This window comes from Halomonas sp. 3A7M (assembly GCF_014897875.1).
Lineage (GTDB): Bacteria > Pseudomonadota > Gammaproteobacteria > Pseudomonadales > Halomonadaceae > Vreelandella.
Genome location: NZ_JABUZD010000148.1, coordinates 1 through 56,905 on the forward strand (window position 1 = coordinate 1; position 56,905 = coordinate 56,905).

Consider the following 56,905-nt stretch of genomic DNA (forward strand, 5'->3'; position numbering starts at 1 on the left):
TCAGACTCCAACGTTACACGAAAACTTAAGATCAGGCACTTAGCAAAAACGCTTAATAACATAATTAGCGCTGACGAAAAGGAAACACTGTGCAAGACGCTTGGCGTAACTATGCAAACGCCCCCCAAGAGGGGGCTATTATTTGCCCTTCTAATCTTATAGAAGAAGGCAATGCACACTGCATGGAAGTTATTAGTAATGATGAATCTTTCCCCGTCATTGTAACGCGCATAAATGGTTCTGTTTATTGCTACGTCAATGCCTGCCCCCACCAGTATTTACCTTTAAACTACCGGTCAGAGAGTATTATTTCGTCAGATAGAAGCCGTTTGCTATGCAGTGCCCATGGCGCAGCGTTTGATATTAAAACAGGCAACTGTTTAACGGGCGCCTTCGGTAAACTTGACGCAATACCGGTGTTTGAAGACCAAGAAGGTAATGTATGCATCGGCTAATCTAGCCATCTCAGCTCCCTATTTAAGCCCTGCGATAACCGCCTCTGGCTGTCTATCGCAGGGCTTATCGCTTATAGCGTGAGGCCGAGCAAAAGGTAAGCAGCCAAGGAGAGTATGGCAACGGCTAGCGCAAAGGGAATTTGCGTCTTGATATGGTCGATATGGTCAGAAGCAGCCCCTGTTGAGGCAAGCACTGAGGTATCCGACAACGGCGAGCAGTGATCCCCGAACACACCGCCACCCGCTACAGCCGCCACCGTGGCATATACCAGCGGTGTAATCATATCGCCGCTAAAGTTGAACGCGAGCGGCACGGCCAGCGGCATCATGATAGCGAAGGTGCCCCAAGAGGTGCCGGTCGAAAAGGCGATAACGGCAGCGATCAGAAATGTCATCGCTGGTAGTAATGCCGGCGTCAGCCAGCCACCGGTGGCTTCAACGATATAGCTGGCCGTACCCATGTCTTTGGAAAGCTGATTCAGCGAATAAGCTAACGCCAGAATAATAATGGCTGGCATTACTCCCTTCATCCCGGCCATCGAGGTTTTCATAATGTCGTTGAAGGGAATGCCCTGAAGGCGCATAACGATACCGAGAAACACCGCAGCCGCCAGAAATGCTTCCATGGTCTTGGCCGAGTCCATCACGATAAAGGTGCCTACAGCAACGCCGATCACCACCAGCACCGGGGCGAAAAAATTCCAGAATAGGTTGGTACGCGCACCGTCATAAGGCGGAATTTCTGTCAGCTCCTCGCCCACCAGCGGCTCAGCCCCATCACGCAGTACTTTGCCCTCTTCCTGAGCGCGACGCTCAGCTTCACGCATCGGTCCAAACAGTGGAATAACACCGACAATGACCAGACCCACGACCAGCACCGAGAGCCATGCATAGAGGTTAAAGGGAACCGCATGTAGAAACACGCCCATCGCCTGAGCAGCATTTTCGATGGGTCCCATGCCAATCAGCAAGCCAGAAATAAACACCGCCCAGCCAGTAATCGGAACCATCACACTCACCGGGGCGGAAGTGGAGTCCGCGATATACGCCAGCTTCTCCCGCGACACCCGATAGCGATCCGTCAGACCGCGCATGGTGCTACCGACAAACAAGGGACTGAAATAGTCGCTGAAGAAAACGAACATGCCCATCACCCAGGCGATCAACTGAACCCGCACTCGCGATAAAGCACGGCGTTCCACCCAGGCGGTAAAGTTCTGAATCGCCCCTGTGCGTTGGAAGAACGCGATCACTGTGCCGATGAAAAGCTCCAACAGCAGTATCCAGGAGAAACTGGTGGTGCCCAGGGTTTCCTTTAATAGCGTGGGAAAGCCCATCAAGCCATTGCCCAGGGTAATCACCCCAACGAAACAGGCGACTGCCAGCGAGAAAACGGTGTTGCGGGTAATAAATGCCAGCACAATAGCCAACGCCGCCGGCATGATGGACAGCAGTCCAATATGATCTTGAGGATCCATTGTCATCTCTCTTTTTATAATGGTGAGTGGGGATCAAGTTTCTTGCTTTGCCTTACGGCGCTCCATTTCACTGGTCAGGTAGAAACCCAACCGACGCACGGGATCGGGCGGCATCCAGCTAGCCTTGCCGAATAACGACGCTATATTTTCGACCGGCTGGCCCATGGCATGGCGCGCCAAAGCATCGCCAAGGAAGGTACCCTTGACGATACCCCCGCCATTGCACCCCGCTGACACATACAAACCGGGCTGGATTTCCCCCCAGAGTGGCGCACCGTTATAGGTCAGCCCGGTGGTCCCTCCCCAGACCTTGTCGAAGCGCACAGGGGTGAGTTCGGGATAGCGCTCCTCAAGGCTCGCTTTCAGTTCAGCCTCAATACGGGCGTTATCGGCTTCGCGTTCATAGCTGTAACGCGAACGAATCATCAAGCGCCCATCGGCGGTGGTGCGCAGCGTACAACCCAAGCGATGTGCGGGTAGCAGTCCCCAGGTCGTCGCAGCAATGCGTTGTCGTTCAAGCCCAGGCAAAGGCTCGGTAATAGCGGCATAGGTATAAATAGCGGTTAGCCGCGAAGGGTCTGCGCCCAAGGCCCTAGAAAACGCGTTATTGGCCAGGATTACCTGTCCAGCCGTTACTTCACCCTCGGGTGTAGTGACACGCCACTTTTTGCCATCAGGCTTGATTTGAGTCGCGGGAGAGTGCTCATGCAGTTCGATTCCGGTTTCCAATGAATCCGCTAAACCAACAATCAATGCTGCAGGCTGAACGAGATAACAGTCCGGTGAATAAATACCCTGTGTGTAGTAGCGCGTGCCAATTCGCTCAGCCAGTTGGCTAGCGCTCAAGGTCTGGTAAGAAAGGCCTGCAGCGTTAAGAAAAGCTTCATACTGGGCCAAGGCGCGCTGGCCTATCGCACTGCGGGCAGCTCGATAAGTGCCGCTACGTTCGAGTTGGCAGTCAATTCCCAGCCGTTCGACCCGCTCGCGCAGTAGCGCCATGGTTTGTCGGCTTAATGCGTTCAGTGTCTCCATGCGCTCAAGTTCTTCGGGGCGAGCATCATTGGCTAAAGCGATTTCCAGCATGAAACCAGAGTTACGCCCAGGGCTACCTTCACCCACTTGGTCGGCTTCAAGAATTTTGATGCGGTCTTCAGGCCGCGCCTGCTGCCAGGCCGTAGCTGCCGCGAAGCCGGTGTAACCGGCCCCGATGATGACGACATCCGCCTCAGTTTGGCCACGCAAGGCGGGGGTCGGCTGGCGCTCTGGAAGCCAGGCGTTCCAGCCGCACAGGCGCTGATGGGATGGATGCGTGGGTTGTGACATGACGATTTAATCCAGATACAGCAGGCCGTGGGCCTGATTAACCATAGCGGCGACTTCCTCTTGCATGCCTTGGAGTACCTCCAACTTATGGGCCGTCGTCATGCGAGATTTGAGCATTGAGCAACTCATGGCTCCCAAGGGGTGGCCACTATGGTCGAGGATGGGAATGGCTAAGCCGCAGTATTCCGGGAGTAGAGAACCTTCAACGCCACGGGCGTAGCCATGTGTTAGTAGATGGTTAATTTCGGCTTCGACATCGGCGGTGGCAATCGCGTAATCATCCCGCAATCGTGTCGCGTTGTGGTCGAGAATCTCGCCTCGCTCATCCGCACCGAGATACGCGAGCAAGGCAATCGACGCTTGGCCGACACCCAGCGGCAAGCGCCCTCCCGTCGCCCTAACGAAACTGCCCACCGGATAAGCACCGTTCTGTACTTCCAGGCAAACCGCGTAGATACCATCGCGGGCGAACAGATAGAAACTGTCTCCCCAGCGTTGTGCCAACGCCAGCAGCCTCGGTCGAGCCAAATCTCGCAATCCAGCGCCATTGCCCGCCTGAGCACCAAGCACTAGCAACTCATAGCCCAGCAGGTAACGCCCACGAATGGGGGAAGAGCGTAAAAACCCTTGCTGCTTGAGACCTTTTAACAACCGATAGAGCGTAGGACGGCTGAAACTCAGCTCATTCAGATAATCGTCGACACTCGCACCGCGGTGGCCACCACGTGCGGTAATTTGCAGTATCTGCATGGCGTGAACGAGCGTGCTGGGGCCTGATGAGGTGATGTTTTCATTTACCGGCATTATGTTTATCGTTATTTGTCTAGGTGAGCTAGAACATAGCAAGACAAATTCGCGAGTTCATCTCACTAAATGAGACACAACCATTTTCACGCGATAAATCAGATGTCGGGCAATTGACTCTGTCGAACAACGCCGATCATTGCCTATCATTTTGCCGGTCTGTGCGTCAGTCTATCCACTGGCGCTTGTTGTCACTGAACAATCACACCGCCAAGGCATAGCATTGGCGCACAAGGAGAATGGCAAACGATGGGGCGCAACCAAACGGCACTCAATGCCTTACTTCTGCTGCTGCCACGGCTGGCTCATTTTGCCTGGCGTGTCGTGTGTCATTTCCTGAAAAATCGCGGCATCCTGCTTGCCGGTGGGGTGGGTTACAACATTTTGCTCTCCATCGTGCCGCTATTTGCAGTATTGGTTGTGCTGTTAACAAAAGTGGTGGATCAACAGCATTTACTCAGCGTTCTTGCTGTACAAGCGCGCCACCTAGCACCGGCCCATGCCGAAGTGTTGATGGATGCTGTCCGCAGCCTGCTGGAGTCTCGCGACGTCATCGGCATTCTTAGCTTACCCATTCTACTGCTCTTCAGCTCCTTCGCCTTTCGCATGCTCGAAGATGCCTTGGCGATTATCTTCCATGCGCCAGAAAGCCCCCATATCAAGCGCAGTGTGTGGGTATCGGTGATGCTGCCGTACGCTTTCATGTTAGTGCTAGGGGCGGGGCTGCTGGCCTTAACGCTGGTAGTCACCCTGGCCAGCTCGCTCAATACGCTGATGATGGCGCTCTTTGAGCGGCAACTGCCGTTTGCAGGGTTTTCCGAACCAGTCCTTAACTTATTCAGTTTTGCTGGGGTTTTCTTATTGTTTAGCGCTATCTATAAGGTGCTACCGGTGGTGCGTATCGCGTTGCGCCGAGCGATCATCGGCGGCTTTATCGCGGCGCTGCTGTGGGAAGGCGTGCGGCTGCTACTGGTTTACTATTTCACTCACCTCTCGTTCGTCAACGCCGTTTACGGATCCCTAGCAACGCTGATCATTGTGCTGATCAGCCTGGAAGTCGGTGCCATCATTTTATTGCTGGGCGCACAAGTCATTGCTGAGCTAGAGCGCAATACACGCCTCGGCCTGCCTTGGCATATTGACCCAGACCGACAACCCATCACCCACCTTGATTAAGACATTACATTGAAATGCCGCCATCTTTTGATGGCGGCATTTATTTGAGCGCTATTTATAAGAGGGCGGCCCCCTTTATACTCGCCTAGTATCAGGCCATTGTATGCGCCACATGGCGGTCACGTCTGGCGCTCCACACCAGCGTCATCAGAAACAGTGCCAAGCCCAAGAAATCCAGCAGTAAGTTTCCATGGGGCCACAGCATTAAAGCACCAATGGGGAACATGGCTAGGCGCAGCCACCAGGGCAACTCGCTTTCCAGATAGCCTTCCAGCCCTGCGATAATGGCGTAAATACCGAACAACGCGAAGGCGAACACCACCAGCATTTCGGTCGGCGTCCCGGTGATCATTGGCGACCACACAAACAGCAAGGGAATGATGTAGAGGCCCTTGGCAATTTTCCAGGCGGTAAAACCAGTACGCATAGGCGGCGTTTTGGCGATAGCCGCCGCAGCGAAGGCGGTAAGGCATACTGGCGGAGTCACATTGGAGTCCTGAGATAGCCAGAAAATCACCATGTGCGCCGCCACCAGCATCATCGATATCGTGTGCGACGAAAGCGCCTGCTCGTAGAGTTGTGAACGGAAATCGTCCGGCACCACGGCCAGTAGTTGTTGGGCACTGGCAGCGTCCATCGGGGCATTCAGCGCTTCCAAGGCATCTGGCGCGGCAAGCATAAAGATCGCCCGTGCCTGCTCGGGCAAATCACCGGCCATAATCAGCTCTAACAGCTGGCTTTCCGCCATCAAACCATACAACGCAGGTGCCGATAGCGTGCCCAATACGATGTAAGCGGCCGTCACCGGCAACCCCATTCCCAGTATAAGAGAGGCCAGCGCGATCAACACAATGGTGATTAACAGGCTGCCGCCCGCCCAGTCTGAGATCATCAACGAAAAGATGTTACCAATGCCGGTCGTCGACACCACATTGACGATCAAACCAACCGTCAGCAGTAGAATGGCGGTGGAAACCATATTGCGGGTGCCCAGCACCAGGGCGTCGATGATTGCCTGAAGCTTCATGGGTGAACGTGATAGCCAGGAAGCAACGACCACCGATACGATAGCGATACCGGCAGCGTAGGTGGGGGTGAAGCCATTGACAAGGGCGACTACCAGTATCACAAGTGGCAGCAGGTAGTGCCAACCGCCCTTCAGTACGTCAATCAGCCTAGGAGCCTGTTCCATCTCTACCTTCTGGGCACCGCTACGCTTGGCTTCAATGCGCACGAACATGGCCACCGAGAGGAAGTACAGCAGAGCAGGAAGCGCAGCGACACCAATGATGGTGAGATACGAGACCTGGGTGTAAGAGGCCATGATAAAGGCACCCGCTCCCATGACGGGGGGCATAAGCTGGCCCCCAGTTGAAGCTGCGGCTTCAACGCCAGCCGCAAAACGCGGTGGAAAACCGGCCTTACGCATTAGGGGAATAGTGATCACACCGGTGGAGACTGTATTGGCCACGCTGGAGCCAGAGACCGACCCCATAAGCCCTGAAGCGAATACCGCTACAAACCCCGGGCCACCAACAAAGCGACCCGCGGCACAACGTGCCAGCTCGATGATGAACTCTCCAGCACCCGAACGTACCAGGAAGGCGCCAAAGAGAATGAACATGAAAACGTAAGACCAGGAAATCCGGGCAATCGAGCCCAGCATGCCGTCACCGCCGAGGAAGCTGCGAAACAGCACGGTTTCCCAGTTCAGCCCGGGGAAATTGAACACCCCGCCGACATAGCGCCCCCACCAGGCAACGTACGTCAGCGCAATGATACATAGCAGCGGGATAAACCAGCCGGTAGTCCGGCGGGCGAACTCAAGTACCAACCCTAAGGCAGTAATCGACACGATCCAGTCAGCCAGGGAAAAGCGTACCCCACGGGCATAAAGCGCATCCTCGAAACCGATTAAATAGAACGCACAGCCTAGGGCGGCTAGACCAAGACACACATCAACGGCGAGTAATAGGCGCTGACCACTAGCCGAGCGCGCTTTGAACATAGGCACGGAAAGCGCACACAACAGGCCGAACATACCGAAGTGTAATGCACTAACCCAAATCTCTGAGACAGTGCCCAGGGTATTGAAATAGATATGTGAGAAAGCAACGACGATGGCGAGCAAGCTCAGAATCCGCCCAAGCCAGGGGTGCTCAAGGCGCTCTGCAGCGCTGCTTGCGGATTCATCGCGCACCGTATCAGGTGTCGAATGACTCATGGTGTACCTCATAAAACTAAGTAAGGCATAGGGAGGCCATCCGCCCGGCTTATGCCAGGCAGATGCAGGACGATAGGCCTTCAGCCTTCGAGAAGATGTTCCGGAATTTCAATGCCTTGTTCTTGGAAATAGCGCGCGGCACCGGCATGCAGTGGCATCGGCAGACCGTCGAGCGCTTTCTCCAGAGCCATGTCACGCGTTGCAGGGTGAATGTTATTCAGAAACGGCAGGTTCTCGAACATGGCTTTGGTTATTTGATACACATGCTCTTCAGGAACATCGGCGTTAACCACCAGAATGTTGGGCTGGGAAATGGTATTGATCGGGGAGTCCTGACCAGGGTAAGTGTCGGCGGGAATTTCGAAAGCACTCCACACTGGGTACTGGCTGTTAATGCGTTCAAGTTGCTCAGCGGTCACGTCCAGGGTAGTAATGTCATCGCCCATATTGGCATAGGCACTGGTCACGGCGGAGGCCGGAACGCCTGCCGGTATGTTCATACCGTCTATATTGCCGTTCTGCATGGAATCAGCGCTGGCACTGTAGCCCAGGTAGGCAATATCCATCTGCTCCGGATCAATATCCAGACCGGCAAGAATTTGCCGACCAGAGCCTTCGGTACCGGAATTACGCGCACCAATGGAGAAACCGCGCCCGTATAGCTGGGCCAAGTCATCGATGGTGCCAGTATCGACAAGAGCGTCGCGCATCACAAAGTGCTCCACGTTCTGCCACAACATGGAAACTGAGCGTACGTTGTCATAGGCTTTGGGCACCGGCCCCTCACCGGACCATGCCCAGGCGCCGTAGAGCGCTTGCAGAATGCCGAATTGAGCCTGATCATCATCCATCAGGCGCAAGTTTTCCGCTGAACCCGCCGAGCTGATGGCGGAAACGGAGATGCCGTGAGTAGGCTCGAGCTTGACACGTATCAGTGTAGAAAGTGCGACGCCTACCGGATAGAACGTGCCACCGGTGGTGGCGGTGCCCATGATGTATTGTCCGTCCTGGGGAGAGTCCTGGGCGGTAACAGCGGAGACACTGACGCCGAATGCAGCGGCGGTAGCGAGACAAAGAGCGGTTTTAAGAAATTGGCGTTTCAGCATGGTGTTGCTCCCAGCTTATTGGAATTGTTGGAGTAATCACTACTCCTTCCCCAATAGAGCGAGAAGCTAGCCAACTTTAAACAAAGCCATAAAAATCAATAAATTATGATTTCACCTCTACGACAAAAGGCGAAGGCGCCTGAACGACCATCGGCCATTTTTCGCCGATGGTTTTTGCCCTCATCGGCAAAAAATGGCCGATGAATCAGCCCTAGCGCATTAACTCTTGAATCAATCGTTTAGGTCGCGAGAAAGTCTTCGCGGCGTAACTGGTGACGCTGCATTTTCTGATTGAGTGTACGGCGAGGCAGGTCGAGTTCATCGAGTACCGCTTGAATATTGCCATTATGGCGCTGTAGCGCTTCTTTCAAGACGGTAGCCTCAAATACTTCCATACGCACAGAGAGTGCAGACGCTTGATTTGGCGGCATAGGCGAGCTTTGCCAGGGCAGATCCAGCCCAAGAATAAAGCGCGTGGCAATATTGCGCAGCTCGCGGAGGTTTCCAGGCCACCGATGATTGCCGAGGGCAGTCAGCAGTTCTGTGGTGGGTTCGCGTAGCGGCCTTTCGTGAACATCAGCGGCTTGATGGCAGAAGTGACGAAACAGTAAGGGAATATCTTCGCGGCGCTCACGCAAGGGAGGAATCGCCAGCTCAGCAATCGCCAGACGATAATAAAGATCCTCGCGAAAATCTCCTTGCGAGACCATTTCCAGCAAGTTCTCTTTACTGGCCGCCACGACCCGAAGATGGAGGTGAATAACCTGGTTGCTGCCTAGCCGGGTAATTTCACCTTCCTGCAGTGCGCGCAATAGCTTAACCTGGGCAGACAGTGGCAGTGACTCTATTTCATCCAAAAAGAGGGTGCCGTGGCTAGCGGTTTCCAGCAGGCCTATACGTCGCTCTCCCGCCCCGGTAAAGGCACCTTTTTCATGCCCGAACAGCTCTGATTCAATTAATTCACTGTTCATGGCGCCACAGTTCAACGCCACAAAAGCGCCTTGGCTACCGCTGCCAAAGTCATGCAAGGCGCGAGCCACGACTTCCTTGCCGCTGCCCGTTTCACCATTGATAACCACGTTGGCGCGGCTAGCAGCTAAGTTTTCCACTTGGCGCCGCAGTAGTTGCATCAGTGCAGAATCGCCAAGCAGGCGCGTGCTTAAATAGTTATTCCGTAATGCCTGCTGTAACTGCAAGTTTTCCAGCGCCAGGGCCCGATGCTCTAGTGCTCGTCGTACACACTCCTCAAGGCGTTCAGGATCGAAGGGCTTTTGCACAAAGTCCCAGGCCCCCTGCTGAATCGCAGCAACCGCCATGGGGACATCACCGTGGCCCGTGATCAGAATCACCGGGGGCGGCGTATCGAGTGCTTGCACGGCGGCAAACAAGGCCAAGCCATCCATCTCGGGCATCTTGATATCACTGACGACGACACCGCACGGCTGGCCGTTTTGAAGTGCATTCAGCGCCTTACCGGCGCGTGAAAACGTGTGAACCTCTAATCCCGACACCTCCAACCATTGGCTAAGAGAGTCACGGACATCGGCTTCATCGTCCACTAGCCAGACGGGCAGAGAAGCAGCCGGTAGCCGAGCTAAGGTGCTAGAAGGTGCGTGCGTCATGAAGGTGTCTCCTCACCATGCGGTAATGTCAGACAAAACCAAGCGCCCCCAGCAGGGTGATTACCAGCGCTGAGTTTACCGCCAAGATCCTGAGCAATGCCGTAGCTAATAAACAGCCCCAGCCCTAAGCCTTCCCCAACCGGTTTAGTCGTAAAGAATGGGTCGAACATCTGCTCGATCACCTCTTGAGGCAAGCCAGGGCCATTGTCATGGACCGTCAACCGCACTTGCTCCGTCGTTACCTCAACATGAAGACGAATGACGCCATTGGGTATCTCATTCAAAGCATCCAGCGCATTACGCAGCAGGTTGGTGAGCAACTGCTCCAGGCGAACGTCATCGCCGCGCACCCAGAGCGACTGCTGCCAATCACCGTCACGCTCCAAACGCACTTTTTGCTGCTGGAAACGCTCCTCCAGTAGTTCTAGTACGAAGTTCAGGCTGGCCGGAAGATCCACACCCTCCTGGCTCTCGCCCTTGCGAGCAAACAGCTTTAGCTGCTCGATTAACCGAGCGAGACGTTTGCTCAATACCTGAATACGCTGGAAGTTGTCGCCTGCCATTTCCTGACGGCCGAGCGCCAACAACCGCTCACCGTTGGCAGCATAAGTGCGTATGCCTGAAAGAGGTTGATTAAGCTCATGGGCAATGCCTGCTGCCATGGTCCCCAAGGCGGCCAACTTACCCGCTTGGACCAGTTCAGCTTGCGCATCCTCTAAAGCCTGGGTGCGTTCCTGGACACGTTCTTCCAAGCGAATATTGGTTTGTTGGATGATTTTCGCCTGAGCATCACGCATGTGTTGGCGTTTTTGGCGTTCACGCAACCACAAGCCAAACAACAAAAGAGCGGAAAGCGTGACTAAGCCCGCCAGGAGTACGTTGCGAGCACTGATATAAAGTGGGCGCACTGGGCTAAGATAATGCATCGACCAACCCAGGGTAGAAAGCGGCAGGGAAGCGACCAGAAAACGCTCGCCTCCTCCTTGTGCTTGGTTGCCTATTACCAGTGTATCGTCATGCAGGCGCTGGCCGAGAGGGGAAAGCGGTTTATCGAGAAATTGACGTTGGGCACTAATCTGCGCCAATGCATCATCAGGAAGCCCATCAATGTGCTGAAACCGCCACTGCTCGCGGCTAGAAAGTATCACAACGCCATTGGCATCCGACAAAATGACGTTTTCTTGTGCTCGACGCCAATCCTCTTGAAGCGCTTCCAGTGAGACCTTAACCACCAGGACACCCGCAGAGACAGTATCGTCGCCAAAAGTAACGACATAAGAGGTGAAATAACCCGGCTGTCCGGTTGTATCACCGATCGCAAAGAATTCACCGCTACCACTCTGCATGGCATCGTAAAAATAGGGGCGGAAGTGATAATCGTGGCCAATGAAACTTTGCTCGAGTTCATAGTTGCTGCTGGCCAGGGTGACGCCTTGCTCATTCATCAGAAAAATGGCGTCAGCGCCCGAACGCTCAGCGACCTCAGCCAAGTGCTGATTAACAGGAGATAGCAATAGCTCACTGGGTTCGCGCAGGGCAGCCTGGACTAAAGGCTGCTGGGCCAGTAAGTCAGGCAGATAGGTAAAGCGCTCAAGCGCGCCTTGCAGACTACTGGTGTAGAGCGCTAGACGAGTATTCGCGTGACGTTGGGCATCCGCTTCGGCGTGGCTGTATTGCCAATGCCATAACCACCATAACCCCAAAAGGCTCAGCACGATTAAAGAGGCCAGAACCAGCGCATACAGCCAAATCTTTCTGCTCACTGTGAGTTTGCCTCAACGGTCGAATTGATCAGGCCCAAGAGCTTATCATCCAGGTGTAAGCACGCCCATTGTCGGAGGTATCTCTAACGCCCTCCAGCACAGCGGCAAACTTATCACTATGCGGTTGCCACTGGTGTCACCGGCGAGCCAATGGCACCTGGCAGCCGAAGTGGTGGCGCCGTTAGCAAGAACCGGTTGCGCTGACGGCTATGCAACCATTCTGCTAAATCTTTCAGATACCATAACTCCGCCAGCGGCAATCCGAGTTTGAACAGGCAATGATGGTGCAATGGAAGTTTAGAGCAACAGCTCGGCGCCAACTCACGATCCAAGTTTTCTACCGCATAATTATCCGCACAGATCGCCGCAATGCCGCTGTCAGTGATCCACTCCAGCAAGGCCGAATCACTGCCATCAAGCACTGCCCCGGTATTTTTCAATACCTCGGGCTGCGGCGTCCCTTGCATATCCAACAACGCCTCGGCGAACCCTGTGCGCAATACCAGCATATCGCCGCGCTCCACCACCACGTTTAGCTGTTTTAGCGCATCCATCAACTCCAGGTGCCCTACTAACGTTCTTCCTGCACCGAAAACTCTCACCAGATCGACTAATACGGCTCGGCCCTGCATGCCATGTGCCGCCAGTGTCTCGATTCCCAGTCGTCTAGCATAGGAGTCGTGCCATTGGGCCGACTCTCCGCTCAGATCGAGCACATCCTGCTCGGCCAGGTAGCCGTTGTAGTAGCGGCGTTCCGGCGTGCCATCACCATCGCCATCGAACAAAGCGCCCACATGAGCCAGGGAGTCCCACTGCGTAGAGTACTGCAACGATAGCTGAACTTGATCATCACTGATAACGTCATGCAGCGCGGGGCTATGAGTCGCCAGAGGGAAGTTGATGTACTGGTCATCACCCAAGGCTGTCGGAGTTAGCTTCGGAGGCGAGCGACGGGGGTTCAATACCTTTCCACCGGGGATATCCAGAGGTAACGACAAGCAGAATGTCACCCCTTCGTGAACTTCCTTAACACCTTTGAGCACCTGCTCGGTATCGATCAGATTGACTCGCCCCAGTTGATCGTCAGGGCCAAACTCGCCCCAATTGCTACCTTCAGGACGTTTCTTCCAGCGAGGCTGATTCATAACTTGTCTCCACCGGCATGTTGGGTAGCGATTTCAATGATACGTTGCAGGTTTTCCCGCTCCCGGGCCTGGTGCTGGGTCCGCGTCTCATCACTCCACTGGTAGAAACCTTGCCCAGCCTTGGCACCTAGACGACCTTGGGCAACGTACTCTTCAAGCAGAGCGGCAGGTTGCTGACGTGCTTCGAGATCCGCATAGAGGTAATGGGCGATATTCAGATGGGTGTCCAACCCGTTAAGGTCGCGCTGACATAATGGGCCGTTCAACGCCATACGCACACCGATAGAGTACTGCACGATATCATCCAGCGCTTCGGCCTCCACTACCCCTTTTTCCAACAGGGAGAGGCATTCACGCATCACCGCATGCTGGATCCGGTTAGCGACGAAGCCAGGTACACAGGTATTCAGTACCGCGGGGCGTTTCCCCCAACGCTTTAGCCAACCGCATACCTTTTTCACTACTGCCGCCTCGGTATGGCTGCCTGGCACCACTTCCACGGCAGGTATGATATCCGCCGGATTAAAGAAGTGCGTCCCCAGGAACCGTTGCGGCACCCGCATGGCACTTCCGATGTCATCAATCGGAATACCCGATGTATTGGTCACGATGATACAAGTATCGGCTACTTCAGACTCGATTTGCGCCACGACCTTTCGCTTAATCGCGACGTCTTCTGTCACGCTCTCGATGACAAAATCGGCACTCTTCGCCACCTCCAAATTCGTGGTAAAGCAAATAACTGCAGCACTCTCCCCCACACTCAAGCGACTGGCTTCCAATACTTGCGGGTTGGTATCAACCACAGTGACCTTGACACCATGCGTCGCCATTAACTTGGCCAGCGTAGTGCCCATGGTTCCCGCACCTACCACAGCAGCTTGCAATGAACCGTCCTGCATCAGTATTTCCTCCTTCGCCTAGCTTGAGACCATACAAGTGCTAGACAAATGTCGCATTGAATAAAGTTGGTCTTAGGTCAAAGATCACTCACGAAAAACGAACTTATGTACGCTATGCGTACACAATAGCCAATGACAGACACGCCGACAATAAGAGGGCTTCCTATGAATGCGCTGGCAAATTTCTTCACCCGGCTCGTTAACCGCTATATGCCCGATCCTCTCGTCATCGCTATCCTTCTAACCATGCTCACAATGCTCCTGGCAGTGCTAATGCAGGGCACCAGTCCCTTGAATGCAGTGCGATATTGGGGCGATGGTTTCTGGGACTTGCTGGCCTTCAGCATGCAAATGACGGTCATCCTCCTAGCGGGCTACATCCTGGCCAAAACGCCCTTAGTTGACGGCGCACTCAACCGCGTCGCAGCACGCGTTACAACGCCCTTCGTCGCGATTGTTGTTGCCACTCTGGTGGGAGGTATCGGTAGCTGGCTCAACTGGGGCTTCGGCTTGGTCATCGGCGGTATAGTCGCCCAGAAATTGGCGCTTAACGTAAAGGGCTTACATTACCCATTAGTGATCGCTGCGGCGTATTCTGGCTTTGCTCTTTATGGTATCGGCCTGTCTGGCAGCGTGCCGCTACTGATCGCCACCGAAGGACACTTTCTTCAGGATACGATTGGATTAATCCCACTGAGCGAAACAATTTTCTCGCCCATTCTTTTGATCACCAGCGCCCTTATTCTTCTCACTCTTCCGTTCTTCAATGCCTGGCTGCATCCCAAGCAAGCCAAAGATATCGTCGAAATCGACCCAACCACGGTAGCCAAGCCCTCCGTCGCTCCGCTTCCCAACGACACAAAAACCACCATCGCCGAACGCTTGAATCGCAGCAAATTAGTGGGCATTGGCATTGGCGCGCTAGGCATGCTGTATATTGCACTGTATGCATTAGATGGCGGTTCGCTGAACCTCAATACCGTCAATTTCGCCTTCTTGTTTTTGGGGATATTGCTATTTGCCTCGCCTGCCAACTACCTAGCCGCTTTGACGGATGGGATTCGTATCGTCTCTGGCATCATCGTGCAATACCCTTTCTACGCGGGGATCATGGGAATTCTCGTGGGGTCGGGGCTGGTGGTTTCGTTCGCCAATACCTTTGTTGATATCTCCAGTGCGCAAACCTTGCCTATCTGGTCATTCATCAGCGGCGCCATCATCAACCTGCTGGCACCATCCGGTGGCGGCCAATGGGCTGTCCAAGGTCCTGTTATGGTTCAAGCCGCCACAGAACTTGGTGCTTCCCAGGCAGCCACGGCGCTGGCCGTCCAAATTGGTGACCAATGGAGCAACATGGTTCAGCCGTTCTGGATCCTGCCGGTGTTAGCCATCTCCGGCTTGAAGTTACGTGATGTGATGGGCTACATGGTGCTGATCCTAATCTACCTCGGGGTCATCTACGCCAGCGCGATGCTGATTTGGGGCTACCTCGGCGCCTAACGGCTCTTATCTACGCTTAACGACTCTTGACTTACGGGACTGCCCCATGCCTTTTTTGATCGAAACCTTCGACAAGCCCAGCCGTCAGGCCCTACGCCTGGAGGTACGCCAAGCCCACCTGGAGTATCTGGATGCCAACGTAGTGACCTTATTGGCCTGTGGCGCCAAGCTTTCCGATGATGGCGAAACGGCGTCTGGCGGTATCTACCTAGTCGACTTGGATAGCCGCGAGGAGGCCGAGCACTTCATCGAGTCCGACCCATTCCACCAGGCGGGGCTATTTGCCGAGGTTAAAATCGTGCGCTGGCGACAAGCCTATTTAAATCGAAAAAACACTCTGTAGCGCGAATACCTGTAGCACAACTACCCATGGAGAAGTGCAATGCTGTTTCATGTAGAAATGGTCGTAAAACTGCCGTCGGATATGCCCGCCGAGCAAGTGGCTGACATCAAAGCAAAGGAGAAAGCCTACTCTCAGGAGCTACAACGGCAAGGCAAATGGCGCCACCTATGGCGGATCGCTGGCAGTTACGCCAACGTCAGCATCTTCGACGTCAGTGACAATGCTGAACTCCACGATCTGATTAGCGGTTTGCCGCTGTTTCCTTATATGGATATCCATGTAAAGCCATTATGCCGTCATCCCTCTTCTGTACACCAAGGTGACGCGTAATAGCTAACGAGCGCGGCAGATCGTCGAATCTACAGAAGCGCTAACGCCATGCCCACCAACCGCTAGAGCATCGTAGTGTGTCTCTAGCGGTTGGTGGGCATGAGGGGTATGTGGTTATAGGAGTGCTTCTCTCTGCCTATACCTACTTGCGAGCCTCCAGTCCGAAGGCTTACGCCACACTGTGGTTCGAGGCGGTTAAAAGCACAGCCATAAGTTTTTGCGCAAACAGCACCGGAGCCTCTACCGACGGCACATGACCCACACCGTCAAATATCTCCAACGGTGCGCCGTCGAGTTCCGCAGCCAGAGCTTCCAGCGTCGCGGGCGGCGTGGCCATATCTTCGCTGCCGCCAAACAGCTGTATCCTGACCTTATGAGAGGCGCTCTTACCAGAAAGCTTTCCAGAAAACGTATCACGACCAAGCATTTCGCACAGTTGGGCGTAAGATTCATCGTCGCCACGGCCCATCTGTGTGCACCAGCCCGCTTTCAACGCAGGGCTTGCTTCAAACGCCTGAGGTGCAAACCAGCGCGGCACGATCTCTTCAGACATCGCTGCCAAGCCTTCTTGGCGCACCCGCCCTGCGCGGGTGTTCCAGAGATTAGGATTACCGATCACTGCGCCGGTATTGGTCAACGTGGCAGAGAGCAGCCGATCGCTATGCTCAGCAATCAACTGCTGGCCAACCACACCCCCAATGGACGTACCGGCAAAGTGAAAGCGCTGCGCGCCCGCAAGCTCTACCAGCGCCAATGCCTCCGCCGCTAGGTCAGCAGGGGTGATTTGTGCACCGCTGACCGCTTGGCTGGCACCGTGGCCGGGGAGATCCCAGGTCAGCACCCGATAGCGAGCCAGCAGTGCGGGAATCACGTCATCCCATACTGCCTGGCTCATGCCCAAAGGATGCGCCAGTACGACCAGCGGGTTCACTTCTGCGCCAAGCAGGCGATAAGCCACACTGCGGCCATTGATAGTATGAAAGGCCATGCTACCTCCGTTAAACGCGTTCAATCAGCGTGGCGATACCCTGGCCCACGCCTACACACATGGTGCACAATGCATAGCGCTTGCCGCTGTTTTGCAGCTCGTGAGCAGCGGTCATTAACAAGCGCGCACCGGACATACCCAGCGGGTGACCCAGGGCAATCGCGCCGCCGTTGGGGTTGACGCGAGGGTCGTCGTCTTTAAGGCCCAAGTCGCGCATACAGGCCAGCGCCTGGGCGGCAAACGCTTCGTTGAACTCAAACACATCAATATCGTTCATGGTGATACCGGTACGTTTGAGCAGTTTTTGCACAGCGGGTACCGGGCCATAGCCCATGATGCGCGGCTCAACGCCAGCGGTGGCCATGCCGATGATTTTCGCCATCGGCTTAAGACCGTGTTGCTTAACCGCGGCCTCGCTGGCTACCAGCATGGCGGCAGCGCCATCGTTAACTCCCGAGGCGTTGCCAGCGGTGACGCTACCACCTTCACGGAACGGCGTAGGCAACCCTGCCAGTTTTTCCAGGGAGGTTTCCCGCAGGTGCTCATCCTGATCAAAGATTAGCGGCGCCTGCTTGCGGCGGGGAATCTCGATGGCGGTGATCTCTTGGGCAAAGCGCCCCGCTTTTTGGGCGGCAGCGGCTTTCTGCTGAGAGCGTAGGGCAAAGGCATCCTGATCTTCCCGAGAGATAGTGAACTGCTCGGCGACGTTTTCCGCCGTTTCTGGCATCGAATCAACACCGTAGGCTTTCTTCATCAGCGGGTTGATAAAGCGCCAGCCGATGGTGGTATCTTCGATCTTTTGCCCGCGCGCAAAAGCGCCTTCAGCCTTTCCCATCACGTAGGGCGCTCGCGACATGGACTCCACGCCGCCTGCCAGTGCCAGCTCCATTTCGCCCGCTTTAATCGCGCGAAACGCGGTACCGACCGCGTCCATGCCCGAGCCGCACAGGCGGTTCATGGTCGTGCCGGGCACCGAAGTCGGGATGCCCGCCAGCAGCGACGACATACGCGCCACATTGCGGTTATCTTCACCGGCCTGGTTGGCGCAGCCCATAAACACTTCGTCAATGGCAGCAGGGTCGAGATCCGGCGCTTCCGCCAGTACGGCTTTAAAGATCGTCGCGGCGAAATCATCGGGGCGCACGCTGGCCAAGGTACCAGCGAAGCGGCCAATGGCAGTGCGGCGCGGGTGGCATAAATAGACATCACTCATACAAAGCTCCTTATTCGCCCGCGTGGGCCCGCTCGGTGCGTGCTTTCAGTTCGCGCAATATTTTAAGCTCGTTGGAATTCGGTTCCGGCGTGCTCTCTAACTGTTCGGCAAAGCGTATATCCCAGCCGGTCGCATCAGTCACTTGTTCACGGGTGACGCCAGGATGCAGCGATACCACTACCAGCTCTTTGGTATCCGGATCGGGCTTCATCACGCACAGGTCAGTAATGACACGGGTAGGGCCTTTGCCAATATTAGGCACGTTATCGCGCCCCTTGCCGTCACGTCCAAAGCCTAGCGTGGTGACGAAATCGACATCTTTCACAAACGCGCGCTTTGAGTGCTTCAAGGTAATAAACACTTCACCTGCATTGGTGGCGATTTCCGGTGCACCGCCGCCGCCTGGCAAACGAACCTTGGGCGCTTTGTAATCACCGATCAGCGTGGTGTTAAGGTTGGCAAAGCGGTCGATTTGCGCAGTGCCTAAAAAGCCCACATTGACTTTGCCACCCTGTAACCAGTAACGGAACATTTCTGGCACGGCCACCGTGGTCAACGCTGATTCGCACAGCTCACCGTCACCAATAGAGAGCGGCAGAATCTCAGGCTTGGTTTGCAGGGTGCCGGACTCATAAATCAGCACTACCTCAGGCGCATGGGTTAGGCGTGCCAGGTTGGCGGCTTCAGAAGGTAGACCAATACCCACAAAGCAGGTCATGCCATTTTCTAACGCACGGGCAGCGGTCACAGTCATCATTTCAGAAGAGGTGTATTCCTGACTCATTTGGCTTGCTCCTCTGCACCGTAGATATTCTTGTCGATCCATTGCGTAAAGGTATCGCGGTCACGAGCAATGGCATCCCACTCTTTATAGAAGCGGTTGCTGCGACCGTAGTAGCCATGGGTATACGAAGGCAGTGCGCCCTTTTCTGCCACGGCAACAGCACTAATCGCCCAGCCAGGAATCACGCAAGCATTGGGATGAGCGTTCAGGTCATCGACAATCTCTTCCACGGTGACAATGCTGTGCTTAGCAGCCAACACCGCCTCTTTCTGTACGCCAACAATACCTTCCACCAGCACATTACCTTGTCGATCTGCCCGTTGAGCGTGAATGATCGACACATCCGGCCGCACAGCAGGAACCGCTGCTAGGCGTTCACCGGTAAATGGGCACTCAATAAATTTGATTTGGTCATTCACGCTCGGCAGCTCGCTACCGACATAGCCACGCAGCACAGCCATCGGCAGGCCAGCAGCCCCGGCCTCAAAGGCGCAGGCCATCGCGGCATGACTGTGCTCAAGAATCTCAATTTTGCGCGGCCAGCCTTTCTCAACCGCATCGCGCAGTCGATGCAGCGAGCCCACGCCGGGGTTACCGCCCCAGGAGAAGATCACCTTTTTAGCACAGCCCGCGCCAATCAACTGGTCGTAGATGATATCGGGGGTCATGCGGATCAGCGTCAGGTCGCGCTTTTTCTGACGGATCACTTCGTGGCCCGCGGCAAACGGAATCAGGTGGGTAAAGCCCTCCATGGCAACGGTGGCGCCATCTTCGACGTAGCGCGCTACCGCGTCATGCAAGCTCAAGAACTCAGCCATAGGTCTCCTCCTGGCAGTGACTCTCGACAAGTTCGAATAACGAACTTTGATTTGTAGTGCGAACAATTTACTCCCGTCATATTCACTCGTCAAACCCCACCAAGCACGCATACAAAAGGGGAGGCTAAGCCTCCCCTTTCGTCAACATAGGTAAAAACCCTGTCATTTCAGATAATTATTCATTCTTCAGACAAGCAGCCGCACGCGCTACTTGGCGTAAGCTACTACCAAGGTATAGCGTCGGGTCACAGGCGTTACGCAGCTCTTCATGAAGGAGGTATCTTTATGGTCTTTCTACTGCTTTTTGCCCTCGTACTGCTTCGCGTACCGTTTAAACGCAGGATTTTATGATGGCGTTTAAAGCGGCCTGGTAACCCTCCGTCCCAAGCCCCGCAATGACCCCATCTGCCCGCTGCGAGACATAGGAGTGATGACGAAAGCTTTCGCGTTTATGAACATTTGAGATATGCACCTCAATGACCCTACCTTCAAAGGCATTGAGCGCATCCAGGATAGCGACAGACGTATGGGTATAGGCGGCTGGGTTTATGATGATAGCTAGCGTGCCATCGAGACGCGCCGCATGGATGGCGTCAATTAATTCGCCCTCGTGATTGCTTTGAAAACAGCTGATATCCCAGCCCTGTCTCTCAGCTGTTTCAGCCAAAGCATTATTAACATCGTCCAGCGTCTCATAACCGTAAACGTCTGGTTGGCGAACACCTAAAAGATTTAAGTTAGGTCCGTGAAGAACCGTTACTTTTGGTTGTCCCACTGCTCATCTCCTTTCGTCGCATTACGTCACCCCACCTATTGCTGCCCGGTGGTGGAGCAAAGGATACTCCGCAGCATATCAAGGAAAGGGAATTGTTTGGACAATGCCGCTATGTAGAGTTTTTTTCGGCACCCTGAAGACCGAATACTTCGAACTGAACCGATTCTTCACCATTGAGCAGTTGAAACGAGGCATTGCCGAAACCATCCATCAAACCTAAAAGGTCAGTGTGCAGTAACTTTTCCCACACCTTCTAGTTAACGTTCCAGTGCTAAGCGGGCACAGGGAACGTCGACTGTAATAGCTCGATTGAAGGCGGGGAGATTTACTGTAGTATCGTCGAACGCAGCGGACCTACGGCGTCTCAGTCAGTGCGGGTCTGGGGCAACAAGTTCGCAATGCATTAACCCCGAAGGACACGGCTTTCCTTTCAAGAAGGGAAAAGCATGTTTGATAAGCCTAAAAGCTCAGGAAAGCGTCTCAAGCCTTTAGGCTACTTGAGTTACTTCAGCTCAACTTCAACAAAAGAAAAAGCGTTCTCGCCAATATTGATGACATTATGTTCGGTGCCTTCTAATTTAAAGAGAAATTTTATTGAGTAGTGAACCGCTATTATGGGGTTAGTTTTTATTGTCCCGTGAGAAAGCGCTGATGCACCTAAACAATAGCTTCTACAACCGATAAGTGTTTGGCCTGCGGTGTACTGTCAATTAACCTGACGTGCACCACAGGCTTCTCTGGGAACAAATCGCCGTCGTTAAGGCATCTGCCTCAATTGATCCAAAGCTTTTTTATAGTGGGCTCGCGCTGCTAACGCCTCTTCAAGCGTGACTTTTAAGAAGCGTACTTTCTGATGAGCTTCTGATGTGACCGAATTGATGCCATTTACTGGCAGCCTGAGCGTGAAAAGCAGTGTCACCGATAGGCTCTGTGCACAACACATATTAGCTGTACATTTCGAACCCAGTTATTGTGGCCTGCCTGGCTTCGGAGGATTGCCATGATTATCGATCAAAAAAACCTTAAACGCTTGCCACAACGGGCTCCGATAACGCTCTGGATGCCACACCAATGAAAAAATCCTGGTTAGCTTTAACCCACTGTTCAGCGAAACCAATTCTCCTCTTTCAAGCTCCCCTTCCACACTGCGATGAGAGAGGCAGCCCAAACCGAGGCCAGCTTTCACTGCTTGCTTGATGGCTTCATGCTGGCTGAGCTCCATACGCACCTGCAATCGTTCGACATGATGTAACACAGCGGCTTCAAATACTTCGCGCGTGCCTGATCCAGGTTCGCGCAGTATCCAGGCGGCAGCTCTGATATCAGCGTCATCAAGCCACTCCTTCCTGGCAAGGGGATGCTGTGGGAAACAGACAATCACAAGCTGGTCTTCGCACCATGTTTCACTCTTCAGGCGCGATTCGTGGCACTGCCCTTCGATCAGCCCCAAATCAGCATCAAAACGCAGCAGATCTGTAATCACCTCTCCCGTGTTACGCAATCGTAGCCGAAGATCCACCCTCGGGTTCTGATTGCTGAAGTATCCAGCCAGAGGGGGGAGCAGATAGGTACCTGTGGTAGCGCTGGCCGATATATTAAGCGTGCCCTGCAATTGGCTTTCAGGATCCTCAGCGACAGCAACAAAATCGGCCATACCTTCCAGAAGGCGCTCAGCACGGGGTAACAGGTAGCTTCCCATACTATTGAGCTGTAAGCGTCGGCCAAGCCGCTCGAAGAGCTCGACACCCAGATGACGCTCAAGATCTGAGAGCGATTGGCTAATAGTCGATTGAGACAGCTTCAAGTGATCAGCAGCAGCAATAACAGTGCCGTCACGAGCAACAGCGACAAAAACCTGTAACTGGCGAAAAGTCACATGAGGGGTCATATATCGTTTTTACCGAACAGCCATATGGTTATATGCTGATAACCATAAAGTATTTTTGTCCCTATGCTAGCCACGTATGCACCAACAAGAGAAAGCATCATGTGGCAAGGTCTGATTCTGTGTAGCACATTAACATTGGCAGGTTTTGGCTTGGCTAACCTCCCCGGACTCGCTTCCAAAGGTATTAGTCCATTGGTATTCGCCTTACTGTTAGGCTTGGTTGTGGGTAACCTACCTCTTGCACACCGCCTTCCAAGTACTCAACCTGGGCTAACATTCGCCACTCGCTGGCTGCTGCGGGGTGGCATTGTACTGTTTGGCCTGTCATTAACCCTGCAACAAGTCTTCGCCCTTGGCTTTAAGGTGTTGCTGTTGGATCTGGTGGTGATCTGCAGTGTTCTCATCATCGGCTATCAAATCGGCACCCGCATACTGGGTATGGATCGTGAAACAACACTATTAACAAGTGCAGGCAGTGCCATCTGCGGTGCCGCGGCGGTGCTCGCCACCGAAACGGTCATTCGTTCACGGCCCGCGGCCTCCTCCATAGCAGTCGCCACTGTCGTGCTGTTCGGCACAATGGGAATGCTTGTCTACCCTCTTTTATACCCGCTTGCAGGAATGAACGAAGGTCTCTTTGGTGTCTATATCGGTGCGACTGTCCACGAAGTCGCCCAGGTCGTGGCCGCTGCTGATGCGGTGGGCCCCGAGGCATTGGCCAGTGCGGTCATTGTCAAAATGGTTCGCGTGATACTGCTGCTGCCCTTCCTATTGATCGTCGGGCAATGGTGGCTTCGTCAGCAGGCCAGTGAATCAGGGTCAGCAGCGGGCAAGCCGGTGATCCCCTGGTTTGCCTTCGGCTTCATCGCCATGATTGTGTTCAACAGTATTATCCACTTGCCTAGCGGCCTCCATCAGATACTCGTTCTGGCGGGTCAGATTGCGTTGACCATGGCCATGGCCGCACTGGGGTTTGAAACCCGAATCGAAAAGCTCAAGGAGTTGGGTATCCGCCCTTTTATACTGGGGTTCATCCTGTTTGGCTTACTTCTGGTAGGGGGTGGCCTAGCCAGTCAGCTTCTGATGGGCTGAACAACCTGCGCGATATCACGCTCTTATCCGACTATGCCGATAAACACCGCGCGACCGGCAAGCCAATTCACTTAGTAGGCGTGGAGTTTTCAAGCGCTCGACGGCAGATAGCAGCGTTTGCGGTAGAGATGCTATAACACATTTCTGCTTAGCGCCCGAATAACACAAACTGCCAGCACCTGATCGGAGAACATCATGTCATCCCCCCTCGTGACGACCCAATGGCTGCAAGACAACCTAGATAATGAACGGTTAGTGCTGATCGATGCGAGCATGGCGACGGTGATTGGTAAAGAGCCTATCGTCTATGATCGCCCGGTGTGGATACCGGGTAGCCGCCAGATCGATCTTGAAGGCGTGCTTTGTGACACCGGCTCTTCTATGACCCACGCCTTTCCAACAGAGGAACAAGTCACTAGGGAAGCTCAACGGCTAGGCATTACGACCGAAAGCCTAGTCGTATTATACGATAATCAAGGCATCTATTCGGCGCCTCGGGCCTGGTGGATTTTCCGGTCAATGGGCGTTAAACACGTTTTTGTTCTGGATGGAGGATTGCCACAGTGGCTAGCCGAACAGCGGGACGTTGTTTCTACCATCACGGAAACGACAACCAAGCCAGGCAACTTCGTCGCCAACCTTGATCACAGTCGAGTGCGAAACTCAGCGTACGTTTTGCACCATCTGGACGATAGCCGAGTAACCGTTGTTGATGCCCGATCACGTTCACGTTTCCTGGCACAGGTGCCTGAACCCCGCCCTGGGGTGCGCAGTGGCCATATCCCCAATTCTCATAATCTGCCGTTTACAGAGGTGCTAGAGGGAAATTGTTTTAAACCTGTTAGCGAGCTGAAGGCAATCTTCATAACGCTTGCTCCGTCTCTCCAATCTAACAATGAACCCCAACTGGTGTTTTCCTGTGGCTCGGGCATCACCGCCTGTATCCTTCTGCTGGCTGCCGAACTAGCGGGATACCATCAGCTATCGTTGTACGACGGTTCTTGGGCAGACTGGGGGAGCGATGAATCACTCCCAGTGGCTTAGGCTTTGTATGAATGGCTCTGACCAATAGCAATGGACGCTTCACAAACCTCTACGCAAGCAGCAAGCGTCGGGCTTGAATTCGCTACACTCCAAGCACACAGAGGCTATGGGTCTCAACACGATGGCGAACGCTACGAAGTGCATAAAGGAACCAAAGGTGGGAAAACAGGGTGCCAACAAAAAAGCCCACGATTTCTCGTGGGCTTTTTCATTAATTTGGCGCGCCCGGTAGGAATTGAACCTACGACCTTCGGCTTCGGAGGCCGACACTCTATCCAACTGAGCTACGGGCGCTTTGGGTGCGTATCGTACCCGTGTGGGCGCGCTGTGTCCAGCTAGTCAGCGGTTTTACAGGCGCTTTGATTGACCGTTTTCCGCAGTGTGGTGCATGCTTTGGGAGCACTTCCTATCTTTAGTGAAACTGGGAACACACTATAATGAAAACTTTTGCACGTAACACGCTGGCACTGGGCATTTCACTGACGCTAGTAAGCACCGCGAATGCCGCTGATTTTGCTGATATGGACCCCGTTACCCTGCGTTTGGCCCACGTGGTCAACGAGCAAGATGGTTTCCATATCGCCGCGACCAAGTTTGAAGAACTGGTGGAAGAACGCACCGATGGCAAGGTCAACATCGAGATCTACCCTAATGCTTCCCTAGGCGACGAGCGCACGCTACTGGAAGGCATGCAGATCGGCACCGTGGATATGGGGCTGATTACCAACGGTCCGGTGGCCAACTTTGTGGAAGAGATGGCGGTGTTTGAACTGCCGTTCCTATTTCCTTCACCAGAAGCCGCTTATGGCGTGCTAGATGGCCCGATCGGCCAGGAGCTGCTAGATAAGCTGTCTGATGTAAACCTGAAAGGCTTGGCCTACGCAGAGCGCGGCTTCCGCAACCTGACCAACAGCGAACGCGCGGTGAATTCACCGGAAGATTTGGATGGGCTACGCATTCGTGTGATGGAAAACCCGGTGTACACCGACACCTTCCGCGAGCTGGGTGCCAACGCTATTCCCATGGCATGGACAGAAGCGCTGACCGCCATGCAGCAGGGCACTATCGACGGCCAGGAAAACCCGGTGAACGTTATCCATTCGTTCAAGCTGGATGAAACCCAGAACTACATGACCCTTTCCCGCCATACGTATGCCCCGGCCATTTTTGTAATGGGCATGCCCGTTTGGAACCAACTGCCTGAACAGGCACAAGCCGTACTGAAAGAAACCGCCCAAGAAGCCGCCGAACACGAGCGCCAAGTGAATGCAGATATGGAAGCCGAGCAACTGGCGGCGCTGCGCGAAGCCGGTATGGAAATCAACGAAACGCCGGATATGGAAGCCTTCCAAGCTGCCGTGGCGCCTGTATATGAGAAGTACGGCGAGCAGTTTGGTGACTACCTGCCGCGCATTCAGGAGGCACTTAAGTAAACGGTCTTTGCTACCTGCCCGACTTCCCGTAGCGTGAGGTTGGTTTTATTGAAGTGACCGATAGCTGTTTGCGCAGTGTCAACGTACTGCGTGAACAGCCTTTGCCAATTAGAGACGCCTGATGACTGAACTAACCAATATAAAGTTGGCAACGAGACTACATAAGATAAATCTCAATTTATTATTGGTTTTTCATACGCTTTATTGGAAAAGGAGCTTAACCCTTACCGCAGAAGCGCTCTGCCTAAGCCAGCCAGCCGTCAGCCATTCGCTAAAGAAGTTACGCCTGCTGATGGATGACCCGCTATTTATTAAAACGCTGGATGGCATGCAGCCAACTCCGCTTGCCCGGCAGATGGATGCCGCTGTGGCCAAAGGGGTGTTTTACTTCGATCAGGCGGTGTATAGCAACAGCGAGTTCTCACCGGCCACATCGAAACGCGAGTTTCGTGTCAGCCTGGTGGACTATGTAAGCCAGCAGTTACAACCTAAGCTTATTCAGCACTGTTTAACCCATGCGCCCGACTTATGCTTCAATATGTTGTCTACCCGCATAGCCAGTGCCGAAGATGCTCAGCACGCCATACAAGCCCACGATATCGACCTCGCCATGGTGCAGTTGGAAAGCTTGCCACTCACCTCTTATCACGAATACCTGTTTGATGATGTGATTGGCTGTGTTGGTGATGCTTCCCTATACGGAGACAACAACACGATCACGCTTGACGCTTTTTTAAACGCCCCACAAATCGCATTATCTCACCGCGAAGACAGCCCATTGTTAATCAATGAGAAGCTGAGAATACTGGGGTTAGAACGCAAAATCGTCGCCAAAACACCCTATATCACTCCTCTCCAAGAGATACTGGTCTCGACGAATTTACTCTGTGTGGTGACTGAGAGTGCCGCCAAGGTGATTTGTCGCAACAATAGCCTGAAGTTCTACGCCCTGCCCCTAGATGTAGCGCCCTTTAAAGTATGCCTATGCTGGGATGAAAGGAAGGATCACGACTCAGGCATACACTGGTTAAGATCGCTAATTAGGGAGCTGATAACACCCGCTCCCTAAGGCTGGCGATACTTACTGACCATTCAGGCAAACGCTAGTCCAGCGCTATCACTTTGCCGGGGTTCAATAGACCTTTGGGATCCAGCGCGGTTTTCAGGCGTTTCATTAAGGCAATCTCCTCACTGGTACGAGAAACTGACAGATAGTCCTTTTTCTCAAGACCAATGCCGTGTTCTGCAGAAATGGAACCGCCAAACGCTTTCAGAGACGAATAGACAAGCTGTTCAACCTGGCGTCGGCTGTCCGGGCTATCGTCACGTACCGTGATCATAATGTGTAAGTTGCCATCACCAAGGTGACCAAATACCACCATTTTGCCTGATTGAGGCCACTGGGCTTCAAGGTTCTCTTCTAAAATATCGACATACGCTTGCATACTGGGAATCGGCAGGCTGACATCGTAGGAGAACATCGGTTTCAGCTCGTTCACCAGCACTTCGATATCTTCTCTTATGGCCCAGATCGCCTGACGCTGGGCTTGGGAGCTCGCCAAGGCCGCATCGGTGATCAAATCGACCTCTAGTGCCTTTTGCAGCACTTGGGAAAAACGCTCGGCGTCCTCGGCCTCATCCAGCCCCAACGTTTCAATAATGGCGTAGAAAGGTGAGTTATCCGCTAGTACAGGCGCATTCTTACCGCTTTCGGTGGTCATCAGTTTATAGTGATTATTCCACAGCGCTTCAAAGGCACTGAGGCTATTGGCTAGCTCACGAGAGACAAGATTCAGCAGTTGAGTCAACGCATCGAAAGAGGGCACCGCCACTAATGCCGTTTGCTCGCTGGGCATGTCGGGTTGTAACCGTAGTACTGCACGGGTCACGATTCCCAACGTACCTTCACTGCCAATAAACAGCTGCTTCAGATCGTATCCTGCATTGTTTTTCAGCATTTTATTCAATGAGCTCACTACGGTGCCGTCGCTAAGTACAGCCTCTAGTCCCAGTACCTGCTGGCGCATCATGCCGTAGCGTATTACCCGTATACCACCCGCATTGGTGGCGATGTTGCCACCAATGGTGCAAGAGCCTCTTGCCCCCAAGTCAAGTGGGAACTGCATATCGATCTCTTGCGCTGCTTCCTGTACGCGCTGCAGGGTCACCCCAGCCTGAGCTAGAACTGTGGAACCAACCGGGTCGATCTCCTCTATTTGATTCATCAACTCCAGTGACACGACGATTTCGCCCGGGCTTGCCACCCCGCCATGCACAATGCCGGTCATGCCCCCGTGTGTCACCACAGGCTGGTCAGCCTGATAACACAAAGCCATAACACGGCTCAGCTGTTCTGTGCTGCGCGGCCTAACAATCGCCTTAGCGCGACAAGGCGCCCCTGTAAACCAATCTACGCTGCGCTGCGAGACATCATCACCAAGCAGTACCCCCGAAGGACCGACGATTGCAACAAGGTCGTTCAGCAACTTATCCATTTCTTATTCCTGATTTAGCTGACCACACCATTGGTTTAAGCACTTGGCGTTTAAAACCCTGTAGTGCTTCATTCAAAAGTGCGCAATTAAAAGTAACCTCTTGCAGGTTATCGCCAACCTAAAAATCACTCAAGTACAAGTTATATAAAGTTTTTTCGGATTAGCAGAACGAATAGTGGAATAAAAATAAGTAATTTGCCCCCTATAATCAATGTGATATAGATGAGCATTAAGAAGATAATAAAACCACGCCTCAATATAATTAAAACCACTAATTCTTAGGAGATAATGTGAGTAACCTTGCCTGCTTTACGCTGAACGCTGTGACTAAATCGGCACGCCAACTTAAACAGCTAACTCTTCCCCTTATTGGTGTAGGTCTACTCAGCTTGCCCCTCGCTGGACAAGCGGAAGAGATAGCCCCTACTACGCTGCGCCTAGCCCATGTAGTGAATACGGAAGATACTTACCATATTGCTGCTGAGCGCTTCCAACAGCTGATTAGCGAACGTACCGATGGCGCGGTTAGCGTGGATATTTATCCGAATGCCTCGCTGGGCGATGAGCGCACTTTATTAGAAGGTATGCAAATCGGCACTGTGGATATGGGCATTATCACCAACGGGCCGGTGGCTAACTTCGTTGATGAGTTCTCCGTTTTCGAGCTCCCGTTTCTCTTTCCTAGCTCCGAAGCGGCCTATACTGTGCTGGATGGTGAAATCGGCCAGGAAATCCTAGGCAAATTACAGGATGTGAACCTGAAAGGATTGGCATACGCTGAACGTGGCTTTCGGAATATCACTAATAGCCAGCATGCAATCAATGCCCCTGAAGACCTTCAAGGCCTAAGGCTGCGGGTCATCGAAAATGAGGTTTATGTTGATACATTCCGCGGGCTCGGTGCCAACGCTGTACCCATGGCCTGGACAGAGGCATTAACCGCCTTGCAGCAAGGCACTATTGATGGCCAAGAGAACCCCGTTAACGCTATTCATGCCTTCAACCTTGCGGAAACCCAGGACTACCTAACGATGACTCGGCATATTTATGCGCCAGCAACGTTTATTATGAGCCTTCCCGCCTGGAACGGCCTCCAGGTAGAGCTTCAGCCCATTGTTCTGGATGTCGCCAAGCAAGCATCTGCATACGCAAGAGAGCAGAATGCTATCATGGAAGCTGAACAACTGGCTGAGCTTCGCGAGGCGGGCATGGAGATCAACGAAACTCCAGATATTGAAGCCTTCCAGACCGCCGTGGCGCCAGTGTATGAGAAGTATGGCGAGCAGTTTGGTGATTACCTACCGCGCATTCAGGAGGCGCTAAATCAGTGATGGCGTTTGCACAGCCACTTTTAACACTATTGAAACGTAGCGAACGCGGGCTGGATGCCATCATCCAGCCCGTGGTCTTTGCAGGCATGGCAGCATTAATTGGTGTGATCACTCTGCAGATTGTGTCGCGGGTGCTGTTCAGCGCCGTTGGCTGGACGGAAGAAGTCGCGCGCTTTCTACTGGTGTGGATTACGTTTTTAGCCAGCAGCTTAGCCTTCCAGCGCGGGCGGCATATCGCCGTGACCTTTGCCGTGGATGCGCTTCCCCTGCCCTTGCGCAAGCTGGCGCGCTTGGCTGCACTGGCGGTGGTGCTGGCGTTTATGATCGCGCTAATCGTGATTGGCTACCGCTATATGCAGGTGCAAAGCTTTCAGAAATCCGCCTCACTGCGGCTTTCGATGACCTACATCTATGCAGTCATTCCACTTTCTGCCGCCATCATGGCGTGGTACGCCCTGGTGGATATGATCGACGTACTGGTGAACGGTGAGCCGACGGTCGCCGCGCCGGAGGAGCCACTATGACTCTGGTGCTGTTCGGGCTGTTCTTCCTGTTTATGCTACTGGGAGTGCCGATTGCCTTTGCGATTGGCGCAAGCACGCTTTATGCGCTGTACCAGTCGGGCGTGCCACTCATGGTGGTCACCCAGCAGATGTTCCAGGGCATTAACTCGTTTGCTCTGGTCGCTATCCCGATGTTTATTCTGGCCGGTGACTTAATGGCCCAGGGTAAGGTTAGCGAGCGGCTGGTGAGCTTTGCCGATTCGTTAGTCGGCTTTATGCGCGGCGGGCTTTCGGTGGTATCGGTAATGGCAGGCATGTTCTTCGCAGCTATCTCCGGCTCTGGTGCGGCCACCACCGCCGCAGTGGGTTCAAGCCTAGTGCCAGAGCTTAAGCGTAAAGGCTACGATCCTGCCTCAGCGGCGAGCTTAATTGCTGCCAGCGGTACGATTGGCGTTGTGATTCCCCCTTCGGTGCCGATGATTATCTACGCGGTGATTGCTCAGCAGTCGGTATCAAAGCTGTTTTTGAACGGCTTTTTGCCGGGGCTGGCAATGGGGCTGGGGCTGATGGCCATTGCGATCACTCAGGCCTATAAGCGCCAGTACCCCAAAGGCACACCGCTGTCGCTGCCGACCATTTGGCGCACGCTGAAAGCGGCTAGCTGGGGGCTGATGACGCCGGTGATTATTCTGGGCGGTATCTTCTCGGGCATTTTCACGCCTTCAGAAGCGGCCGTGGTCGCAGTCAACTATGCGCTGCTGGTGTCGCTGTTTGTGTATCGGGATTTAACCCTGCCCCAGGTGTATAAGCTGCTGATTCGCTCGGCGATGACCACCGCGGTGATTATGCTGGTGATTGCCATGTCGGCAGTACTCAGCTGGACACTTTCAAGCTGGCAGGTACCCGGCGCCATCGCCCAGGCAGTGCTGTCGCTTTCCACCAACCCCTACGTGATTATGCTGCTGGTCGTGGCCGTGATTCTGCTCACGGGGGTGTTTATCGAGACCGCTAGCGCTTTGATTATTCTTACCCCGGTGTTGCTGCCGCTGGTACTGCAATTGGGCATCGACCCGATCCACTTTGGTTTGATTATTGTGGTGGGGCTATCGATTGGCATGATTACCCCGCCGGTTGCGATCAACCTCTATGTGGCTTCGTCAGTCACTCAGCTACCGCTGGAGCGCATCACTCGGGCAATTATCCCGTATCTTTTAGGCTTGATTGGGGTGCTGCTATTGGTGGTTTATGTACCGATCCTGCTGGGCTGGTCGGGAAGTTAACGCTGGGCTGAAATGAAAAAGGGGCTTGCCATGTGGCAGCCCCTTTCGTTCTTTCTACTACGTTCTTTCTACTACGTTCTTTCTACTACGTTCTTTCTACTACGTTCTTTCTACTACGTTCTTTCTACTACGTTCTTTCTACTACGTTCTTTCTACTACGTTCTTTCTACTACGTTCTTTCTACTACGTTTTTTGCGACGACGTTTCGTCTACTGGGCGTGTTTGCTACTGCTGGCTGTTTAACAAGGCGTATTTTCAGCCAGCAGGAGCATAGCGTTAGGCTTAAAACTCTTCCCAGTCGTCTTCGCCAGCGTTAACCGGAGCAGGCTTAGAAGAGAGCACGGGGCGCTTGAGCGCCTGTTGCGCACTTGGTGTGCTAGAAGGCAGAGACTGACGCGGTTGGTTTAACGCTGGCCGTGTCGATGAAGCTTGTGGCTCATCGTCGCCAAGCACAAAGGTGTTGATCAGCTCATTAAGGTGCTCGGCATGACGGCGCATGTTGCTAGCAGCTGTAGTGGATTCCTGCACCATGGCAGCGTTTTGCTGGGTCATGGTATCCATTTCCGCGACGGCGGTGTTGATCTGGCCAATACCGCTACTTTGCTCCTTGGCACCCGCCGTAATCTCGCCGATCACATCAGTTACCTTGGAGACACTTTCCACAATGTCATGCATCGTCGCACCCGCCTTACGCACTAGCTCGGCACCGGTGTGGGTGTGCTTAACAGAGCTATCAATCAGCGTACGAATCTCTTTTGACGCATTGCTAGAGCGGCTAGCCAGTGTGCGTACTTCTTGCGCGACGACCGCAAAGCCACGGCCATGCTCACCCGCCCGTGCGGCTTCCACCGAGGCGTTAAGCGCCAGAATGTTGGTTTGGAAAGCGATGGCGTCAATCATGGTGATGATTTCGCTGATACGCGTCGCCGAGTCGTTGATATCGTGCATCGTCCGCTCGACCTGTCCCATGGCTTCTTCACCATGTTGGGCTACTTCAGCAGTGGACTGCACCAGCTGATTGGCCTGCTGGGCATTATCTGCACTGTGATTCACAGTCGAGGTAATTTCTTCCATGGAAGCCGACGTTTCCTGCAGGTTGGCAGCAGCCTGCTCGGTACGGGTGGCCAGTTCCTCGGAACTATGGGAGATTTCTCCCGCCGAATGATAAACACTCATGGTGCTACGGCGCACATCACGCAGGGTTTCCTGCATGCGCTCGACAAAGGCATTGAACTGAACCGCTAGGTTACCCACCTCGTCATTGCTTTCTACCGCTAGGCGGCGAGTAAGGTCGCCACGGCCTTGAGCGATATCGTGCATAGCGCTGGCGGTGCGTTTAATCGGCCCGACGGTGCGACGCACAAAGCCAAATGCGAGCAGCGCCACTGCTAGAAACAAGGCGGCACCCAACAAAATAGCGAACAGGATAGACTGGCGTAGATCCGCGTTAGCGGTCGCCTCAAGTTCTGCAACAACCGCATCAACATCGGTGACGTAAACCCCGGCACCGATCATCCAGCCCCACTTTTCTAGACTCTCTACATACGAGTGCTTCGGCTCAATCTCGCGGGTGCTTGGGTACTCCCATAAGTAACTATGGAAACCGCCACCGTTCTTGGCAACCTGCAGAATATCGCGAATAAGGTAATTTCCGTCTGGGGTTCTTACGTCCATCATGTTGGTACCTTCACGCTCTGGCGCAGGGGCCGTCACGATATTGTTACCATCGAAGTCGTAGATAAAAACGTAGTTATTACCTTCAAAGCGCATGGCGCGCACGATCTCGGCTACCTGCTGTTTGGCTTCCTCATCATTGGCACCTGCTTGCTCATAAATAGGGGAAATAGCGGACGTCGCCATTTGCACAATATCGCGCACTGCATTGCGGCGCTCTTCAATCAGCACCTCACGCTGATTCGCCAGCGTCTCATGGGTGTTTTGAATGCGTCCGTAGGCGTCAAACGCGACTAACCCTGCGGTCACTATGAAAAGCGGCAGTAGGACAAGCATCAGCACCTTAGCCTGTAAGCTAAGGTTCCGTTTTGGCAAGGTCGAAGCAGGAGGAGGAGTAGCCATAAAGTGTTTCTCAGTAGGTCAACGGAAGAATTTTTAATAGTTTTATGTGTTTTTTATCGACCTAACCTGTGTCAACTTTAACCACTTCGCGTACTTTTTGTTTATGAACAGCAAATTAACGCGCAAAATTGCGCTTTCATAACCTACGTTAAGGTTATCTTCGGCCTACCCGTCCACTGTAGGGGTGTGGTGGCCAAGGATGGCCCGTTTTAGCAAGCCGCTAGCCACCTATTTTTGACTGCGCTGCCCCCTATTGGGGCAGCGCAGTTTTTTATGGTGGGCACGATTGCCATCATCAGCCGCTGCCAGCCCCCGCCTCTAAACACTGGGTGATAAACGTCGAACCGCCTTCCCCAACGTCATAAGAAATCAGGAATTTCAATAACACTACCGCATTGATGGGGACTATAGCCCGGCAAACGATGCACCGCTTCTTGAAAGGAATCGCTACGTAACGCCTGCAAGAAGTCATCGAACTTCGGCTCCTTTAAGGAGTGATAGTGACAGGCCAATACGTAGTCCTCAGTGGCTAACGGCACAAAATCAAGCCCAAACCGTTGCGCGGCAGCCGCTACACCAAAGCCGGTATCCGCCATTCCCGCAGCGACATAGGCCGCCACCGCTGAGTGGGTATACTCCTCAATTTCGTAACCATCCACGTTGGTTGCTGAAATGCCGGCTTCGGCCAGCAGGTTGTCTAACAGCTCCCGGGTACCCGACGATGCCTGACGGTTTATAAACCGTACCGGCCTGTTGGCCAGAGCGGCAACGCCATCAATTTCCAGTGGGTTACCCGGCGCCACCATTAACCCCTGTTGACGTGCGATAAATCCCATTAGTCGATGATTGCGGGGCTTGAGCAGACGACGGTATTTGCGTCGCGCCTTCTCACCCACGTTACCCCGGGGTAGGTGGCAGCCCGCCAGATCACAGCTATTGCGGTTAAGCGCGGCTAGCGCTTCCAAAGGGCTGCAGTACTGCAGGTCTAGCTGGAGCTCACCCAGATGTTGTGGCAATAGCTCTATCGCAAAACCATGGCTGGCATGCAGGCGCAGAACGGGTTGAATACCTTCCTGGTGCTGTTGGATAGCAAGATTAAGCTCAGATCCCAGGCTATCAAGCTGTGGGCTTAACCGAGCAGTGGCTCGCTGTTCGGCCCATAGCAACTTTTCCCCCAGCGGCGATAACCGCGCCCCGCGCCCACGCTCAAGTTCAACAAGCGAGACACCAAAAAACTCCCCGCCCTGGCGCAGTAAATTCCACGCGTGACGATAGGAAATCCCTGCTTCCTCGGCGGCAAGAGTCAACTTGCCATGACGATGCACTGCCCCCAGCAGGCGCAAAAGGTTGGTATCGAGCCGATGCCCATCGTCATCGCTAAAGCACCAGGTGGGCGTTACCTTGATTCTTTTCATAGGCACACTATTTCATATTTTTAAGTCGATAACTTGATGCTAGCTTTGTCTTAACCGTGATGCACGCCTTTTTAAATATGAAAAGTAGTGCATATTTAAAACATAATAAGCAGTCGCGAGGCAGGCACCATGAACCATTCTCAGGAGTGGGCACCACAGGCTATTCAGGCCGAAGTCGACGCCCTGAAGCACAAGCCCGGCGCCCTACTGCCGATCCTCCATGCCCTCCAAAATCGTTTCGGGTTTATCCCCGAGGCAGCAGTCCCCATCATCGCTGAAGCGCTAAATCAAACCCGCGCCGAAGTACACGGTGTCATCAGCTTCTATCACCACTTTCGCACCGCGCCGCCAGGCCGCCACGTGGTTCAGATCTGCCGCGCCGAGGCCTGCCAGGCGGTGGGCGCACGCCAGCTCGAAGCCCATGCTAAGACGCGCCTAGGGGTCGATTACCATCAGACGACCGGCGACCGTGAGATCACCCTTGAAGCGGTGTACTGCCTGGGCAACTGCGCCTGCGGCCCGTCCATCCGTGTAGACGACAGCGTGCGCGGGCGGGTAACCCCTGAGGCCTTTGATGCACTGTTGGATGAGCTGCAAACCCGGCCGCTGGAGATAATGGCATGAGCATCCGCATATTCGTTCCTCGCGATACCACCGCACTGTCCCTGGGCGCTGATGCCGTCGCCAACCGATTGGAAAAAGAGCTAGCCGCCCGAGGCCAATCGATTTCCCTGGTGCGTAATGGCTCCCGCGGGCTTGCTTGGCTTGAGCCGCTGGTGGAAGTTGAGACGCCTATTGGGCGGTTCGCCTATGGTCCCGTCACCGTCAACGACGTCGCGGCGCTGCTCGACAGCGGCCTGTTAGAGGGTAACGTCAGCCATCCCCTGGCGCTGGGGCCCACAGAGGAGATTGACTACCTCGCCCGTCAGCAGCGCCTGACCTTCGCGCGTATCGGTATTACTGACCCGCTGTCGATTGAGGATTATCGCGCCCACAGCGGTTTTTGCGGCCTGGAGGCAGCGCTGCAGCGCGAACCGCAGGATATTGTCGAGGAAGTCAAAGCCTCCGGCCTGCGCGGGCGCGGCGGGGCCGCCTTCCCCACCGGTATCAAGTGGCAGACCGTGCTCGACACCCCTGCCGATCAGAAATATATCGTCTGCAATGCCGACGAGGGCGATTCCGGTACCTTCGCCGACCGGCTGGTAATGGAATGCGACCCTTACATGCTGATCGAGGGCATGGCGATTGCCGGGCTCGCGGTGCAAGCGACTCAGGGCTATATCTACCTGCGTTCTGAATATCCGCTTGCTAAGGAGGTGCTTGACGAGGCGATTGCCCGCGCCGAACAAGCTGGCTATCTGGGTGATAACCTGCGGGGCAGCGGTCGCGACTTTCACTTGGAAGTGCGTCTGGGCGCTGGCGCGTATATCTGCGGTGAAGAGACCTCCCTGCTCGAAAGCCTAGAAGGTAAGCGCGGCCTGGTGCGCTTCAAGCCACCACTGCCCGCCATTGAAGGACTATTTGGCCGTCCCACCGTGGTCAACAACGTGCTCTCGCTGGCTGCCGTACCCTTCATTCTTGCCGAAGGCGCCGAGGCCTACGCCACCCACGGCATGGGGCGCTCGCGAGGCACGCTGGCACTGCAACTGGCGGGCAACGTGAAGCACGGCGGGCTGGTAGAGCTGGCGTTCGGTACCACCCTGCGCACCCTGATGGAGACATTCGGCGGCGGCACGCTAAGCGGCAAACCACTACGCGCCGTGCAGGTGGGCGGCCCGCTAGGCGCTTACCTGCCGGAATCTCAGTGGGACTTGCCGCTGGACTACGAAGCCTTTGCTGCTGACAGCGCCGTACTGGGCCACGGTGGCGTAGTGATGTTTGACGAAAGCGTCGACATGGCTGAACAGGCGCGCTTCTCGATGGAGTTCTGCAAGGTGGAGTCCTGCGGTAAGTGTACACCTTGCCGTATTGGCTCAACCCGTGGCGTGGAAGTAATTGACCGTATCCGCGCCAACCAAAACCGCGAGGCCAACCTCGCCCTGCTCCATGACCTCTGCGAAACGATGGTGGATGGCTCGCTCTGTGCCATGGGTGGTATGACGCCCTTTCCAGTGCAAAGCGCCCTCGCGCATTTTCCTGATGATTTTCAGCGGACGGCGAACGGAGATAACTCATGATCAACCATTTCGACCCCCGTCAGCACTCTAGCAACGTCGAGTACAACAAAGACCTCGGTACGCCTTTCCCAGCCTCGGCTGCTGACGCTGCTTTGGTGAGCCTCAATATCGACGGTGTGACCATCAGCGTGCCAGAGGGCACCTCGGTACTCCGCGCCGCGGCACTGGCGGATATTAATATCCCCAAGCTCTGCGCTACTGACAGCCTGGAGCCTTTCGGCTCCTGCCGGTTGTGCGCGGTACAAGTAGAGGGACGACGAGGCATGCCCGCGGCCTGCACCACACCGGTGGCTGAAGGTATGAAGGTGACCACCCAAAACGAACGTCTGGCCAAGCTGCGGCGTAATGTGATGGAGCTATACATCTCGGACCACCCGCTGGACTGCCTGACCTGTCCCGCCAACGGCGACTGCGAACTGCAGGACATGGCCGGTAGTGTGGGGCTGCGCGAAGTGCGCTACGGGTTCGAAGGCGAGAACCATCTTGAAGCCGTCAAAGACGAAACCAACCCCTACTTCAGTTTCGATCCTAGCAAATGCATCGTCTGCTCACGCTGTGTGCGCGCCTGCGAAGAGGTGCAGGGCACCTTTGCCTTGACCATCGATGGCCGCGGATTTGAATCCAAGGTGTCAGCGGGGCAGGCCGACTCGTTCATGGATTCAGACTGTGTTTCCTGCGGTGCCTGCGTTCAGGCCTGCCCAACAGCCACGCTGATGGAAAAGAGCGTCATCGACCACGGTGTTCCCGAGCACAGCGTCGTGACCACTTGTGCTTACTGCGGTGTGGGCTGCTCGTTCGAAGCGCAAATGAAAGGCGACCAGTTGGTACGCATGGTGCCCTACAAGGGCGGCGATGCTAACCATGGCCACTCTTGTGTCAAGGGCCGCTTCGCCTTTGGCTACGCCACCCACCCGGATCGCCTGACCACACCGATGATCCGCGACAGCATCGACCAACCCTGGCGCGAGGCCAGCTGGGAAGAGGCGATCCGCTTTGCCGCTAGCCGCTTGAAAGCGATTCAGGCCGAGCACGGCCGCGAGAGCATCGGCGGTATCACCTCATCGCGCTGTACCAACGAAGAGACCTATTTGGTGCAGAAGCTGATTCGCGCCGCGTTCGGCAACAACAACACCGACACCTGCGCGCGGGTCTGCCACTCGCCCACTGGCTACGGCTTGAAGACCACGCTGGGCGAATCCGCCGGTACCCAAACCTTTGACTCAGTCATGCAGGCCGATGCGATTATCGTGATTGGCGCCAACCCCACCGACGCCCACCCAGTGTTTGGTTCGCTGATGCGCAAACGCTTGCGCCAGGGGGCGAAGCTGATCGCCGCCGACCCTCGCCGCATCGACCTTCTAAAGACCCCGCACATGAGCGAGGCCCAACATCTGCCGCTGCGCCCGGGCACCAATGTGGCGTTGATCAACGCCCTCGGCCACGTGGTGGTCACCGAAGGTCTTGAAGACCAGACATTCGTGGCCAAGCGCTGCGATACCGAGGCCTATCACAGCTGGCGCACCTTTATCAGTGAGCCACGCCACTCCCCGGAAGCCAGCGAAGCGATTACCGGCGTGCCCGCCGAAGCCGTACGCCAAGCGGCGCGCACCTATGCTAAAGCAGCTAATGGCGCCATCTACTACGGCTTGGGTGTGACCGAACACAGTCAGGGCTCCACCATGGTGATGGGAATCGCCAACTTAGCCATGGCTACCGGCAATATTGGCCGGGAAGGTGTCGGTGTGAATCCGCTGCGCGGTCAAAACAATGTGCAGGGCTCCTGCGACATGGGCTCCTTCCCCCACGAGTTGCCGGGCTACCAGCACGTGGCCGACCCCATCGCCCGCGGCCGCTTTGAGTCCGTGTGGGGCGTGAAACTCGACGACGAGCCGGGGCTGCGCATTCCCAATATGTTCGACGCCGCCATCGAAGGTACCTTTAAAGCGCTCTACGTGCAGGGCGAGGACATCGCCCAATCCGACCCCAACACCCAACACGTTGAGGCGGCACTACGCTCGCTGGACTGCCTGATCGTGCAAGATATTTTCCTCAACGAAACGGCCAAGTTCGCCCACGTGCTGCTGCCCGGTTCAAGCTTTCTGGAAAAAAACGGCACTTTCACCAACGCCGAACGGCGCATCAACCGGGTGCGCAAAGTGATGCCAGCGCTTGCTGGTAAGGAAGACTGGGAAATCACTCAGGACCTGGCCAATGCGCTGGGCTACCCGATGCACTACGCCCATCCGTCCGAGATCATGGACGAGATCGCCCAGTTAACGCCAAGCTTTGCGGGCGTCAGCTACGCCAAGCTGGAGGAGCGCGGCAGTCTGCAGTGGCCCTGCAACGCCGAGTACCCGTTGGGCATGCCAACCATGCACGAGGTTGACTTCCCCATTGGCCTGGGGCGCTTTGCGATTACCGAGTACGTGGCCACTGAAGAGCGCGCTAACCGCCGCTTCCCACTACTGCTCACCACCGGGCGGATTCTCAGCCAATACAACGTGGGCGCCCAGACCCGGCGTACCGACAACCAGCGCTGGCACGACGAGGATGTATTGGAACTGCATCCCTCTGATGCGGAACTGCGCGGCGTGCGTGACGGCGACTGGTTGGGCATTACCAGCCGCTCGGGCCAGACGGTGCTACGCGCAAGGCTCAGCGAACGCATGCAGCCGGGGGTGGTTTACACCACCTTCCACCACCCCGGCAGCGGCGCTAACGTTATCACAACGGATAACTCGGACTGGGCTACCAACTGTCCGGAATATAAAGTCACTGCGGTACAGGTGGAAAAAGTCAGCCAACCCTCTGCCTGGCAGCAGCGCTTTAACACTTTCGACCTGATCCAGCGTGACCATCTGGCCAACGCTCATCAGGAGGCGCCATGAGCACCCACCACACACGCGACGCGGTAGCGCGCCAGCCGGTGGAGGTGCGTCGGGGCGCTAACGGCTGGTACACCGATACTCAGGAGGACCTACTGGCCTTAGAAAGGCCAGTAGCACTGGTCTACAACGGCATCTCCCATGCGGTGATGATGGCAAGCCCCGCCGACCTTGAGGATTTTGCCCTCGGCTTTAGCCTTTCCGAAGGTATCCTGGCCAATATCACCGAGTGCTATGACCTCGATATCCACGAAGCGCCTCAGGGCCTCACCGTTCACCTCACCATTGCCAGCCAACGGATAGCTGAGCTCAAGCAGCGGCGGCGCAGCCTAACAGGGCGTACCGGCTGCGGCCTGTGCGGCACCGAAGCCCTGGAACAAGCCATTCGTCCGATCCCCTCTGTCGTGGCACCGTCGCTTAGCGATGCTGCCATTCAGCGCTCCCTGCAGCAATTGGCCACCCACCAGCCGCTGCAAGCAGCCACTGGCGCTAGCCACGGTGCCGCCTGGTGCGATACCCAGGGTCGCCTCCTACGGCTACGCGAGGATATCGGCCGCCACAACGCGTTGGACAAACTGATCGGCGCCCTCGCCCGCGAAGCTGTTCCCCTCGAAGAAGGGTTCGCGCTAGTCACCAGCCGCGCCAGCTACGAGATGGTGCACAAGTGCGCTAGCGCGGGCATCGGCGCACTGGTGGCTGTCTCGGCGGCCACCGCGCTGGCCGTGGAACAGGCCCAAGCGTCAGGCCTACTACTGGCAGGCTTTGCGCGGCCTGGTCGCCACTTGATTTACCACCGCCCCATTACAACGGCTCTTGCCCACGGCTGAGGAGACACTCAATGTCGACGCATAACGATAAAAACCTGATTCACATGATTAACCAAATCGCCGTGAACTTGCGCAGCGGCCACGACGAAGAAACGGCGGCAACAGCCATCTGTCGACACCTGGAAACCTTCTGGGCAAGACCAATGAAACAGCGCCTGGTGGCCTCACTGGAACGTGAGGATGATGAACTGTCACCGTTGGCACGGCGCGCTGCGTTGTTGTTGGCTGAGCGACAAACCCGCTCGACATAGTGGCTTGCCACTTGGCAAGCCACTGCTAGCGAGTACTTGTTATTTTATTGCAGCAACTTTTTCTACCGATTATGCCGTTGCCGCCTGGGGCCGACGCTCATCCAGCATGCCTTTGTCGAGAATAAAGCGGATGATCTCTTCAAGGCCTACCCCATCGTAGAGGTTGGTAAACACAAAGGGACGCTCGCCGCGCATTTTCTTCGAATCCCGCTCCATCACCTCAAGAGAGGCATGTACTTGCTCGGCAATATCAATCTTGTTGATAATCAGCAGGTCTGACTTGGTAATACCTGGCCCGCCTTTACGGGGGATCTTATCGCCTGCGGAAACGTCAATCACGTAAAGCGTGAGATCAGAAAGCTCGGGGCTGAACGTCGCAGAGAGGTTGTCACCGCCGGACTCCACCAGCACCAGCTCTAGTTTTGGATGGCGAGCGTGTAGCTCGTCGATGGCCGCCAGGTTCATCGAGGCATCTTCGCGAATGGCGGTATGCGGGCAGCCACCGGTTTCCACACCTAAGATGCGGTCAGCAGGCAGCGCATCATGCTTGAGCAGAAAGTCGGCGTCTTCGCGGGTGTATATGTCGTTGGTTACGACGGCGATATCGTAGTAATCCCGTAGTGCCGAACAAAGCTGCTTAAGCAGTGCCGTTTTGCCGGAACCCACCGGGCCACCCACACCTACACGTAAACAGTGCGTCATTGTTATCTCCTACTCATAAGCGTTTGAAATAGCTAAGCGTTTAACTTCTAAACAAGCGTGAATATTGTGTTTCGTGCAGAGCGCTGGCCAGCGCCACGCCGGGCAGTATCGGGCCAAGATCATCATCTTCCAGCAACAGTGCTTGGTCGACGGCCTCCACCAGTTCCCCGCGCAGCTGTTCAATCACCCGCTGGGCGGCGGTATGGCCCAGGGGAAGTGCTTTGCAGGCCACTGCCAGTTGGTTTTCCAGCCACGCCCAGCCAAACCCTAATAGCGCTTGGCGCGGGGGCACACGGCGCATAAAAGCGGCGTAGCTAAATAGCGTCACATAGCCTGCATGGGCAGGTAGTAAAGGCGGCAGACAGCCTTCACTTCGCTCATCCTGGCGGGGTAATAAGTCCAGACTGCCCAGCAGACGTTTGAGTGAAGCGCCCAAGCGGCTATCCTCAGCGGCTAATTCAGCGGTTTCGCGGGTAGCCGCCAACCACTCGTCCCACTGGGCGATTGCATCGCTGTCCTGCTGCTCAAGGGCGGTGTAAAAGCGCGCGATCAGCGGCAGTTCACAGCGGGTTAGGCCATCTTCCAGTACGCCAGAAAGCCACTCAGAAAGGCTTTGTTCATCACTTACCCAGCCCAGTTCAAAGGCACTTTCCAGCCCTTGGGAAAACGCAAAGGCACCGATGGGTAGCGCGGGGCTGACCAGTTGCATTAGCCCTAGCAGGGCTAAGTCATGGCTTTCTAGCGCGGCACGTTCAGTGGGCATGGTGGTGCTCATGCGCATGGTCGTGGTCGTGGTCGTGGTCGTGGTCGTGGTCGTGGGAATGAGCATGCCCGTGGCTATGCGAATGCCCACCGCCCACTTGGTTGTACGCGCCGGGTTCGGGGTCGAAAGTAGCGTTGTGGTGCTCGAGCGTCGCGCCCAAAAGCTCGGCCAGCTCTTCGAGCACGTGGTCGGGGGGGAAGCGCACCCAGCCGCCCTGCTCATCTTCACCCAGCGCGAGCTGCACATGGCGATTGCCAAGATGATACGCCAGCCGCGCCAGGGGTAAGCCAGTGCTCACTCGCGCGGTGACGACCGGTTCGATAGCGGCACACACGCGGACGACCTCGCCACTCTCGGCCTTCAGGCCCTCACCATCGCGCAGCACCGGACCACGGTCTAGAAACAGCCCCAGCTCGCGGCCGCTATCGCTTTGGGCTTTTAGGCGCCCGCGAATGCGCAGCTCAAAGGGCAGCGTCAGCGTGTCGCTGGCGGTGCTTTCGTCTATCGGCCCTAAACGTTCTATCAGTTTCAACATGACTACCGTCCTTTCGCTATCTATGCGGCTGTGGCGGGGGTAGGCCTACGAGAGGGCGCTGTGAATACCTCCCTATACGCTACTTTTGCCATCTGACCTCCATGGACGGAGGGAATGCCGGAAATGTAGGGAACATTTTCCGGCCATGGCAAAAGACCCTCTCTACGGCCTACCCCCGCCACCTCTACCTCAACTAAATAGCCTTAATCAAAACAAATGATACCGCTGCGCCAGTGGTAGCTCGGTCGCTGGCTCGCAGGTGAGTAGCTCGCCATCGCAGCGCACTTCATAGGTTTGTGGGTCAACGGTTAGCTTTGGGCAGGCGTCGTTGAGCTTCATATCTTTTTTGCGCACGCCGCGTACGTTTTTACAGGCGGAAAGCGTGCTCTGCAGGCCCAGACGCTCTTTAATGCCTGCGTCAATCGCCGCTTGGCTCACGAAGTTGAGCCGCGTTTGGCTGGCGGCCTTTCCAAACGCCCCAAACATAAAGCGATAATGCACCGGCTGAGGGGTAGGAATAGACGCATTGGGGTCGCCCATGGGCGCCGCCGCAATCATGCCGCCTTTTAAAATCAGCGAGGGCTTTACACCGAAAAATGCCGGTTTCCAGAGCACTAAATCAGCCAGTTTGCCAACTTCGATGGAGCCCACCTCATGGGCAATGCCATGGGTAATCGCAGGGTTAATAGTGTATTTGGCGATATAGCGCTTGGCGCGCAGGTTATCAGCACCCAATGCTTCATCTTCGGGCAATAAACCGCGCTGCACTCTCATTTTATGGGCCGTTTGCCAGGTACGGCAGACCACTTCGCCCACTCGCCCCATGGCTTGGGAATCCGAGGCAATCATCGAGATCACGCCCAAGTCGTGGAGAATATCTTCGGCGGCGATCGTTTCACGGCGAATACGTGAGTCGGCAAAGGCCACATCTTCGGGAATGTTGGGGTCCAAGTGGTGGCAAACCATCAACATATCCAGGTGTTCGTCGATGGTGTTAACCGTATAAGGCCGCGTCGGGTTAGTGGAAGACGGCAGCACATACTCTTTTGAGCAGGCGGTCAGGATATCCGGCGCGTGACCGCCGCCCGCCCCTTCGGTGTGATAGGTATGAATGCCACGCTCTTTAAACGCCGCCAGGGTGTCTTCCACAAAGCCGGATTCGTTGAGTGTGTCGGTGTGGATCGCGATCTGCACATCATACTTCTCTGCCACACTGAGGCAGTTATCAATGGAAGCAGGCGTGGTGCCCCAGTCTTCGTGGAGTTTAAGCCCCATGGCCCCGGCTTCCAGCTGCGCTTCCAACGCTTCCGGCAAGCTGGCGTTGCCTTTGCCCAACAGGCCAATATTCATCGGCAGGTCGTCCACGGCTTGCAGCATTCTGCCAATATGCCAAGCACCGGGAGTGCATGTGGTGGCGTTGGAGCCAGTCGCCGGACCAGTGCCGCCGCCCAGCATGGTGGTCACGCCGCTCATCAGCGCTTCTTCTACCTGTTGGGGGCAAATAAAGTGAATATGCGCGTCGATGCCTCCAGCGGTAAGAATCTTGCCTTCGCCTGAGATAATTTCAGTGCCGGGGCCAATCACTATATCTACATCGGGCTGGGTGTCGGGGTTGCCTGCCTTGCCAATCGCTGCAATGCGCCCGTTTTGCAGGCCGACATCGGCTTTCACAATGCCCCACCAGTCTAAAATCAGCGCATTGGTAATCACCGTATCCATCACCGTGGCGTCGTTACGCTGGCTTTGGCCCATACCATCGCGGATGACCTTACCGCCGCCGAACTTCACCTCATCGCCGTAGTGGGTAGCGTCTTGCTCCACTTCGATCCACAGTTCGGTATCGCCCAGGCGCACGCGGTCGCCCACGGTGGGGCCATACATATCGGCGTAGGCTTGCCGACTGATTTTGTTAACCGGCTTCATTGTTTATCTCCATCGAGCGCACCCATCACATCGCCACGGAAGCCGTAAATTTCGCGCTTACCGACGAAGGGAATTAGCGTGACCTCGCGGGTCTGGCCTGGCTCAAAGCGAATCGCGGTGCCCGCTGCCACGTCTAAGCGAAAACCTCGAGTTTTCGTGCGATCAAACACCAGCGCGGGGTTGGCTTCCGCGAAGTGGTAGTGGGAACCGATCTGAATGGGGCGGTCGCCGGTATTGGCCACTTCGACGCTAATCCGCTCGCGGCCCACGCATAGCTCAATATCACCGTCTTTTAACTGGTACTGTCCTGGAATCATTGGGCCGGAAATCATGGCAGCCTCCTGGTTGCTGACGACTAGTTGATTGGCGTGTGAACGGTCACAAGCTTGGTGCCGTCCGGAAAGGTGGCTTCTACCTGCACCTCATCCACCATTTCCGCCACGCCATCCATGACGTCATCACGGCTAAGGATTTCACGGCCGTAGCTCATTAAGTCGGCGACACTTCTGCCGTCACGGGCACCTTCGATAATTTCAAAGCTGATCAGCGCGACGGCCTCGGGGTAGTTAAGCTTTAGGCCGCGTGCTTTGCGGCGCTCGGCAAGCTGGGCAGCAGAAAACAGCAGCAGCTTATCTTTGTCTCGCGGGGTCAGTTCCATGGGGGCTCCATTGGCTCGATCAGTGGCAGCGCTCAACAGAAACGACGGTGTAGGATTTGGAACAACGCTCCCAGACTATCGAAACCGAGCACGCCTATTTGAAGCAATGCAGCGCAACCGCCGTACCAAAATGGTGAATAGAAAAAATAGTTATTATTATTCAATAGCTTGAAAAATATCGACTTTCTCTTATTCGCACCAAAATTGCACCATGCTAATTAACCAGCCCCTTCTTCGCACCAAAGAAGTGCAATTAAAAAGCCTCACTTAGCATTAACTATCAAATAATAATAAAACACATTACTATTTGCGCGCGTCTTTTAAATAAGGCTTTTTTTGGGTTCTTCGTCACTTCACGTGGATTTGGCCTGATCGAACAGGCGGCCCACCGGGCTGCCAATCAGGTAGATCATGGCGATGAAGTTGGCCTCGTTCCGGTAGCCGCGTGCGCGTGACCGAGCCGCCTGGAACAGGCCGTTCATGCCTTCCAGGCGTGCGTTCGTCAGTCCCGAGAGCCACCGCCGGACCACCGCGTCGGCATGCCGCTCCAGCGTCGCCAGAGCCTTGCCCATCGGCTTCAACAGTGGCTTCTCGGCAACTGCCGCTTTCATGACCTTGAGGTAGTTCGTGATACGCCACCGAGCCGCCCGCGGCGTCGAGGCCTTCTGGATCCAGCGCAGCTTCTCCTTGATCACCCAGGCATCGGACGTGGCGCTCTGGTCAGCCACCAGTTCCTGGAGCGCCACCAGCTGCTTGGGCGTCAGGTTCTCGTTTTCCAGGCTCTTCAGCAGGGCCCAGCGCAGCGACTTGGGGTGTTCCTGCTCCCGGCGCTCCTTCTTGCGCACTTCGTCCAGCCGCTTGGTGAAGGTCTGCACGATATGGAACCAGTCGACCGTGACCTCGGCCTTGGGAAGATTCTCGGCCACGCCGCTCAGGAAGGCCTGTGACATGTCGCAGACGACCTCGACCACGTTGTCCGGATCGCCGCCATGGGCCGACAGGAAGGCGCTAAAGGCCTTGATGGCGTCTTTGCCGTGGCCTGGGACGGCGAAGATCACCGGCTCCTGCTTGCGCTGCATGTCGAGGAATACCGTCACGTAACGCTGGCCGCGCCGAGAGGCGGTTTCGTCGACGCCGACGGTGGCCACGTTGCTCAAATCCAGCTCCCCCAGCATGCGGCCGACGTAGTGGTGCACGATGCGCCACAGCCGCTTGTCGGAGATCTCCAGCTGCCGGGAGACGGCCAGTACCGGCATCTCCTTGACCAGCGACATGGCGGCTTGCTCGAACAGCAGGGTGAAGTCGCTGCCTGGCCGGGCCCAGGGCACCTCGATGCGCTTGACGCCATGCTCAGGGCACTTGGTGCGGGGCACGCGGGCGTGCAGGTAGCAGTGGTGCTGGAAGAAGTTCAGATGCCGCCAGGTCTTGTCGGCGAAATCGTGAGCCGGGCAGGCCTTGCCGCAGTCAGGACAGGGGTAGAGGCTGCCCCGCTCGGCCTCAACGTAGAGGTCCAGGCGATGGGGTGACACGGAAGTATCCAGATGCTGGTCCTTGAGGATCCAGGGCGCTTCCAGGCCCAGGCCGAGGGTCAGAATCTGGGTGCCGTCCATGTCATGCCTCCTGTCGTCGTGGAGGTCATATCCTGGCCCAGCTCAGGGGGCGAATTCCACACTTGGCGTCGAAGAGCCCAATTTCTTTTATGGCCTTGGCACTTTCGGCATTAAAAAAATCATCATCATACTTTCCAATAATATCTTCTGTGGGCCGCTTAAAAAGTTCACTTATTCGACGATTGACGTAACGATACCTTAGCGAGGAAGACTTAATATAGATATATGCATCTACACTGTCTAAAATCGTCGTCAATAGTGCTTCATGGGTATTTAACTGTTCTCGATTAATCTTCATACGGCGTTTAAGCATTATATTGCCTAAAAGCGCTACAATAAGCAGTAACACTAGTAAGCTAATACCACACCATGCCCAGGCGGGAATTAGCTGGGATGGTCCTGGAGTAGCCCGCCATGCACTTAGCGTTTCATAATAAGCAGAGCCTTTATCCTGCTTCCATCGACGTAGAACATCATCAATACGACTCAGTACCTCATCAGGAAGTTGTGGGGATGCAGCATAGAACAGCCTTGCTGGCTGAAAAATAACAGGTGTGTCACTCAACCCATAATCGTGAGCCCGCCAGCCGCCAAATAGATGGTCGGCGGCCACAAGGTTTGCCTCTCCATCCGCCACTGCCTGAAACCCTTCAGAGAAATTACTCACGGGCAGCCAAGTGACGCTGATATCAAAACGCTCGGTTACCGCCGCCAAATAGCGTTGCTGAGCGGAGCCTGATACTACGGCTACACGCTGCTGCTCAAGATCAAAAATAGCGCCGACCTTAGCCCCTTCGCGCTGGTAAAGCTGTGACCAACTATGCATCACCGGCTCTTCATGAAACGCGATACGCTGAGCACGCTCTTCACTCCAGGCAACATCAGGTAGTAAGTCAATGTCTCCTTGCTCTAACAGGGTAAGACAGTGTTGAAAGTCACATTGAAGACTTTCCAGCTGCCACTGCTCTTCTCTGGCAATCGCCTGTAAAAGGTCGCCTAGTACGCCTCGAGGGCGACCTTCATCGTCAGCGAAGAGTTTTGGCGGATTGTGGTACACACCAACAGTCAGTGTCTCAGCCGATACGGGAGTTGTTACTAAACATCCACCTAGCAGTAATGCCCCTGACATAACGTGTGCTAGAACGCACAACGCACCCTTTTGAGTAGAAGGTAAGCGAGGTCCGAAGCAGCCCAACGTCTGGAACATAGATAAACCTACCCACCAGGCATAATAAGAGGGCCCGCGCGCTCAACAACCCGTTGCCAGGCAGGGTCATTTTCAATGCGTGCCACAAATGCTGCGATAGCCGGATACCTTGCCAACGATTGTGTCGCGGCAACGGCCTGTAGCGGAAAACTCATTTGTATATCGGCCCCACTCGGCCAGTCACCCGCAAAATTACTTCGTTTGTGTAGGTGCGATTCAATAATGGTTAGATGTTGTTTAAGTTGGGGCTGGATAAATCGCTGCTGCACCGTTGAGCTAATTCCTTTTGCTAACGGCTTAATCAGCCACGGAGACTGCTTAGGTAGCTGGCTAAAGACCAGCCCCATCACTAACAGCGGCATTAACGAGCCTTCTGCATAATGAAGCCAGTAGCGATAATTTACCCACTCATTACGGTCTTCTTCAAAGAACTGATCTTTGGTATTACCATAGCTATTGACGAGATAATCAATAATTGCCCCTGATTCTGCTACGGTCAGCTCACCGTCGGTAATCACTGGCGACTTACCCAGCGGATGGATTTTTTTAAGTGATTCCGGGGCTAGCTGAGTTTTAGGATCGCGCTGATAAACCTCAATATCATAATCAAGGCCAAGTGTTTCCAGAAGCCATAAAATACGGTGGGAGCGGGATTTTTCGAGATGGTGAACGCGGATCATAACGACTCCATGGGGCGACTTGGTACACTAGCATTGCACCAATGTCAGTTATCCTTTTTGCTGCAAGCGTATTTAGCTTAGCACTATTGCGGCGTTGAACCCCATGAAGTTTAGCAATTATTCACGTTGTTAAAGAAACCCAAAGAGCATGGCTTAAGGTGTTATTAGATAATAATTAAGCCCATGTTTTAACTCATTTTAATAATACAGGCGCACTCTCATCCATTCTGCACTACGTTCTATGCTCATGACGCCAACGTGACAATATATCTAATGGCGACCATTTCCCTTCCAACCAAGGGGCAAGTAGGCGCGTTGAAAGTGGAATAAATAAAAACACCATGACAGGCGTCAACATCATCGTACTGACCAGAACACGAGGCACCATGGGCCAGTCCGCTAAGATACTGCCAAATACCCAGTTAAACAGCAGTGAAATGGGGAAAAAAGCCAACCATACGGCGATGGCTTGTTTCCAGCGCGGGGGCGTCGTGCCCGAGCTAGACTGAAACCAAGCATCTAGACCGGTGGCACGGTGCTCATGCGGAGCGTCATACAACCCCTTACCTCGCTGTAGCCATGCATTGCGTGAAGCCGAGTGCTCCCAGGCTGTTAACGTATCACTACTACTAAAGCGGAAAATGATCTGATATTCGTCATCGCTATTGGGTGGTGCCAAAACACCGGACCCCAAATAACCAGGAAAGTCAGCCGCTAAGTCGCGGCCTTCGTTTAACCAACGGTTAAAATCGTGATAACGGCCGCTCGCCACTCGACGGGCTACCATTAACGTAACAGGTGAGGCAGACATGATATATCTCCTAATGTGGTCACAGCGAATTGCCGGGTAGGCAAGCTGTTGGCCTTCAGGTGGGTAACCCCAAAAGCAGTACTCGCATTATACAGGCAATGATGATGCCATGTGATGACAAGCAGTGGTGATAAGGTGATAACTTAGTGGCCTGGTAGTGGCTGACGACGTTCGCCACGCTGAAAAGACCTAACGTGTAAGTAAATATCAATGGCGCTGCGAATTGCATCGGCCTCTAGGGCATCAGGTACCACGATAGGCCCTTTCACCTCCCCTCCTGAGCGCAAAACCCTATCCACATCAGCACGATAGCGTTCCAAAAGGTGTTCTATGTTGATACGCACACGATGCACTTCTAGCGAGAAAGCATGTCTTTGTTCGTTACGCTTAACGACATCCAATGGATTTTCTGCCACTTCGATTAGGCTCTCCAGGGTATTGAGCACTAATTTTTCGGCTCTATTTAGATTGGGTATAACGGCATAAATGAGTTCATGAAGCGTTAGATTTGCATCGCTATGGTGCATATGCCAAGTCAACTCTTTGAGAGAGGCTGAATGTTGATAAAACGACTCTGGTCAGAAAATTCCAATCGATAAACGCCATGAACGCCCTCTTGTCCTACTACGCGGCGCAGCGCTTCCGCAGGAAAAATGACCCAGCGGCCATCAACGCTGCGCGCTCGCACGTTCGAGTAGCGTCCTTCGTAATGCGCCAGGCACTCACTTTTTGACAGATGAATAACAACATCGATGATGGGCATGCGAATGATTAACCAAACAATAGCTAAGCGGTCGTTTTAGGCACGACAATGACGTGCTGCGATTTCTACATAGATGCTCTATGCTAACGCAAACAGCTTATCCTTCGGTAATTGCTTATGGATCTTTCTACCCTAACCCCCTCTGTTTCTTCATATGCGTTACCGCAGCCTAAGGTAAACAGTACACAGGCTAATCGGATGGCGTCGGAAGAACAGAAGTCTCACGCCTCAGAGACTGCACAAGCCAGTGAAGAGACGGACTCATCCGCCAATCGCGAAACGACCGGCCCTACGCGCCCCGACGGTACGCCGCTAGCACCGGAAGAGATCCAGCTTTTAGAACAGCTTAAGCAAACTGACCGGGAAGTTCGCCAGCATGAAATGGCCCACCAGACGGTAGGCGGCCCCTATACCGGCGGCGCTAGCTATGAGTACGAAGTTGGGCCCGACGGCAAACGCTATGCAGTTGCAGGCGAAGTTCCTATTGACTATGGCCCCGTGCCAGGTAACCCCACGGCGACTATTGAAAAGATGCAAACGGTCATCGCGGCAGCGTTGGCGCCGGCAGAACCTTCTTCTAAAGATATACAGGTGGCCGCTCAGGCAAGACAGTATTTATTGGAAGCCAAACTGGAAGCCGCTCGCGAGCAGAGCGAAATGAATGCTGCGCGAAGTGCTGGGGAGGCTACTACAGATACAGAAGAAGTGACCACAACATCTGATGAGCAGGCAGCCTGAGCCGTTGGCTTTCCTACATTGGGTTGCAATTACATTGCAATTACTCAGCCTATTAATGTTGCTTAGGGTGCTGGTGAAGCAGCCCCTAAAAAGCGCTGATTCCAGTAATCGATATCCAGTGGCACGCTGACCACGGCTCGACCGCTGCCAGGTGCGTGGATCATCTGCCGGTTCCCGCCATAAATGCCTACGTGTGTGGCTTTGGCGCCATCTCCAAAGAACAGTAAATCACCTGGACGTGGCGCATCAACCGACGGCAGCGAGCGGAACTGATCGTTAGCAGTGCGGGGCACGCGGATGCCCGCAGCGCGATAAGTCATTTCCACAAGCCCCGAACAATCCAGCCCCTCCGGTGTATTGCCGCCAAAGCGATACGGTGTGCCAATCGCTTGCTGGGCATGAGAGAGAATCAGCGCGCGCTCCATCGAAATACCCGCTTGATCATTTGAGGCGGGAGCAGTCGTGATCTCTTTGCTGGCACATCCTGCTAATAGCAGCAGCGTGAATAGCGTTAACAGTGGGGACAGACGGATAAATGGCATACATCGCTCCGGCTCAGTACGTTAGCAATGCTTATATCATGGCCTATGCGCAGCTTACCCGCTACTGATTCGTAAGCTGTTATTACTAACACACGGTGACTAACGCCCTATCCACTCAACAAAGGTGGTTTCGCCCAGCGCATGGCGCTCGTGGCGCAGGCGGCTCATCGCAGCATAGGGCAAGTCCATCACTAAGCCGTTACCAAGCGGCTGCCCCAGCACTTGGCGCAGCAGCGCATTGCAGACAAACAGATGTGCAACCACCAACACGTGTTTACCGGGCGGATTAGCCAACAGCCGCTGCCAGGACTCACTAACCCGAGCATCCAGCGCTGCCAATGTTTCTCCTTCTGGGGGCGCGACTTGGCAGGGGTTAAACCAAAACGCGCTCATTGGCTCACTCCCCTCATTGGCAAATACTTGGGCATGCGTTTTGCCTTCCCAGCGCCCCAAGTGAAGTTCAGCCAAGTCGTCATCAACTTGTACAGGCACATCAAACTCCTCGCCTAGCCACAGCGCAAATTCGCGGCAACGTAGCAATGGCGAACTGACAATCGCATCGTAAGGTGGCCTGCCGTCCACCGTGTGGCGCATAACGGCATCACTCACTTGCTTCCAGCCCTTTTCACTCAGCGGGTGGTCGGTACTACCACGTAACATGCGCCCGCCGACAGGCTCCCCATGGCGCATAATATCGATGGTGGTGATGTCTGCATTAGGAAAACGCATATTTTCTGTTCCTCGACAGGCTGACTAGATGATCGCGTGGCGCACACGGGCAGAGACCCACTCGGACACCAGCACCGTGGCAAAAATCATCACAAAGATGACGCTAACTTGGTTCCAGGCGAGGCTGTTAATTGAGGCATTGAGCTGCAGACCAATACCACCAGCCCCCACCAGACCCAGCACGGTAGACTCACGAATATTAATGTCCCAGCGATACACGCTAATACCCGCAAAGGCAGGCATTACCTGAGGCAACACAGCGTAGTTCATCACCTGTAGGCGGCTGGCACCGGTGGCACTAATCGCTTCAACGGGGGTTGGATGAATTTCTTCAATGGCCTCATAAAGCAGCTTGCCTACAAAGCCAATGGAGCGCAGCGCAATGGCGATAATACCCGCCAAGACGCCAGGGCCAAGAATGGTGACCAACAGCATGGCCCAAATCAGCGAGTTGATAGAGCGTGACGAAACAATAACAGTGAGCGCCAAGCTGCGTATCAGTGGGTGCGGCGTGGTATTGCGTGCCGCTAAAAACGCCACGGGAAAGGCCATGACAATGCCTAGCGCCGTCCCTAACGTGGCAATGTTCAAGGTATCCCACATGGGCTTCCACAGCACATTGGCATACTCCCAACTCGGCGGCATCATACGGCTGATTAAGTCGCTGCCCTGGCGGCCAGCATCTTCAACAAACACCCACATGGTGTTATCAGAAATCACTTTCCAACATAGTAGAAACAGGCTGATGCCTAGAAGCCAGGCAGCGAACTGCAGCCACTGGGCACGGGTAGTGCGCCGCTGCCAAAGCGGCACCCCTTGAGGGGATGTTGAAACAGGCATAACGTTTCCTCTTATGACAAGTGGCGCGCCGTTACTGTGTCCAGCGGCGAACGTAGCTGGAGGCATACTCACTCATCAGTACAATAGCGATGATAATCAGCAGGATGGCAGCAGAGGTGCCGTACTCGTAGCGACTCAACGAGGTATTCAGGGTGGCACCGATACCGCCAGCGCCGACAATGCCAATCACTGACGACTCACGGAAGTTGATATCCAATCGGTACATCGAGAGGCCAATTAAGCGCGGCATCACCTGAGGTTGAATGGCATGATTCATGGTTTGCCACCAGCTCGCCCCGGTGGCACGTACGGCCTCTACCTGCCGCCAGTCGAGGTCTTCAATATCCTCTGCCAGCAGCTTGGCCATAAAACCAATCGTGGCAAACGCCAGGGTCAACATGCCCGCAAACGGCCCGAAGCCGAACATCACCACAAACAGAATGGCGATGATAATTTCCTGGAAGGTGCGCGAAACGGCAATAATCGCGCGGCATAAGGCATAAATAGGTAATGGCGAGATATTACGCGCCGCCCCCAGCCCCACGGGAATGGCCAATAACACGCCAATCACCGTAGAGGTTAACGTCATGGTCAAACTTTCCAGCAGGCCAGCGATAATGTCACTCTGGCGGCTCACGAAGTCCGGCTGCAAAAACGCACCAAGAAAATTGAGTGCGCGTCCGGCCCCTTCCGCCACACGTGCCCAATTAACTTCCACAGAGGCAAGTGCGAGTACCAGATATGCAATCGCGCCTAGCACCAGCCCCCAACGCACACGCGGGTTATCAATCAGTGGTAAGCGCCGCCAGTGCCCTTCACGCGCAGCCTGTTGGCGCGCCAGTGAATTGGTGCTGTTCATCGCGCGGCCCCACTCGCTAGTCTTTCTAATCGGGACAGCTCGCAGCCAGCATGAAGCCGATGTGCTTCGCTCTCTTTCGTATTCTGTTCAGTTTCATCATCGTCAGCGGGTTCTGGGGTGGTATCCCAATCCTCTTCACCATAGATAGTTGTGAGGATCTCGCTGGTAAGCTCGTTAGGCTGCCCGTCAAAGACGATTTCCCCAGCCCGCAACCCCACAATACGGTCAGCAAACTGCTTAGCCAGCGCGACGTCGTGAATGTTGATAATCGCGGCCAACTCTCGCTCGGCGCATAGTTCACGGATCAGACGCATGATCTGGCGCGATGTCTTCGGATCGAGACTGGCGGTGGGCTCATCAACCAAAAGTAGCTTTGGGCTTTGTAACAGCGCACGGGCAATGCCGACCCGCTGGCGTTGGCCACCGGAGAGCGCATCGGCACGCTTATCAATAGCGTGGGGCAAACCAACCCGTTCCAGCAAGCGAAAGGCTTCGGCCACGGCTTCTTGTGGGTAACGGCGCAAGAAGCTACGCCAGAACCCTACATAACCTAGCTGGCCAGACAGCACGTTCTCCATCACGGTTAAACGGTCAACCAGTGCATACTCCTGAAAAATCATTCCCATGGAGCGGCGCGCGTGGCGTAGCTGGTTGCCCGAAAGTTTGGTCAGCTCTACATCTTCCAGGCGAATACTGCCTTGGGTGGGTTCTACCAAGCGGTTCACGCAACGAATCAGCGTGCTTTTCCCTGCACCGGAAGGCCCGATCAGCGCCATCACTTGACCCTTAGGTAGCGTCAGTTGTATATCGGTTAACGCACGATCCCCAGTAGAGTAACGTTTGCCAACGCCGGTAAGAGTCAACATGAGAGTGCCTCATTTACGAGTAGTCAGGTACATAGCAATTCGGCCAGAAAGTTGCCTTCCTGGCCGATAGGGTTTCAGAACGACTGGCGTATTAATCGCAGTCGTAGGTCACGCCGTTAGCATCAGCGATGGTGCGAATGACCGACCAGTTTTCCTGATAAGTAATCGGGATAAACTGCGCTTCACCGGAATTGGCAAACTCGGTCTCAAGAGCCGTGCCTTCCCAGTCGTAGCTGAAGAAAGCATCCTGAATTTTCTCGGCCAGCTCAGGGTTCAAGTTATTGGCCAGTCCATAGGCGGTGGTGGGGAACGTTTCAGAGGTGTAGATAATCTCGTAATCACCTTCGTTGACAACGCCACGAGAGATCATCCGCGCGCCAACAGAGTTAGCAACGGCAGCAGCTTCGTAGTCTTTGTTTACCACCCCTAAAATGGAGTTGTCATGGGAGCCGGAGAACGCAGTTTCGAAATCCTCACCAGCCTCTAGACCGTACTCGGAACGCAGCAGCGCAGAGGGGGCACGGAAGCCAGAGTTAGACGTTTCAGAGGTAAATGCCAGCTGGCTGCCTGCCAAATCTTCAACCGACTCAATGCCGCTACCGGGATAAGTGATGATCTCCATCTCATAGCCAAAGCTGCCATCTTCAGCGGCCATCATGGCAAAGGGGCGGAAACCACCGCAGTTAACGGCAACTGGTACGCCGCCCGTATTAAAACCAGCCACATGCAGGCGACCTGCGCGCAGCGCTTCCTGCTGAGCCGCGTTGGACTGAACCGGGAAGAACTGCACCCGCTTGCCGGTGGCATCGCTTAAGTGTTCGAGAAAATCCGCCCAAACATCAGCGTATACAGCAGGGTCTTCGACCGGCGTGTAGGCAAAGACTAAGGTATCCGGGTCGACCCACTGAGACTCATCGCTGGGTACGTCAGCAACCATGTCACCGTCATTATCAACATAACGCGAAGAGAGGTCAGCGGAGGCGCTAACGGCTGCCAGCGCAAACACACTAACCACAGCAGCACTAATCAACGTACGAGAAAACGATTGAGACAGACAGAGAAGTTGCATACATCACCTGAGCGGGTTATTTAATAATGCCGCTATGGTGGTGCCCAACCATGACAGTGAAGGGACATTAAAATGACAAGGTCATGACCGCTCAGTGACAGTTAAGTGAGTAAAAACGCAGTGCTACCTACTCCACGTCGGCACCACACAGCACCCTCGGCGCT

At 54.8% G+C, this 56,905-nt stretch carries 56 protein-coding genes and 1 tRNA gene (1 of these 57 cut by a window edge); 19 read left to right on the top strand and 38 right to left on the bottom strand.

What is annotated here, in order from left to right; all coding sequences use genetic code 11:
• The first annotated feature begins 89 nt into the window (after window positions 1-89).
• Window positions 90-455, top strand: coding sequence for a Rieske (2Fe-2S) protein (locus tag INT19_RS13015; protein ID WP_193061085.1), 366 nt, complete (start codon window positions 90-92; stop codon window positions 453-455).
• Window positions 456-526: 71 nt separating this feature from the next.
• Here INT19_RS13015 and INT19_RS13020 read toward each other — a convergent pair whose 3' ends face one another.
• The 3 genes from INT19_RS13020 to INT19_RS13030 are packed head-to-tail and all read right to left on the bottom strand — an operon-like array spanning window position 527 to window position 4,060.
• Complete coding sequence (locus tag INT19_RS13020; RefSeq protein ID WP_193061086.1) at window positions 527-1,933, bottom strand: Na+/H+ antiporter NhaC family protein; 1,407 nt, start codon at window positions 1,931-1,933, stop codon at window positions 527-529.
• A 33-nt stretch (window positions 1,934-1,966) separates the two neighbouring features.
• A complete protein-coding gene (locus INT19_RS13025) occupies window positions 1,967-3,256 on the bottom strand; it encodes an NAD(P)/FAD-dependent oxidoreductase (protein WP_193061087.1) in 1,290 nt (429 codons plus the stop codon).
• A gap of 6 nt (window positions 3,257-3,262) precedes the next feature.
• Complete coding sequence (locus INT19_RS13030) at window positions 3,263-4,060, bottom strand: IclR family transcriptional regulator (protein WP_226912830.1); 798 nt, start codon at window positions 4,058-4,060, stop codon at window positions 3,263-3,265.
• Window positions 4,061-4,309: 249 nt separating this feature from the next.
• Here INT19_RS13030 and INT19_RS13035 point away from each other — a divergent pair, with 249 nt between their 5' ends.
• Window positions 4,310-5,236, top strand: coding sequence for a YihY/virulence factor BrkB family protein (locus INT19_RS13035; protein WP_193061089.1), 927 nt, complete (start codon window positions 4,310-4,312; stop codon window positions 5,234-5,236).
• A 91-nt stretch (window positions 5,237-5,327) separates the two neighbouring features.
• Here the strand turns inward: INT19_RS13035 and INT19_RS13040 are convergent, their stop codons facing one another.
• From INT19_RS13040 to INT19_RS13065, 6 genes are all read right to left on the bottom strand, one after another.
• Window positions 5,328-7,460, bottom strand: a complete 2,133-nt coding sequence (locus INT19_RS13040; RefSeq protein WP_193061090.1) for a TRAP transporter permease — start codon at window positions 7,458-7,460, stop codon at window positions 5,328-5,330.
• A gap of 80 nt (window positions 7,461-7,540) precedes the next feature.
• Window positions 7,541-8,566: a TAXI family TRAP transporter solute-binding subunit gene (locus INT19_RS13045; protein WP_193061091.1), complete on the bottom strand. Its 1,026-nt coding sequence runs from the start codon at window positions 8,564-8,566 to the stop codon at window positions 7,541-7,543.
• 239 nt (window positions 8,567-8,805) lie between these two features.
• Window positions 8,806-10,188, bottom strand: a complete 1,383-nt coding sequence (locus INT19_RS13050) for a sigma-54-dependent transcriptional regulator (RefSeq protein WP_193061092.1) — start codon at window positions 10,186-10,188, stop codon at window positions 8,806-8,808.
• Window positions 10,185-11,951 carry a sensor histidine kinase gene (locus INT19_RS13055; RefSeq protein WP_193061093.1) on the bottom strand — a complete coding sequence of 589 codons (1,767 nt, stop codon included), beginning with the start codon at window positions 11,949-11,951 and terminating at the stop codon, window positions 10,185-10,187. The genes INT19_RS13050 and INT19_RS13055 overlap by 4 nt, the downstream gene beginning before the upstream one ends.
• A gap of 116 nt (window positions 11,952-12,067) precedes the next feature.
• Entirely contained in the window at window positions 12,068-13,096 is a 1,029-nt protein-coding gene (locus tag INT19_RS13060; RefSeq protein ID WP_193061094.1) for a cyclase family protein, read from the bottom strand.
• Window positions 13,093-13,998 carry a 3-hydroxyacyl-CoA dehydrogenase NAD-binding domain-containing protein gene (locus tag INT19_RS13065; RefSeq protein ID WP_193061095.1) on the bottom strand — a complete coding sequence of 302 codons (906 nt, stop codon included), beginning with the start codon at window positions 13,996-13,998 and terminating at the stop codon, window positions 13,093-13,095. Before INT19_RS13065 ends, INT19_RS13060 begins: the two co-directional genes overlap by 4 nt.
• 165 nt (window positions 13,999-14,163) lie before the next feature.
• On the opposite strand from INT19_RS13065, the gene INT19_RS13070 reads away from it, so the two are divergent.
• The 3 genes from INT19_RS13070 to catC are packed head-to-tail and all read left to right on the top strand — an operon-like array spanning window position 14,164 to window position 16,171.
• Entirely contained in the window at window positions 14,164-15,498 is a 1,335-nt protein-coding gene (locus tag INT19_RS13070; protein ID WP_193061096.1) for a short-chain fatty acid transporter, read from the top strand.
• 46 nt (window positions 15,499-15,544) lie between these two features.
• Window positions 15,545-15,841, top strand: a complete 297-nt coding sequence (locus INT19_RS13075; protein ID WP_193061097.1) for a YciI family protein — start codon at window positions 15,545-15,547, stop codon at window positions 15,839-15,841.
• A gap of 39 nt (window positions 15,842-15,880) precedes the next feature.
• Window positions 15,881-16,171 (top strand): muconolactone Delta-isomerase, encoded by a 291-nt coding sequence (catC, locus tag INT19_RS13080; RefSeq protein WP_125752521.1) that lies wholly within the window; start codon window positions 15,881-15,883, stop codon window positions 16,169-16,171.
• Window positions 16,172-16,340: 169 nt separating this feature from the next.
• Here the strand turns inward: catC and INT19_RS13085 are convergent, their stop codons facing one another.
• The 6 genes from INT19_RS13085 to INT19_RS13110 all read right to left on the bottom strand — a co-directional run bounded on the left by INT19_RS13085 (window position 16,341) and on the right by INT19_RS13110 (window position 22,625).
• Window positions 16,341-17,159, bottom strand: coding sequence for an alpha/beta fold hydrolase (locus tag INT19_RS13085; RefSeq protein WP_193061098.1), 819 nt, complete (start codon window positions 17,157-17,159; stop codon window positions 16,341-16,343).
• Window positions 17,160-17,169: 10 nt separating this feature from the next.
• On the bottom strand, window positions 17,170-18,372 hold the full coding sequence (gene pcaF / locus INT19_RS13090; RefSeq protein WP_193061099.1) for a 3-oxoadipyl-CoA thiolase: 1,203 nt from the start codon (window positions 18,370-18,372) through the stop codon (window positions 17,170-17,172).
• A gap of 10 nt (window positions 18,373-18,382) precedes the next feature.
• Window positions 18,383-19,156, bottom strand: coding sequence for a CoA-transferase subunit beta (locus INT19_RS13095; protein ID WP_193061100.1), 774 nt, complete (start codon window positions 19,154-19,156; stop codon window positions 18,383-18,385).
• Window positions 19,153-19,974: a CoA transferase subunit A gene (locus tag INT19_RS13100; RefSeq protein WP_193061101.1), complete on the bottom strand. Its 822-nt coding sequence runs from the start codon at window positions 19,972-19,974 to the stop codon at window positions 19,153-19,155. The genes INT19_RS13095 and INT19_RS13100 overlap by 4 nt, the downstream gene beginning before the upstream one ends.
• A gap of 331 nt (window positions 19,975-20,305) precedes the next feature.
• Window positions 20,306-20,749 carry a type II 3-dehydroquinate dehydratase gene (gene aroQ, locus INT19_RS13105; protein WP_089040415.1) on the bottom strand — a complete coding sequence of 148 codons (444 nt, stop codon included), beginning with the start codon at window positions 20,747-20,749 and terminating at the stop codon, window positions 20,306-20,308.
• 967 nt (window positions 20,750-21,716) lie between these two features.
• Window positions 21,717-22,625 carry a LysR substrate-binding domain-containing protein gene (locus INT19_RS13110; RefSeq protein WP_319022098.1) on the bottom strand — a complete coding sequence of 303 codons (909 nt, stop codon included), beginning with the start codon at window positions 22,623-22,625 and terminating at the stop codon, window positions 21,717-21,719.
• 111 nt (window positions 22,626-22,736) lie between these two features.
• Here INT19_RS13110 and INT19_RS13115 point away from each other — a divergent pair, with 111 nt between their 5' ends.
• Window positions 22,737-23,729, top strand: a complete 993-nt coding sequence (locus tag INT19_RS13115) for a YeiH family protein (RefSeq protein ID WP_193061103.1) — start codon at window positions 22,737-22,739, stop codon at window positions 23,727-23,729.
• Between the two features lie 195 nt (window positions 23,730-23,924).
• Window positions 23,925-24,773, top strand: a complete 849-nt coding sequence (locus INT19_RS13120) for a sulfurtransferase (RefSeq protein WP_193061104.1) — start codon at window positions 23,925-23,927, stop codon at window positions 24,771-24,773.
• A gap of 217 nt (window positions 24,774-24,990) precedes the next feature.
• Here INT19_RS13120 and INT19_RS13125 read toward each other — a convergent pair.
• Window positions 24,991-25,067, bottom strand: a tRNA-Arg gene (locus tag INT19_RS13125).
• A 143-nt stretch (window positions 25,068-25,210) separates the two neighbouring features.
• On the opposite strand from INT19_RS13125, the gene INT19_RS13130 reads away from it, so the two are divergent.
• A complete protein-coding gene (locus INT19_RS13130; protein WP_193061105.1) occupies window positions 25,211-26,206 on the top strand; it encodes a TRAP transporter substrate-binding protein in 996 nt (331 codons plus the stop codon).
• Between the two features lie 121 nt (window positions 26,207-26,327).
• A complete protein-coding gene (locus INT19_RS13135) occupies window positions 26,328-27,275 on the top strand; it encodes a LysR family transcriptional regulator (protein WP_193061106.1) in 948 nt (315 codons plus the stop codon).
• Window positions 27,276-27,309: 34 nt separating this feature from the next.
• On the opposite strand, the gene INT19_RS13140 is transcribed toward INT19_RS13135, so the two are convergent.
• A complete protein-coding gene (locus tag INT19_RS13140; protein ID WP_193061107.1) occupies window positions 27,310-28,701 on the bottom strand; it encodes an FAD-binding oxidoreductase in 1,392 nt (463 codons plus the stop codon).
• Window positions 28,702-28,991: 290 nt separating this feature from the next.
• On the opposite strand from INT19_RS13140, the gene INT19_RS13145 reads away from it, so the two are divergent.
• Genes INT19_RS13145 through INT19_RS19510 form a run of 4 tightly spaced genes read left to right on the top strand, consistent with a single transcriptional unit; the run spans window position 28,992 to window position 32,058 of the window.
• Window positions 28,992-30,032, top strand: a complete 1,041-nt coding sequence (locus INT19_RS13145) for a TRAP transporter substrate-binding protein (protein WP_193061108.1) — start codon at window positions 28,992-28,994, stop codon at window positions 30,030-30,032.
• Window positions 30,032-30,556: a TRAP transporter small permease gene (locus tag INT19_RS13150; protein WP_038479280.1), complete on the top strand. Its 525-nt coding sequence runs from the start codon at window positions 30,032-30,034 to the stop codon at window positions 30,554-30,556. Before INT19_RS13145 ends, INT19_RS13150 begins: the two co-directional genes overlap by 1 nt.
• Window positions 30,553-31,815, top strand: coding sequence for a TRAP transporter large permease (locus tag INT19_RS13155; protein WP_095603489.1), 1,263 nt, complete (start codon window positions 30,553-30,555; stop codon window positions 31,813-31,815). The genes INT19_RS13150 and INT19_RS13155 overlap by 4 nt, the downstream gene beginning before the upstream one ends.
• Before the next feature lie 30 nt (window positions 31,816-31,845).
• Window positions 31,846-32,058 (top strand): hypothetical protein, encoded by a 213-nt coding sequence (locus tag INT19_RS19510; protein ID WP_226924631.1) that lies wholly within the window; start codon window positions 31,846-31,848, stop codon window positions 32,056-32,058.
• A gap of 39 nt (window positions 32,059-32,097) precedes the next feature.
• Here the strand turns inward: INT19_RS19510 and INT19_RS13160 are convergent, their stop codons facing one another.
• Together INT19_RS13160 and INT19_RS13165 are read right to left on the bottom strand one after the other, a co-directional pair.
• Window positions 32,098-33,891, bottom strand: coding sequence for a methyl-accepting chemotaxis protein (locus tag INT19_RS13160; RefSeq protein ID WP_193061109.1), 1,794 nt, complete (start codon window positions 33,889-33,891; stop codon window positions 32,098-32,100).
• Between the two features lie 359 nt (window positions 33,892-34,250).
• Window positions 34,251-35,306 carry a substrate-binding domain-containing protein gene (locus tag INT19_RS13165; protein WP_193061110.1) on the bottom strand — a complete coding sequence of 352 codons (1,056 nt, stop codon included), beginning with the start codon at window positions 35,304-35,306 and terminating at the stop codon, window positions 34,251-34,253.
• A gap of 129 nt (window positions 35,307-35,435) precedes the next feature.
• On the opposite strand from INT19_RS13165, the gene INT19_RS13170 reads away from it, so the two are divergent.
• The 5 genes from INT19_RS13170 to INT19_RS13190 are packed head-to-tail and all read left to right on the top strand — an operon-like array spanning window position 35,436 to window position 41,446.
• A complete protein-coding gene (locus tag INT19_RS13170) occupies window positions 35,436-35,930 on the top strand; it encodes a formate dehydrogenase subunit gamma (protein WP_193061111.1) in 495 nt (164 codons plus the stop codon).
• Window positions 35,927-37,483, top strand: a complete 1,557-nt coding sequence (locus tag INT19_RS13175; RefSeq protein ID WP_193061112.1) for a formate dehydrogenase beta subunit — start codon at window positions 35,927-35,929, stop codon at window positions 37,481-37,483. The genes INT19_RS13170 and INT19_RS13175 overlap by 4 nt, the downstream gene beginning before the upstream one ends.
• Window positions 37,480-40,371: a formate dehydrogenase subunit alpha gene (gene fdhF, locus INT19_RS13180; RefSeq protein WP_193061113.1), complete on the top strand. Its 2,892-nt coding sequence runs from the start codon at window positions 37,480-37,482 to the stop codon at window positions 40,369-40,371. Before INT19_RS13175 ends, fdhF begins: the two co-directional genes overlap by 4 nt.
• A complete protein-coding gene (gene fdhD, locus INT19_RS13185) occupies window positions 40,368-41,195 on the top strand; it encodes a formate dehydrogenase accessory sulfurtransferase FdhD (RefSeq protein ID WP_193061114.1) in 828 nt (275 codons plus the stop codon). Before fdhF ends, fdhD begins: the two co-directional genes overlap by 4 nt.
• Window positions 41,196-41,206: 11 nt before the next feature.
• On the top strand, window positions 41,207-41,446 hold the full coding sequence (locus INT19_RS13190; protein ID WP_193061115.1) for a formate dehydrogenase subunit delta: 240 nt from the start codon (window positions 41,207-41,209) through the stop codon (window positions 41,444-41,446).
• A gap of 69 nt (window positions 41,447-41,515) precedes the next feature.
• Here the strand turns inward: INT19_RS13190 and ureG are convergent, their stop codons facing one another.
• The 12 genes from ureG to INT19_RS13250 form a co-directional block, all read right to left on the bottom strand.
• On the bottom strand, window positions 41,516-42,148 hold the full coding sequence (gene ureG, locus INT19_RS13195; protein WP_038479289.1) for an urease accessory protein UreG: 633 nt from the start codon (window positions 42,146-42,148) through the stop codon (window positions 41,516-41,518).
• 40 nt (window positions 42,149-42,188) lie between these two features.
• Window positions 42,189-42,911 carry an urease accessory protein UreF gene (locus INT19_RS13200; RefSeq protein WP_193061145.1) on the bottom strand — a complete coding sequence of 241 codons (723 nt, stop codon included), beginning with the start codon at window positions 42,909-42,911 and terminating at the stop codon, window positions 42,189-42,191.
• Window positions 42,901-43,446 (bottom strand): urease accessory protein UreE, encoded by a 546-nt coding sequence (ureE, locus tag INT19_RS13205; protein WP_193061116.1) that lies wholly within the window; start codon window positions 43,444-43,446, stop codon window positions 42,901-42,903. The genes INT19_RS13200 and ureE overlap by 11 nt, the downstream gene beginning before the upstream one ends.
• Window positions 43,447-43,653: 207 nt before the next feature.
• Window positions 43,654-45,369 (bottom strand): urease subunit alpha, encoded by a 1,716-nt coding sequence (gene ureC, locus INT19_RS13210; RefSeq protein ID WP_193061117.1) that lies wholly within the window; start codon window positions 45,367-45,369, stop codon window positions 43,654-43,656.
• Complete coding sequence (locus tag INT19_RS13215; RefSeq protein WP_193061146.1) at window positions 45,366-45,686, bottom strand: urease subunit beta; 321 nt, start codon at window positions 45,684-45,686, stop codon at window positions 45,366-45,368. The genes ureC and INT19_RS13215 overlap by 4 nt, the downstream gene beginning before the upstream one ends.
• Window positions 45,687-45,724: 38 nt before the next feature.
• Entirely contained in the window at window positions 45,725-46,027 is a 303-nt protein-coding gene (locus INT19_RS13220; RefSeq protein ID WP_009723133.1) for an urease subunit gamma, read from the bottom strand.
• Window positions 46,028-46,380: 353 nt separating this feature from the next.
• Window positions 46,381-47,637: an ISL3 family transposase gene (locus INT19_RS13225; RefSeq protein ID WP_193061118.1), complete on the bottom strand. Its 1,257-nt coding sequence runs from the start codon at window positions 47,635-47,637 to the stop codon at window positions 46,381-46,383.
• Window positions 47,638-47,662: 25 nt separating this feature from the next.
• Window positions 47,663-48,766: a transporter substrate-binding domain-containing protein gene (locus tag INT19_RS13230; RefSeq protein WP_226924633.1), complete on the bottom strand. Its 1,104-nt coding sequence runs from the start codon at window positions 48,764-48,766 to the stop codon at window positions 47,663-47,665.
• 86 nt (window positions 48,767-48,852) lie between these two features.
• Window positions 48,853-49,524, bottom strand: coding sequence for a glutathione S-transferase (locus tag INT19_RS13235; RefSeq protein ID WP_193061119.1), 672 nt, complete (start codon window positions 49,522-49,524; stop codon window positions 48,853-48,855).
• A 232-nt stretch (window positions 49,525-49,756) separates the two neighbouring features.
• On the bottom strand, window positions 49,757-50,335 hold the full coding sequence (locus INT19_RS13240) for an antibiotic biosynthesis monooxygenase (protein WP_125745084.1): 579 nt from the start codon (window positions 50,333-50,335) through the stop codon (window positions 49,757-49,759).
• Between the two features lie 143 nt (window positions 50,336-50,478).
• On the bottom strand, window positions 50,479-50,862 hold the full coding sequence (locus tag INT19_RS13245) for a hypothetical protein (RefSeq protein ID WP_089039945.1): 384 nt from the start codon (window positions 50,860-50,862) through the stop codon (window positions 50,479-50,481).
• 8 nt (window positions 50,863-50,870) lie between these two features.
• On the bottom strand, window positions 50,871-51,098 hold the full coding sequence (locus tag INT19_RS13250; RefSeq protein ID WP_089039946.1) for a DUF2835 family protein: 228 nt from the start codon (window positions 51,096-51,098) through the stop codon (window positions 50,871-50,873).
• Between the two features lie 117 nt (window positions 51,099-51,215).
• On the opposite strand from INT19_RS13250, the gene INT19_RS13255 reads away from it, so the two are divergent.
• Window positions 51,216-51,836: a putative metalloprotease CJM1_0395 family protein gene (locus tag INT19_RS13255; RefSeq protein ID WP_193061120.1), complete on the top strand. Its 621-nt coding sequence runs from the start codon at window positions 51,216-51,218 to the stop codon at window positions 51,834-51,836.
• 62 nt (window positions 51,837-51,898) lie between these two features.
• Here INT19_RS13255 and INT19_RS13260 read toward each other — a convergent pair whose 3' ends face one another.
• The 7 genes from INT19_RS13260 to INT19_RS13290 form a co-directional block, all read right to left on the bottom strand.
• A complete protein-coding gene (locus tag INT19_RS13260; protein WP_193061121.1) occupies window positions 51,899-52,378 on the bottom strand; it encodes a C40 family peptidase in 480 nt (159 codons plus the stop codon).
• A gap of 99 nt (window positions 52,379-52,477) precedes the next feature.
• Window positions 52,478-53,107 carry a histidine phosphatase family protein gene (locus tag INT19_RS13265; RefSeq protein ID WP_193061122.1) on the bottom strand — a complete coding sequence of 210 codons (630 nt, stop codon included), beginning with the start codon at window positions 53,105-53,107 and terminating at the stop codon, window positions 52,478-52,480.
• A 24-nt stretch (window positions 53,108-53,131) separates the two neighbouring features.
• Window positions 53,132-53,947: a phosphonate ABC transporter, permease protein PhnE gene (phnE, locus tag INT19_RS13270; protein WP_193061123.1), complete on the bottom strand. Its 816-nt coding sequence runs from the start codon at window positions 53,945-53,947 to the stop codon at window positions 53,132-53,134.
• 31 nt (window positions 53,948-53,978) lie between these two features.
• A complete protein-coding gene (gene phnE, locus INT19_RS13275; protein ID WP_193061124.1) occupies window positions 53,979-54,806 on the bottom strand; it encodes a phosphonate ABC transporter, permease protein PhnE in 828 nt (275 codons plus the stop codon).
• The gene (phnC, locus tag INT19_RS13280) at window positions 54,803-55,672 is read right to left on the bottom strand and encodes a phosphonate ABC transporter ATP-binding protein (protein ID WP_193061125.1); all 870 of its coding nucleotides are present in this window, start codon (window positions 55,670-55,672) and stop codon (window positions 54,803-54,805) included. The genes phnE (INT19_RS13275) and phnC overlap by 4 nt, the downstream gene beginning before the upstream one ends.
• 91 nt (window positions 55,673-55,763) lie before the next feature.
• Window positions 55,764-56,741 carry a phosphate/phosphite/phosphonate ABC transporter substrate-binding protein gene (gene phnD, locus INT19_RS13285; RefSeq protein WP_193061126.1) on the bottom strand — a complete coding sequence of 326 codons (978 nt, stop codon included), beginning with the start codon at window positions 56,739-56,741 and terminating at the stop codon, window positions 55,764-55,766.
• A 123-nt stretch (window positions 56,742-56,864) separates the two neighbouring features.
• Window positions 56,865-56,905, bottom strand: the final stretch of a protein-coding gene (locus INT19_RS13290; protein ID WP_193061127.1) for a bifunctional diguanylate cyclase/phosphodiesterase. The gene runs 1,720 nt beyond the window's last position; only the last 41 of its 1,761 coding nucleotides appear in the window; its start codon lies beyond the right edge, outside the window; the stop codon is at window positions 56,865-56,867.

Bases quoted from the DNA above. Each gene is read 5' to 3' on its own strand.
- INT19_RS13020 (WP_193061086.1), bottom strand. From the start codon at position 1,933: ATGGATCCTCAAGATCATATTGGACTGCTGTCCATCATGCCGGCGGCG.
- INT19_RS13025 (WP_193061087.1), bottom strand. From the start codon at position 3,256: ATGTCACAACCCACGCATCCATCCCATCAGCGCCTGTGCGGCTGGAAC.
- INT19_RS13030 (WP_226912830.1), bottom strand. From the start codon at position 4,060: ATGCCGGTAAATGAAAACATCACCTCATCAGGCCCCAGCACGCTCGTT.
- INT19_RS13035 (WP_193061089.1), top strand. From the start codon at position 4,310: ATGGGGCGCAACCAAACGGCACTCAATGCCTTACTTCTGCTGCTGCCA.
- INT19_RS13040 (WP_193061090.1), bottom strand. From the start codon at position 7,460: ATGAGTCATTCGACACCTGATACGGTGCGCGATGAATCCGCAAGCAGC.
- INT19_RS13045 (WP_193061091.1), bottom strand. From the start codon at position 8,566: ATGCTGAAACGCCAATTTCTTAAAACCGCTCTTTGTCTCGCTACCGCC.
- INT19_RS13050 (WP_193061092.1), bottom strand. From the start codon at position 10,188: ATGACGCACGCACCTTCTAGCACCTTAGCTCGGCTACCGGCTGCTTCT.
- INT19_RS13060 (WP_193061094.1), bottom strand. From the start codon at position 13,096: ATGAATCAGCCTCGCTGGAAGAAACGTCCTGAAGGTAGCAATTGGGGC.
- INT19_RS13065 (WP_193061095.1), bottom strand. From the start codon at position 13,998: ATGCAGGACGGTTCATTGCAAGCTGCTGTGGTAGGTGCGGGAACCATG.
- INT19_RS13070 (WP_193061096.1), top strand. From the start codon at position 14,164: ATGAATGCGCTGGCAAATTTCTTCACCCGGCTCGTTAACCGCTATATG.
- INT19_RS13075 (WP_193061097.1), top strand. From the start codon at position 15,545: ATGCCTTTTTTGATCGAAACCTTCGACAAGCCCAGCCGTCAGGCCCTA.
- catC (WP_125752521.1), top strand. From the start codon at position 15,881: ATGCTGTTTCATGTAGAAATGGTCGTAAAACTGCCGTCGGATATGCCC.
- INT19_RS13085 (WP_193061098.1), bottom strand. From the start codon at position 17,159: ATGGCCTTTCATACTATCAATGGCCGCAGTGTGGCTTATCGCCTGCTT.
- pcaF (WP_193061099.1), bottom strand. From the start codon at position 18,372: ATGAGTGATGTCTATTTATGCCACCCGCGCCGCACTGCCATTGGCCGC.
- INT19_RS13095 (WP_193061100.1), bottom strand. From the start codon at position 19,156: ATGAGTCAGGAATACACCTCTTCTGAAATGATGACTGTGACCGCTGCC.
- INT19_RS13100 (WP_193061101.1), bottom strand. From the start codon at position 19,974: ATGGCTGAGTTCTTGAGCTTGCATGACGCGGTAGCGCGCTACGTCGAA.
- INT19_RS13115 (WP_193061103.1), top strand. From the start codon at position 22,737: ATGTGGCAAGGTCTGATTCTGTGTAGCACATTAACATTGGCAGGTTTT.
- INT19_RS13120 (WP_193061104.1), top strand. From the start codon at position 23,925: ATGTCATCCCCCCTCGTGACGACCCAATGGCTGCAAGACAACCTAGAT.
- INT19_RS13130 (WP_193061105.1), top strand. From the start codon at position 25,211: ATGAAAACTTTTGCACGTAACACGCTGGCACTGGGCATTTCACTGACG.
- INT19_RS13135 (WP_193061106.1), top strand. From the start codon at position 26,328: ATGACTGAACTAACCAATATAAAGTTGGCAACGAGACTACATAAGATA.
- INT19_RS13140 (WP_193061107.1), bottom strand. From the start codon at position 28,701: ATGGATAAGTTGCTGAACGACCTTGTTGCAATCGTCGGTCCTTCGGGG.
- INT19_RS13150 (WP_038479280.1), top strand. From the start codon at position 30,032: ATGGCGTTTGCACAGCCACTTTTAACACTATTGAAACGTAGCGAACGC.
- INT19_RS13155 (WP_095603489.1), top strand. From the start codon at position 30,553: ATGACTCTGGTGCTGTTCGGGCTGTTCTTCCTGTTTATGCTACTGGGA.
- INT19_RS19510 (WP_226924631.1), top strand. From the start codon at position 31,846: ATGTGGCAGCCCCTTTCGTTCTTTCTACTACGTTCTTTCTACTACGTT.
- INT19_RS13160 (WP_193061109.1), bottom strand. From the start codon at position 33,891: ATGGCTACTCCTCCTCCTGCTTCGACCTTGCCAAAACGGAACCTTAGC.
- INT19_RS13165 (WP_193061110.1), bottom strand. From the start codon at position 35,306: ATGAAAAGAATCAAGGTAACGCCCACCTGGTGCTTTAGCGATGACGAT.
- INT19_RS13170 (WP_193061111.1), top strand. From the start codon at position 35,436: ATGAACCATTCTCAGGAGTGGGCACCACAGGCTATTCAGGCCGAAGTC.
- INT19_RS13175 (WP_193061112.1), top strand. From the start codon at position 35,927: ATGAGCATCCGCATATTCGTTCCTCGCGATACCACCGCACTGTCCCTG.
- fdhF (WP_193061113.1), top strand. From the start codon at position 37,480: ATGATCAACCATTTCGACCCCCGTCAGCACTCTAGCAACGTCGAGTAC.
- fdhD (WP_193061114.1), top strand. From the start codon at position 40,368: ATGAGCACCCACCACACACGCGACGCGGTAGCGCGCCAGCCGGTGGAG.
- INT19_RS13190 (WP_193061115.1), top strand. From the start codon at position 41,207: ATGTCGACGCATAACGATAAAAACCTGATTCACATGATTAACCAAATC.
- ureG (WP_038479289.1), bottom strand. From the start codon at position 42,148: ATGACGCACTGTTTACGTGTAGGTGTGGGTGGCCCGGTGGGTTCCGGC.
- INT19_RS13200 (WP_193061145.1), bottom strand. From the start codon at position 42,911: ATGCCCACTGAACGTGCCGCGCTAGAAAGCCATGACTTAGCCCTGCTA.
- ureE (WP_193061116.1), bottom strand. From the start codon at position 43,446: ATGTTGAAACTGATAGAACGTTTAGGGCCGATAGACGAAAGCACCGCC.
- ureC (WP_193061117.1), bottom strand. From the start codon at position 45,369: ATGAAGCCGGTTAACAAAATCAGTCGGCAAGCCTACGCCGATATGTAT.
- INT19_RS13215 (WP_193061146.1), bottom strand. From the start codon at position 45,686: ATGATTCCAGGACAGTACCAGTTAAAAGACGGTGATATTGAGCTATGC.
- INT19_RS13220 (WP_009723133.1), bottom strand. From the start codon at position 46,027: ATGGAACTGACCCCGCGAGACAAAGATAAGCTGCTGCTGTTTTCTGCT.
- INT19_RS13225 (WP_193061118.1), bottom strand. From the start codon at position 47,637: ATGGACGGCACCCAGATTCTGACCCTCGGCCTGGGCCTGGAAGCGCCC.
- INT19_RS13230 (WP_226924633.1), bottom strand. From the start codon at position 48,766: ATGTCAGGGGCATTACTGCTAGGTGGATGTTTAGTAACAACTCCCGTA.
- INT19_RS13235 (WP_193061119.1), bottom strand. From the start codon at position 49,524: ATGATCCGCGTTCACCATCTCGAAAAATCCCGCTCCCACCGTATTTTA.
- INT19_RS13240 (WP_125745084.1), bottom strand. From the start codon at position 50,335: ATGTCTGCCTCACCTGTTACGTTAATGGTAGCCCGTCGAGTGGCGAGC.
- INT19_RS13245 (WP_089039945.1), bottom strand. From the start codon at position 50,862: ATGCACCATAGCGATGCAAATCTAACGCTTCATGAACTCATTTATGCC.
- INT19_RS13250 (WP_089039946.1), bottom strand. From the start codon at position 51,098: ATGCCCATCATCGATGTTGTTATTCATCTGTCAAAAAGTGAGTGCCTG.
- INT19_RS13255 (WP_193061120.1), top strand. From the start codon at position 51,216: ATGGATCTTTCTACCCTAACCCCCTCTGTTTCTTCATATGCGTTACCG.
- INT19_RS13260 (WP_193061121.1), bottom strand. From the start codon at position 52,378: ATGCCATTTATCCGTCTGTCCCCACTGTTAACGCTATTCACGCTGCTG.
- INT19_RS13265 (WP_193061122.1), bottom strand. From the start codon at position 53,107: ATGCGTTTTCCTAATGCAGACATCACCACCATCGATATTATGCGCCAT.
- phnE (WP_193061123.1), bottom strand. From the start codon at position 53,947: ATGCCTGTTTCAACATCCCCTCAAGGGGTGCCGCTTTGGCAGCGGCGC.
- phnE (WP_193061124.1), bottom strand. From the start codon at position 54,806: ATGAACAGCACCAATTCACTGGCGCGCCAACAGGCTGCGCGTGAAGGG.
- phnC (WP_193061125.1), bottom strand. From the start codon at position 55,672: ATGTTGACTCTTACCGGCGTTGGCAAACGTTACTCTACTGGGGATCGT.
- phnD (WP_193061126.1), bottom strand. From the start codon at position 56,741: ATGCAACTTCTCTGTCTGTCTCAATCGTTTTCTCGTACGTTGATTAGT.